General features: G+C 32.9%; 51 protein-coding genes and 1 pseudogene. 33 read left to right on the top strand and 19 right to left on the bottom strand.

All coding sequences use genetic code 11. From position 1 onward, the window contains the following. Positions 1-250: 250 nt before the first annotated feature. Positions 251-1915: an APC family permease gene (locus HMPREF3265_RS05415; RefSeq protein ID WP_070861112.1), complete on the bottom strand. Its 1665-nt coding sequence runs from the start codon at positions 1913-1915 to the stop codon at positions 251-253. Between the two features lie 185 nt (positions 1916-2100). On the opposite strand from HMPREF3265_RS05415, the gene HMPREF3265_RS05410 reads away from it, so the two are divergent. Beyond that, a complete protein-coding gene (locus HMPREF3265_RS05410; protein ID WP_070861111.1) occupies positions 2101-2700 on the top strand; it encodes a YdeI/OmpD-associated family protein in 600 nt (199 codons plus the stop codon). Between the two features lie 96 nt (positions 2701-2796). Here the strand turns inward: HMPREF3265_RS05410 and HMPREF3265_RS05405 are convergent, their stop codons facing one another. Beyond that, positions 2797-3840, bottom strand: a complete 1044-nt coding sequence (locus HMPREF3265_RS05405; protein ID WP_011274930.1) for a 2,3-butanediol dehydrogenase — start codon at positions 3838-3840, stop codon at positions 2797-2799. A 430-nt stretch (positions 3841-4270) separates the two neighbouring features. On the opposite strand from HMPREF3265_RS05405, the gene HMPREF3265_RS05400 reads away from it, so the two are divergent. The 4 genes from HMPREF3265_RS05400 to HMPREF3265_RS05385 are packed head-to-tail and all read left to right on the top strand — an operon-like array spanning position 4271 to position 7871. Continuing rightward, on the top strand, positions 4271-5578 hold the full coding sequence (locus tag HMPREF3265_RS05400; RefSeq protein WP_070861110.1) for a betaine/proline/choline family ABC transporter ATP-binding protein: 1308 nt from the start codon (positions 4271-4273) through the stop codon (positions 5576-5578). After that, positions 5578-6213, top strand: a complete 636-nt coding sequence (locus tag HMPREF3265_RS05395) for an ABC transporter permease (protein ID WP_053025076.1) — start codon at positions 5578-5580, stop codon at positions 6211-6213. Before HMPREF3265_RS05400 ends, HMPREF3265_RS05395 begins: the two co-directional genes overlap by 1 nt. A 24-nt stretch (positions 6214-6237) precedes the next feature. Continuing rightward, positions 6238-7185 (top strand): osmoprotectant ABC transporter substrate-binding protein, encoded by a 948-nt coding sequence (locus tag HMPREF3265_RS05390; RefSeq protein ID WP_070581930.1) that lies wholly within the window; start codon positions 6238-6240, stop codon positions 7183-7185. After that, on the top strand, positions 7185-7871 hold the full coding sequence (locus HMPREF3265_RS05385; RefSeq protein ID WP_070861109.1) for an ABC transporter permease: 687 nt from the start codon (positions 7185-7187) through the stop codon (positions 7869-7871). Before HMPREF3265_RS05390 ends, HMPREF3265_RS05385 begins: the two co-directional genes overlap by 1 nt. 59 nt (positions 7872-7930) lie before the next feature. Here the strand turns inward: HMPREF3265_RS05385 and lrgB are convergent, their stop codons facing one another. The 4 genes from lrgB to HMPREF3265_RS05365 form a co-directional block, all read right to left on the bottom strand. Continuing rightward, entirely contained in the window at positions 7931-8632 is a 702-nt protein-coding gene (lrgB, locus tag HMPREF3265_RS05380) for an antiholin-like protein LrgB (RefSeq protein WP_053025074.1), read from the bottom strand. Beyond that, positions 8632-9087 (bottom strand): antiholin-like murein hydrolase modulator LrgA, encoded by a 456-nt coding sequence (lrgA, locus tag HMPREF3265_RS05375; protein WP_037550173.1) that lies wholly within the window; start codon positions 9085-9087, stop codon positions 8632-8634. The genes lrgB and lrgA overlap by 1 nt, the downstream gene beginning before the upstream one ends. Positions 9088-9354: 267 nt before the next feature. Then, entirely contained in the window at positions 9355-10125 is a 771-nt protein-coding gene (locus HMPREF3265_RS05370) for a response regulator transcription factor LytR (RefSeq protein ID WP_070861108.1), read from the bottom strand. Beyond that, positions 10126-11880, bottom strand: coding sequence for a sensor histidine kinase (locus tag HMPREF3265_RS05365; RefSeq protein ID WP_070861107.1), 1755 nt, complete (start codon positions 11878-11880; stop codon positions 10126-10128). A gap of 433 nt (positions 11881-12313) precedes the next feature. On the opposite strand from HMPREF3265_RS05365, the gene HMPREF3265_RS05360 reads away from it, so the two are divergent. The 4 genes from HMPREF3265_RS05360 (at position 12314) to HMPREF3265_RS05345 (ending at position 16489) form a co-directional block, all read left to right on the top strand. Beyond that, positions 12314-13708: an MFS transporter gene (locus HMPREF3265_RS05360; protein WP_070861106.1), complete on the top strand. Its 1395-nt coding sequence runs from the start codon at positions 12314-12316 to the stop codon at positions 13706-13708. Between the two features lie 186 nt (positions 13709-13894). Then, positions 13895-14827, top strand: coding sequence for a 2-dehydropantoate 2-reductase (locus tag HMPREF3265_RS05355; RefSeq protein ID WP_070861105.1), 933 nt, complete (start codon positions 13895-13897; stop codon positions 14825-14827). Between the two features lie 282 nt (positions 14828-15109). Then, positions 15110-15583 (top strand): DUF1440 domain-containing protein, encoded by a 474-nt coding sequence (locus HMPREF3265_RS05350; RefSeq protein WP_037550159.1) that lies wholly within the window; start codon positions 15110-15112, stop codon positions 15581-15583. Positions 15584-15649: 66 nt separating this feature from the next. Beyond that, complete coding sequence (locus tag HMPREF3265_RS05345; RefSeq protein ID WP_070861104.1) at positions 15650-16489, top strand: NAD-dependent epimerase/dehydratase family protein; 840 nt, start codon at positions 15650-15652, stop codon at positions 16487-16489. 262 nt (positions 16490-16751) lie between these two features. Here the strand turns inward: HMPREF3265_RS05345 and yidC are convergent, their stop codons facing one another. Next, complete coding sequence (yidC, locus tag HMPREF3265_RS05340) at positions 16752-17585, bottom strand: membrane protein insertase YidC (protein ID WP_070861103.1); 834 nt, start codon at positions 17583-17585, stop codon at positions 16752-16754. A gap of 98 nt (positions 17586-17683) precedes the next feature. Further along, positions 17684-19177, bottom strand: coding sequence for a serine hydrolase domain-containing protein (locus tag HMPREF3265_RS05335; protein WP_070442634.1), 1494 nt, complete (start codon positions 19175-19177; stop codon positions 17684-17686). A 277-nt stretch (positions 19178-19454) separates the two neighbouring features. On the opposite strand from HMPREF3265_RS05335, the gene HMPREF3265_RS05330 reads away from it, so the two are divergent. After that, positions 19455-21281, top strand: coding sequence for an APC family permease (locus HMPREF3265_RS05330; RefSeq protein ID WP_070861102.1), 1827 nt, complete (start codon positions 19455-19457; stop codon positions 21279-21281). A gap of 59 nt (positions 21282-21340) precedes the next feature. On the opposite strand, the gene HMPREF3265_RS05325 is transcribed toward HMPREF3265_RS05330, so the two are convergent. Together HMPREF3265_RS05325 and HMPREF3265_RS05320 are read right to left on the bottom strand one after the other, a co-directional pair. Continuing rightward, positions 21341-23548, bottom strand: coding sequence for a cation:proton antiporter domain-containing protein (locus HMPREF3265_RS05325; RefSeq protein WP_070861101.1), 2208 nt, complete (start codon positions 23546-23548; stop codon positions 21341-21343). A 305-nt stretch (positions 23549-23853) separates the two neighbouring features. Further along, positions 23854-25254, bottom strand: coding sequence for an amino acid permease (locus tag HMPREF3265_RS05320; RefSeq protein WP_070861100.1), 1401 nt, complete (start codon positions 25252-25254; stop codon positions 23854-23856). 311 nt (positions 25255-25565) lie between these two features. Here HMPREF3265_RS05320 and HMPREF3265_RS05315 point away from each other — a divergent pair, with 311 nt between their 5' ends. Further along, positions 25566-26384, top strand: a complete 819-nt coding sequence (locus tag HMPREF3265_RS05315) for a metallophosphoesterase (protein WP_070861099.1) — start codon at positions 25566-25568, stop codon at positions 26382-26384. A 58-nt stretch (positions 26385-26442) separates the two neighbouring features. Here the strand turns inward: HMPREF3265_RS05315 and HMPREF3265_RS05310 are convergent, their stop codons facing one another. Continuing rightward, entirely contained in the window at positions 26443-27066 is a 624-nt protein-coding gene (locus HMPREF3265_RS05310) for a C39 family peptidase (protein ID WP_070442623.1), read from the bottom strand. Positions 27067-27206: 140 nt separating this feature from the next. Here HMPREF3265_RS05310 and HMPREF3265_RS12880 point away from each other — a divergent pair, with 140 nt between their 5' ends. Then, entirely contained in the window at positions 27207-27356 is a 150-nt protein-coding gene (locus HMPREF3265_RS12880) for a hypothetical protein (protein ID WP_240556345.1), read from the top strand. Between the two features lie 24 nt (positions 27357-27380). Then, positions 27381-27701: a GyrI-like domain-containing protein gene (locus HMPREF3265_RS12875; RefSeq protein WP_240556347.1), complete on the top strand. Its 321-nt coding sequence runs from the start codon at positions 27381-27383 to the stop codon at positions 27699-27701. Between the two features lie 98 nt (positions 27702-27799). On the opposite strand, the pseudogene HMPREF3265_RS05300 reads toward HMPREF3265_RS12875, so the two are convergent. The 5 genes and pseudogenes from HMPREF3265_RS05300 to HMPREF3265_RS05280 form a co-directional block, all read right to left on the bottom strand. Continuing rightward, positions 27800-28563 (bottom strand): annotated as a pseudogene (locus tag HMPREF3265_RS05300) (class I SAM-dependent methyltransferase). An 11-nt stretch (positions 28564-28574) separates the two neighbouring features. Next, positions 28575-29243: an iron-sulfur cluster repair di-iron protein ScdA gene (gene scdA / locus HMPREF3265_RS05295; protein WP_070861098.1), complete on the bottom strand. Its 669-nt coding sequence runs from the start codon at positions 29241-29243 to the stop codon at positions 28575-28577. A 273-nt stretch (positions 29244-29516) separates the two neighbouring features. Further along, positions 29517-30716: a putative multidrug effflux MFS transporter TcaB gene (locus HMPREF3265_RS05290; RefSeq protein ID WP_070861097.1), complete on the bottom strand. Its 1200-nt coding sequence runs from the start codon at positions 30714-30716 to the stop codon at positions 29517-29519. Between the two features lie 159 nt (positions 30717-30875). Continuing rightward, positions 30876-31682 carry a hypothetical protein gene (locus HMPREF3265_RS05285; protein WP_070861096.1) on the bottom strand — a complete coding sequence of 269 codons (807 nt, stop codon included), beginning with the start codon at positions 31680-31682 and terminating at the stop codon, positions 30876-30878. Between the two features lie 17 nt (positions 31683-31699). After that, on the bottom strand, positions 31700-32845 hold the full coding sequence (locus tag HMPREF3265_RS05280; protein ID WP_070861095.1) for a glycerate kinase: 1146 nt from the start codon (positions 32843-32845) through the stop codon (positions 31700-31702). Between the two features lie 146 nt (positions 32846-32991). On the opposite strand from HMPREF3265_RS05280, the gene HMPREF3265_RS05275 reads away from it, so the two are divergent. From HMPREF3265_RS05275 to HMPREF3265_RS05265, 3 genes are all read left to right on the top strand, one after another. Then, positions 32992-34464, top strand: a complete 1473-nt coding sequence (locus HMPREF3265_RS05275) for a hypothetical protein (RefSeq protein WP_070861094.1) — start codon at positions 32992-32994, stop codon at positions 34462-34464. A gap of 31 nt (positions 34465-34495) precedes the next feature. Then, positions 34496-34876, top strand: a complete 381-nt coding sequence (locus HMPREF3265_RS05270) for a GtrA family protein (protein ID WP_011274958.1) — start codon at positions 34496-34498, stop codon at positions 34874-34876. 216 nt (positions 34877-35092) lie between these two features. Beyond that, positions 35093-35959, top strand: coding sequence for a cation diffusion facilitator family transporter (locus HMPREF3265_RS05265; RefSeq protein WP_016930748.1), 867 nt, complete (start codon positions 35093-35095; stop codon positions 35957-35959). 622 nt (positions 35960-36581) lie between these two features. Here HMPREF3265_RS05265 and HMPREF3265_RS05260 read toward each other — a convergent pair. Further along, positions 36582-37160 (bottom strand): aggregation-promoting factor C-terminal-like domain-containing protein, encoded by a 579-nt coding sequence (locus HMPREF3265_RS05260; RefSeq protein WP_049426564.1) that lies wholly within the window; start codon positions 37158-37160, stop codon positions 36582-36584. A gap of 430 nt (positions 37161-37590) precedes the next feature. On the opposite strand from HMPREF3265_RS05260, the gene HMPREF3265_RS05255 reads away from it, so the two are divergent. Beyond that, positions 37591-38277, top strand: a complete 687-nt coding sequence (locus tag HMPREF3265_RS05255; RefSeq protein WP_011274961.1) for a 2,3-diphosphoglycerate-dependent phosphoglycerate mutase — start codon at positions 37591-37593, stop codon at positions 38275-38277. A 210-nt stretch (positions 38278-38487) separates the two neighbouring features. On the opposite strand, the gene HMPREF3265_RS12415 is transcribed toward HMPREF3265_RS05255, so the two are convergent. After that, on the bottom strand, positions 38488-38601 hold the full coding sequence (locus HMPREF3265_RS12415) for a putative metal homeostasis protein (protein WP_107609856.1): 114 nt from the start codon (positions 38599-38601) through the stop codon (positions 38488-38490). A 167-nt stretch (positions 38602-38768) separates the two neighbouring features. Between HMPREF3265_RS12415 and HMPREF3265_RS05250 the strand changes: the two genes are divergently transcribed. From HMPREF3265_RS05250 to HMPREF3265_RS05235, 4 genes are all read left to right on the top strand, one after another. Then, positions 38769-40220 carry an MDR family MFS transporter gene (locus HMPREF3265_RS05250; RefSeq protein WP_070581954.1) on the top strand — a complete coding sequence of 484 codons (1452 nt, stop codon included), beginning with the start codon at positions 38769-38771 and terminating at the stop codon, positions 40218-40220. Between the two features lie 251 nt (positions 40221-40471). Continuing rightward, positions 40472-41272, top strand: a complete 801-nt coding sequence (locus tag HMPREF3265_RS05245; protein ID WP_037550106.1) for a transporter substrate-binding domain-containing protein — start codon at positions 40472-40474, stop codon at positions 41270-41272. Beyond that, positions 41253-41972 (top strand): amino acid ABC transporter permease, encoded by a 720-nt coding sequence (locus HMPREF3265_RS05240; protein ID WP_037550342.1) that lies wholly within the window; start codon positions 41253-41255, stop codon positions 41970-41972. Before HMPREF3265_RS05245 ends, HMPREF3265_RS05240 begins: the two co-directional genes overlap by 20 nt. Further along, positions 41969-42700, top strand: coding sequence for an amino acid ABC transporter ATP-binding protein (locus HMPREF3265_RS05235; RefSeq protein WP_070442595.1), 732 nt, complete (start codon positions 41969-41971; stop codon positions 42698-42700). The genes HMPREF3265_RS05240 and HMPREF3265_RS05235 overlap by 4 nt, the downstream gene beginning before the upstream one ends. Positions 42701-42764: 64 nt before the next feature. On the opposite strand, the gene HMPREF3265_RS05230 is transcribed toward HMPREF3265_RS05235, so the two are convergent. Next, entirely contained in the window at positions 42765-44009 is a 1245-nt protein-coding gene (locus tag HMPREF3265_RS05230) for an aminoacyltransferase (RefSeq protein ID WP_070861093.1), read from the bottom strand. Between the two features lie 254 nt (positions 44010-44263). Here HMPREF3265_RS05230 and HMPREF3265_RS05225 point away from each other — a divergent pair, with 254 nt between their 5' ends. The 12 genes from HMPREF3265_RS05225 to HMPREF3265_RS05170 form a co-directional block, all read left to right on the top strand. Then, positions 44264-44623 carry a DUF4467 domain-containing protein gene (locus tag HMPREF3265_RS05225; protein ID WP_053025049.1) on the top strand — a complete coding sequence of 120 codons (360 nt, stop codon included), beginning with the start codon at positions 44264-44266 and terminating at the stop codon, positions 44621-44623. Between the two features lie 23 nt (positions 44624-44646). Further along, positions 44647-45243 carry a DsbA family protein gene (locus HMPREF3265_RS05220; protein ID WP_070442589.1) on the top strand — a complete coding sequence of 199 codons (597 nt, stop codon included), beginning with the start codon at positions 44647-44649 and terminating at the stop codon, positions 45241-45243. Between the two features lie 291 nt (positions 45244-45534). Continuing rightward, the gene (gene adcA, locus HMPREF3265_RS05215; RefSeq protein WP_070861092.1) at positions 45535-47085 is read left to right on the top strand and encodes a zinc ABC transporter substrate-binding lipoprotein AdcA; all 1551 of its coding nucleotides are present in this window, start codon (positions 45535-45537) and stop codon (positions 47083-47085) included. 137 nt (positions 47086-47222) lie between these two features. Then, on the top strand, positions 47223-47738 hold the full coding sequence (locus HMPREF3265_RS05210) for a YceI family protein (protein WP_053025047.1): 516 nt from the start codon (positions 47223-47225) through the stop codon (positions 47736-47738). A 150-nt stretch (positions 47739-47888) separates the two neighbouring features. Beyond that, the gene (locus HMPREF3265_RS05205; RefSeq protein ID WP_070861091.1) at positions 47889-48395 is read left to right on the top strand and encodes an SRPBCC family protein; all 507 of its coding nucleotides are present in this window, start codon (positions 47889-47891) and stop codon (positions 48393-48395) included. A 31-nt stretch (positions 48396-48426) separates the two neighbouring features. After that, positions 48427-48609 (top strand): hypothetical protein, encoded by a 183-nt coding sequence (locus tag HMPREF3265_RS05200; RefSeq protein WP_011274973.1) that lies wholly within the window; start codon positions 48427-48429, stop codon positions 48607-48609. A 141-nt stretch (positions 48610-48750) separates the two neighbouring features. Beyond that, positions 48751-49572, top strand: a complete 822-nt coding sequence (locus HMPREF3265_RS05195; protein ID WP_070581957.1) for a formate/nitrite transporter family protein — start codon at positions 48751-48753, stop codon at positions 49570-49572. Between the two features lie 192 nt (positions 49573-49764). Next, the gene (locus tag HMPREF3265_RS05190) at positions 49765-50481 is read left to right on the top strand and encodes a sirohydrochlorin chelatase (protein ID WP_070861090.1); all 717 of its coding nucleotides are present in this window, start codon (positions 49765-49767) and stop codon (positions 50479-50481) included. Positions 50482-50716: 235 nt separating this feature from the next. Beyond that, on the top strand, positions 50717-53128 hold the full coding sequence (gene nirB / locus HMPREF3265_RS05185; RefSeq protein WP_070861089.1) for a nitrite reductase large subunit NirB: 2412 nt from the start codon (positions 50717-50719) through the stop codon (positions 53126-53128). A gap of 3 nt (positions 53129-53131) precedes the next feature. Beyond that, positions 53132-53446, top strand: coding sequence for a nitrite reductase small subunit NirD (nirD, locus tag HMPREF3265_RS05180; protein ID WP_070442574.1), 315 nt, complete (start codon positions 53132-53134; stop codon positions 53444-53446). After that, the gene (gene cobA / locus HMPREF3265_RS05175) at positions 53437-54381 is read left to right on the top strand and encodes a uroporphyrinogen-III C-methyltransferase (protein ID WP_070442571.1); all 945 of its coding nucleotides are present in this window, start codon (positions 53437-53439) and stop codon (positions 54379-54381) included. Before nirD ends, cobA begins: the two co-directional genes overlap by 10 nt. 206 nt (positions 54382-54587) lie before the next feature. Continuing rightward, a partial coding sequence (locus tag HMPREF3265_RS05170) for a molybdopterin-dependent oxidoreductase (RefSeq protein WP_141764271.1) occupies positions 54588-55968 on the top strand: 1381 nt, incomplete at its 3' end.

Genomic DNA, 55968 nt, shown 5'->3' with positions numbered 1-55968 from the left:
ATATATATTGGCAGTAGTTGACTGATTTAAAAATACACTTTTAACAAGCTTTTTTAATTCTAGTCAACCTTGCTTGGTGGGCGGGGCCCCAGCAAAGAGAATTTCGTTAAGAAATTCTACAAGCTAAGCAAGTTGGGGTTCGGGGCCCCAGCAAAGAGAATTTCATTAAGAAATTCTACAAGCTAAGCAAGCTGGGGATACAACGAAATAAATTTTGAAAAATATTATTTCTGTCCCACTCCCTACAATATTAATCATTATGTTGTTGGATTGCTTCTTTTCTATCAGCTTCCTGTTGTTCTGCTTCCATTGTATCTTCTTTCATTTGTTTATTAATCTTCTTAGCGCGTTTGTAATATACACTCTTGAAGTGACTTGTAATACCAATTCTATAAAAGACAAGTGCTAAAACTATTATAACTAGGAAATCGTAAGGGTAGTGTATTAAGTTAATACCTTTAAACTCTTTACTACCGATAAATGACATACAAGCTAATAAGATTAAGTAGACAATAATCCATATACTTCCGCCAATTTGTTTTTTAGTGTTTTTCCAATTCATTTTATACTCATAGAAGAAATAAATTGGTAATCCTAAAATAATAATCAATATAACTTCAGCTGTGGTTGGCCACATCGCCCAATAAATTGCTAATGAAGCAAGTACAAATGATAATGGTGCCATTACTTTTAACATCGTGCCTCGGAATGGTCTGTGTAATTTAGGTCCCATTTCACGTAACGACATTACCGTAGTTGGTCCTGTTAGGTAAGCGACTAATGTTGCTGTTGAAATAACAGCGGCTAATACACCCCAATCACGGAATAACGTCACCATGACCATACTGATGATCGCATTAAATACGATGGCTACACGTGGAATGTTATAAGTTGTATTAATTTTACCTAAGAACTTAGGAATATGACCATTACGTTCCATTGCATTTAATACACGACCAGTAATCGCAACAAATGAAACGCCTGTACCAAATGGTGAAACAACTGCTTCGATGTATAGCAAAATAGCTAACCAGTTGATGCCTAATAAGATTGCCATGTCTGCGAATGGTGAATTGAAGTTGATACCACTCCAACCATGCTCATGAATCATTGATTGTGGCATTGATGTAATAAATGTACTTTGTAGTATGATGTACAGAATTGCGCTCAACGTTAATGAAATTGCAATGCCACGTGCAATATTCTTTTCAGGATTTTTAATTTCAGATCCCATATTAATGATTGTTTGGAATGCATTAAATGAGAAGATGATTCCTGATGTTGTTGTTGCTGCAAAGATTGGTGCACTACCGTACGGCATAAATTCGCCAATAGATGAACCGTAGTTACTAGTGTCGAAACCTGAAAGCATTAACATGATGATTGTTAGTAACGGTACACCTAATTTAAAGAACGAAATTAAACTAGTGAAAGACGTTAATAATTTAACTGACCAATAGTTTAATAAAGAAAAAATAATGATAATGACATAGACAGCGAATAATCCTGTCGTACTGATTGAACCATTATGCATTAATGCAGAAGTTGGTTTGGCCCAATCCCAGGGCCATGAACTGATGTATTGTACAGCGGATACTGCTTCAATTGGAATGATAGTAACTAATGATACCCAGTTTGCCCATGCGGCAATAAATCCTAACAATGAACCGTGTGAGTATTGAGCATAGTTACTCATACCACCAGATTGCGGAAACATTGTTCCTATTTCAATATAGTTATAAGAAATCGTTCCTATAACTATAAACCCGATAATCCAAGATAAAATGGCTGCAGGACCAGCTGCAGAAGAAGCTTCCCATGCACCAAATAACCAACCTGAACCAATTAAACTTCCTAGTCCTAATAATACAAGTTGGACCAGATTGATTTTACCTTCGTTATGATTTTGTCCCATAAATACTCCTTTATGTTGTTTTAATATTCATCAAAAATGATACGTTTTAATTATACGCTTATCATTTCATTAGTCAATTTATGATTTTGTAAATTTACAAATGATTGTGTAATTAATAGTTATTTATTGACTTAAATAATATAATGATTGTATTGTTATCAAACTAACGATATGAGGTGACCAAGGTGCCAGAGAAACAATCCGATAAACAGGTATTAGCTTTTTTAGAAAAAGAAAGTCAATGGAAGGAATCTTATCAATATTTAAGAAATTTAATATTTGATGAGTCAGAATTAGAAGAAGCATATAAATGGATGCATCCAACATATATCATTAATGATAAAAATGTTATAACGATTCATGGTTTTAAATATTATGTAGCGTTACTATTTCATAAAGGTGCAATTTTAGAAGATAAATATAAAACGCTAATTCAACAAACAGAGCGAGTTCAAGCAGCAAGACAATTACGCTTTAAAACACTGGATGAAATTAAAGCGAGTCGAGATGAAATTTTATATTATATTAATGAAGCCATTGAAGTTGAAAAAGCCGGCAAGAAAGTTGAAATGAAGAAGACAGAGGACTATGAAATACCTGAAGAATTACAGCAAGCATTCAATGATAATCCTAAGTTAGAAGAGGCATTTTACAAATTAACGTCTGGTAGACAGCATCAGTACATATATCACATTTCACAAGCGAAGCGCAGTCAAACAAGACAAAGCAGAGTTGAAAAATATATTGACCATATTCTTGATGGTAAAGGCATGTATGATAAATAAATGTTAAGAAAAAAGCTTTTAATCTTCATCTGTAGAGATGTCGATTAAAAGCTTTTATTTAAATCAAGTTAAAATGTATCGATGTGTTAATTCAAATTAGCCATTTAATTTAACTAAAATTTTAGCTTGAGATTTATCGTTTACTAATTGTTCGAATCCAGATTCAACAATGTTTTCTAATTCAATTTCATCTGTTACTACGCTCTTAACATCTAAGCTACCGTTCGCAATTAAATCAATTGTTTGTTGGAATGTAGTAGGTGAGTATGCAATTGTAGATGTTAATTGAACACCTGAGTTAGTTAATAACATTGGGTCGAAATCAACTGCATGAGCAAAGATTGATACGATGACAACTGTACCTCTTGGACGCGTAACTTGTACTGATTGAGATAATGTTACGCCAACACCAGCAACTTCAAATGTAACATCTACACCATTTTCAGTATGTTCGTTAATAAAGTCTACAGGATTTGTATTACCAGAGTTAACTACATGCGTAGCGCCGACTTCTTTAGCTTTAGCTAAACGCTCTTCAGATAAATCAAATACGAAGATTTTACTTGCACCAGCTGCTTTAGCTGCAACAATTGTTAATAAACCAATTGGACCAGCACCAAATACTGCTACTGTATCACCAAATAATAATTTACCTTCTTTAACTGCTTGAACCGCAACTGCAGTTGGTTCTACTAAAGCACCTTCTTTATCAGATACACTTTCAGGTAATGCATATACATTTTCTTCTGGTGCATTTGTAAATTCTGCAAAGCCACCATCAGAACCTAAACCGATAAATGAATAACCATCATATAAGTCAACACTTTCATCTTTCTCATGTTTAGATACAGTTGGGTTAACAACCACACGGTCACCTTTTTTATATTTAGTAACGTCTTTACCAACTTCTTCAACAACACCAGCAAACTCATGACCTAAAGTAACAGGTGCTTTTTGTCCAAGTAGTGGATCAGGTTTATCTGTAGAGATGAAGACTGGTCCTTCTAAGTATTCATGTAAATCAGTTCCGCAAATACCTGCCCATGAAACTTTTACTTTTACTTCATTGTCTTTTAATTGCTTAGGTTCACGATCTTCCACGCGAACATCTTTTTGACCATACCATACTGCTGCTTTCATTATTACAACATCCCTTCGATAAATACTTATTACACCTATAGACTAATACTATTAATTTCGTAATGCAATTTTGAATACAGCTTTATAATATTTATTTAGAAAAGTTTGACAATTTCATGAATTTTATTGTCAGCAACTTTATTTTCGACAGTTTTTAACTTGATCATGCTTGAAGCAACTTAAAAAAATTGTAATTGTGAAATTTTTTAATCTTTTCATATAAGAAATGTTTCAAAAAATTATATAGGGTATATAGATATAAAAGATGAAAAAAGCTCGAATTATATTGAAATTGAATTAATCAAAATTTTATGAAGTAAAGGCCATGAGGCTCTTGTTTAACTTATTACGTATTTGTTTAACAATGGGACTACTGGCCTTTTTGTTTTATGAGCTTTTTTATCTGGCAACAATAGGAAGGAGCAATCTAATGACGTTAAGTATTAAAAACTTAACAAAAATTTACTCTGGCAATAAAAAAGCAATAGATAACATTTCATTAGATATTGAATCTGGTGAATTTATTGCCTTTATTGGGACAAGCGGTAGCGGTAAAACGACAGCTTTACGAATGATTAACCGAATGATTGAAGCCACTGACGGCACAATTGAAATGAATGGGAAGAATGTTCGAAATATGAATCCAGTTGAATTACGTAGAAGTATTGGCTATGTTATTCAACAAATTGGATTGATGCCTCATATGACCATTAGAGAAAATATTGTCTTGGTACCAAAGTTGCTTAAATGGTCTAAAGAGAAGAAGGATGCTAAAGCAAAAGAATTAATCAAGTTAGTAGACTTACCTGAAGACTATTTAGATCGTTATCCATCAGAATTGTCAGGTGGTCAACAACAACGTATTGGTGTCGTGCGTGCATTAGCTGCAGAGCAAGATATCATCTTAATGGATGAACCTTTTGGTGCATTGGATCCAATTACGAGAGACACTTTACAGGATTTAGTTAAAGATCTTCAAAAGAAATTAGGGAAAACATTTATTTTCGTGACACATGATATGGACGAAGCGATAAAGCTCGCAGACCGAATTTGTATCATGTCTAAAGGGAAAGTTGTTCAATACGATACACCGGATAATATTCTTAGAAATCCTGCCAATGATTTCGTTAGAGAATTTATTGGACAAAATAGATTGATTCAAGATCGTCCGAATATGAGAACGGTTGAAGATGCGATGATTAAACCTGTTACGGTAAATGCCAACGACACGCTCAATGACGCAGTCAACGTTATGCGACACAGACGTGTCGACACAATATTTGTTGTTAACAATCATCATCATTTACTTGGATTCCTAGATATTGAAGATATTAACCAAGGGTTACGTCAACGTAAGGAATTAATCGATACAATGCAACGAGATGTTTACAAAGTCCATATTGATTCTAAATTACAAGACTCCGTACGTACGATATTAAAGAGAAACGTTAGAAACGTACCAGTCGTTGATAATGACAACGCACTTATAGGTCTAATTACACGTGCTAATCTTGTCGACATTGTCTATGACTCTATTTGGGGTGAAGAAGATGATGAGATGACATTGTCTGATTCGCACATGAATGATGTCGAACGCGAAAATGAGTTAGGTAACATCGAAAAAAATGAACATGCCGAAGACCGTCCAAATGACGCTACAACAAAGCAAAAAGATGTTACAGATAGATTAGATACGCATGATGTGAAGAATTCTGATCATTCGGGAGTTGATCGTTAATGCGCCAATTTTTCCAAGAATATGGAAGCCAACTTGTATCGAAAACGATAGAACACTTTTACATATCAATTATCGCGTTATTAATTGCGATTGTAGTTGCGGTTCCGTTAGGCATTTTATTATCTAAGACGAAACGTACTGCAAATGTAGTGTTAACGATAGCGGGTGTGCTTCAAACGATTCCGACGTTAGCAGTATTAGCCATTATGATTCCAATCTTTGGTGTAGGTAAGACGCCAGCGATTGTCGCATTATTCATTTATGTATTGTTACCAATTTTAAACAACACAGTTCTAGGAGTACAAAATATTGATAAGAATATCATCCAAGCTGGAACAAGTATGGGTATGACAAAGATGCAGTTAATGAAAGATGTCGAATTGCCATTAGCCTTACCACTTATACTTAGTGGTATACGTTTATCAAGTGTATACGTAATCAGCTGGGCTACATTAGCTAGTTACGTTGGCGCTGGTGGACTCGGTGATTTAGTCTTTAACGGATTAAATTTATATCAGCCACCAATGATTATTAGTGCTGCAATTCTTGTAACGTGTCTAGCTTTACTTGTCGATTTCATACTTTCTTTTATTGAAAAGTGGGCCGTGCCTAAAGGGCTTAAAGTATCTAGATAAATACAAAGGGAGGATTTTAAAATTATGAAAAAGTTAAAACTTACTTTCATACTTCTTACTATGTCTCTCATCGTATTATCTGGATGTAGTTTACCAGGTTTAGGCGATGGTGACGGTAAAGATAGTGTGAAAATTACTGCCACAGAAACTAGTGAAACAAAAATTATGGCAAATATTGAAAAATTAATGATAGAACATTATACAAATGGCAAAATTAAACCTACTATTGTTGGTAATTTAGGTTCCAGTATTATTCAACATAATGCATTACAACGTGGAGATGTGAATATGTCAGCAGTAAGATATACTGGAACAGAATTGACGAGTGTACTTGATGCCCCACCAACAAAAGATACTAAAAAAGCAATGTCAGAGTCACAAAGATTATTTAAAGAAAAATATAATCAGAAATATTATGACTCATTTGGGTTTGAAAATACGTATGCATTCATGGTTACTAAAGAAGTAGCTGAGAAATATCATTTAGAAAAAGTTTCAGACTTAAAAAGATATAAAGATGAATTACGTTTAGGTATGGATACACAATGGATGAACCGTGCTGGTGATGGATATCCAGCTTTCCAAAAAGACTATGGGTTTAAATTTGCGAGTGCACGCCCAATGCAAATTGGTTTGGTGTACGATGCTTTGAAAAATAAAAAATTAGATGTTGCTGTTGGTTATTCAACAGATGGACGTATCGCTGCTTACGATTTGAAAATCTTAAAAGATGATCGTAAATTCTTCCCACCATATGATGGAAGTCCATTAGCCACTGAAAAATTAATCAAAGATCACCCTGAAATTGATAAAGCACTGAAAAAATTACAGGGACAAATTAGTACTAAAGAAATGCAGAAATTAAACTATGAAGCGGATGGAAAAGGTAAAGAACCTGCCGTTATTGCAGAAGAATATTTGAAGAAACATAATTATTTTGAAGATGACAGTAAGAAAGGTGGTCAAAAATAATGAAAGGTAACTTGTTAAGCTCACTTTATGAATACTATACCTTGAACTTTGGCTATCTTATGGAACTCTTTTTCAAACATTTATTAATGTCTATTTATGGTGTGTTATTCGCTTGTATTATTGGCATTCCGATAGGGATATTAATTTCAAGATATACGAAGTTATCATGGCCTATTATTACTATCGCGAATATTATCCAGACAGTTCCAGCAATCGCAATGTTAGCAATACTTATGCTAGCACTTGGGTTAGGTCCTAATACTGTAGTGTTTGCAGTATTCTTACATGCGTTACTTCCAATTATTAAGAATACGTACACTGGCATTACCGAAGTAGACTACAATATTAAAGATGCAGGCAAGGGGATGGGAATGACTAAGAATCAAGTCATGCGTATGATTGAATTGCCATTGTCATTATCAGTGATTATTGGTGGTATCCGTATTGCTCTAGTTGTAGCGATTGGTATTGTGGCAATTGGCTCATTTATTGGAGCTTCAACACTAGGGGATATTATTATACGTGGTACAAACTCTACTGATGGTACGGTTTATATACTTGCTGGTGCCATTCCAATTGCGTTAATTGCGATTATTATAGATTTAGGATTACGCTTCTTAGAAAAGAAACTTGATCCAACAAGTAATAGTAAGAAACGAGACAATAAAGTTCAAAGCATCAATTAATGGTTGCAAACCGAAAAGAACCTGAACACAACATTGTGTTCAGGTTCTTTTTAAAATGTTTAGAATAAAATTGAAGCTAATGGTGGAACAATGGCAACGATAATTACGCCAACGATAACAACGGCGATACTACCCATTGACTCTTCAGTTTCACCAAGTTCTTTGGCTGAAGCTACGCCAAGTGTATGTCCACTCGTACCAAGTGCTAAACCACGAGCAATTGGATTTGAAATTTTAAACCACTTAACAATTTTAGTGCCTAATGCAGAAATAACAACGGCATTTAGAATAACGGCTAATGACGTTAACTCTTTAACGCCGCCAATACCTTGTGATACTGGAAGGGCGATCGCAGTTGTAGCAGCTTGTGGTAGCATTGAAGCACCAATTTGATTGCCTAATTGGAATACAATAGCTACTAAGTAAATTAAGATAAGTGCGATTAACGTTCCAATTGCGATACCACCAAAAATCTGTAGCCAATATTTTTTGAGTACATCACGTTTTTTATATAAAGGGATGGCGAAACTAATTGTTGCTGGCTCTAAGAAGAAGTTAATAATGTCTCCACCTATTTTGTAATTTTCATAACTAATACCTGTTACTTTTAAAAATACGATCCCCGCAACCATTGCTACAAAAAGTGGTGCTAGTAAGAAGAAACCGTTCGTTTTTTTATAGAAATATTGTGCAATGACAAATGGTATTAATGAGACTAATATACCAAAATACGGTGTTGTAATTCCTAAATGATCTACCATTAGTTACCCTCCCCAAGTTTAGTTTGTTCATTTTGTTCTTTAGATGGGAATAATGTTTTTGTTACGAACAATTGTGAGACAAATCCTACACAGATAAGTAGTAATAACGTTGAAATAATAATTAATAACAATATTAAAATTGGGTGTTGGCTTAATATTGGTAAAGAATTGATAACCGAAATTCCGGCCGGTACGAATAAGAAACTAATATTATTCGTTAATGCTGTGCCGACACCTTCAACTTGACCCAATTTGACAACACCAGTGCATAATAGGATGAATAGTAATACGAGTCCTATTACTGACGCTGGCATAGGAAATGGTATGAAACTTTCAATAATTTTAGATATAAATAGTACGATAGCAATCGTTAATGCTTGCTGAAAGAAATTATACGTTTTTGCTAACTTATGATTTCCTTTATGAGCATTACTTTGTGATTGTTTATTTGCCATATTTTAACGCTCCCTTTCTCTTTCCCTTACAAATAGAATATTATGGAAACGCTTACTATTGTGAGTTTTGTCTGTGACTTACAAAAATTAGGACGTGAGTTACAATATATTCAAGTTGAAAATCAAATAGACAAAAAAATAGCAAATGGTACGGCGTTTTTCTATAAATAAAAAGTATTTAACCTAAACTTGCATAATGAAAAATGTTATTAGCAAGTGGCTAAATACTCATTAATGAAATTATATATAAGTTAATTATTCGTTCGTTTATGCAAGGCCAATTTCATGTTTAAATGCTTTCATAAATGAACGACTGACTTGAAATTTGTCTCCAGAAGTCATGGTTACTTGATAAGTATAATTGAACCAATGTTCAACGCTATCGATATGCGTTTTATTAATAATAGTCGCACGATGGATTTTAATAAATGTGTTATTCGATAATTTCTTTTCATAATAGTTAAGTGGTTCATTTGTTTGGTAAGTGCGGTTGATAGTATTTATCGTTGTTACCCCATTGTTGACTGAAACTGCCGTGATGTCGTCTTTTTGGATTACATAGATACGTTCATTCATTTCAATTGGCAGTACGGTTTGGTCTCCGTTATCATGACGTTCATCTCGTTGCATTGATTGAGTAGATGATTCACTTGTTGCATGATCTATCTCATTACTATTAGATAGTTGATGCTTAACTTTATTTACTGCTTGCTCTATACGCTCAAGTTCAAAAGGCTTGAGTATATAATCAATTGCATCAAGTTCAAAGGCTTTAACTGCAAATGTATCGTGTGCAGTGGCAAAAATAATATGTGGTGGCTGTTTCATTTTCTTTATCTTTTGTGCTAAATCTATACCACTTTCATCCATAAGATTGATATCTAAAAAGACTAAATCATATGTTTCTGATAAAAGTCTTTCTAACGTTTCTTCAATGTTTTCAGCTTCATCAATTACGTTAAATCCTGAGATTTCATTTAATAAGTAATGAAGCTCATTTCGAGCTAATGGTTCATCATCAACGATTAACGTCTTCACCTAAATATCCTCCTTTATTGTATGTGATGGTATATGACAACTTACCGTCGTTCCTAATTCTGTTGATTCAAAATGTAAAGCGGCCTTGGTGCTGTAAAGTCCTATTAACCGTCTGTTTAAATTTTCTAAGGCACTACCAGTTCCTGTCTCTGAATCAACACTCATTTGTCCAATCAATGGTAACTTATCATCATCAATTCCACTTCCATTATCACGAACGGTTAGTGTTAATTCTTCGTTGTCATGATATGCAGTCACATCAATAATATTATCTTTACGACGATGTTTAAAGGCGTGTTTAATAGCATTCTCAACTAGGATTTGAATGACGAAAGGTGGGATGAGCACATGTTTACAAGATGAATCAATATGATATTCAATTGTGAATCGATCAGGGAAGCGTGCTTGTTCTAATGCTAAGTAGGCCTCAACTTGTTGCAACTCTTTCTCCAAAGTAATGGTGTTATTTCGAGCACCTTGCAGATTTGATCTAAAGAATTGGCTTAACTGTAATAATAACTTTCTTGCCTTTTCACTATCAATACGTACGAGGGCTGAAATGGTATTAATCGCATTAAAGAAGAAGTGCGGATTAACTTGTGCTTGTAATGATTTGATTTCAGCATCTTTTAAAAGTTTACTTTGCATTTCGGCCTGACCCAATTCTAATTGACTTGAGAAGATATCTGCTAAGCCACGTGCGAGTTGTTTCGTTGATGTCGTATTATCATATTCATTTGTAAAATAAAATTTTAATGTGCCGGCTACTTCTTGATTAATCATTAAAGGAATGACGATTGCAGATGTTAAAGTACAATTTGGATTGTTGCATCCGATTTCTTCTTTAGAGTGTGCCTCTTTTAATTGACCAGTTTTTATAACATCTTTTGATAAATCAGTAATGATCGCTTTTTTTGCAACATGATGGTCACTTGCAGCACCTACATGCGTTAAAATATCTGTTCTGTTTGTGATAGCAACTGCCGATACGTTCATCAATTTCAGAATGATTTCAGCAACGGAACGTGCAGACTGTTCAGTTAAACCAGACCTAAGATACGGCAACGTTTTATTCGCTATTTCGAAAACATCATGCGTTTGAATAGCACGGGTTTGCTCTTCTTGTTTTAATGTTGAAAGTATTATAGATAAGAAGATAGCTGTCCCAATACTATTGATTAAAATCATAGGTAAAGCGATGAATTGAACAAGCGACCATGCAGACGCTGTATCGTTGGCAAAGAAGAGAATGCATGCCATTTGAATTGCTTCATTAAGTGCACCAATAATGGCACCCATTAAAACGGTTGGGTAAGTATAGTGACGCATTGTACGATAACCATAAAACCCTGATATGAGTGCGATGAAAATAGATGAAATGAGATAGGTGTATGCATTTGCACCGCCAATATAAAGGCGTGACAACCCTGATACAATGCCTACTATAATTGCGACGAAAGGTCCGCCAATTAAACCAGACATCCCTATTGTTAATACACGTGTATTTGCCATAGATGCATCGTCATTAAGGTGGTAATAAATGTTACTAGTTACAATATGTCCATTTTCAATTTCAATTCCAGTGAAATTTGAAGTTATAGCAAATAGAGCGAACAAAATTGTTAATTGCCATTGAGAACGCAATTTTTCGCGTTCACCCATCATCGTTTTAAAGTGATTAATATTCAGTAACATATAGGCGATAATAATGATTAACCCTACACGTTCAAGCAATAATATAAATAAATTAAACATAGTAAGCACCTATTCAATGTAGTTTCAGTTAAAATAATTATCCTTTCTTTAATTATAATATGGATAATTTTAACTTAATAGTTTAAAATTAAAACTTATAATTTGTAGGTATCTAATTATTGATTTATTGCACTTTTGAGTATGTTGTTAAAAATATTTATTGAAAAAGTTAGAGTATATTATTAAGTCATTTCTTCTTAATTATGATAAGGTTTTCAATGTAAACAAATTTCTAAGTGAGTGTCGTATCAAACATAAGCTAACGTCAAATAATGTAAGTCATGATGCACATGTTAATAAATTATAGAAATAAGGGACTAATTGATTAAAGTCATAGACATAAAAGGTATGACACTTATTATGGTTGCTTCATTATGACGTATATCAATTTGAGTAGATTAGTTTTAGGGTAATTTAGGAGGAATTTTTCGAGATGGAGTCATCAAAACAATTTAGGGGAGATAATAAATTACTAATTGGTATTATAATCGGGGTACTTACGTTCTGGTTATTTGCACAATCATTAGTGAACGTTGTTCCAACGTTACAGTCTTCATTTAACACAGACATGGGTACGATTAATATTGCCATTAGTTTAACTGCATTGTTCTCTGGACTATTTATTGTAGGGGCAGGAGATATTGCAGACAAATTAGGCCGAGTAAAAATGACATATATCGGCTTAGCATTAAATATTATTGGATCATTATGTTTAATCATCGCACCTGTCGCATGGTTGTTATTAGTAGGTCGTGCGTTACAAGGTTTATCAGGTGCATTAATTATGCCGTCTACACTTGCAATAATAAATGAATATTACATAGGAAAAGAAAGACAACGCGCTGTCAGTTACTGGTCTATAGGTTCTTGGGGCGGTAGTGGTATTTGTTCATTATTTGGTGGTTTCATGGCCTCAACGATCGGATGGCAGTGGATTTTTATTGTTTCAATTGCACTTTCAATTTTAGCCTTTTTCTTAATTAAACATACACCCGAGACTAAAGTTGAACCGAATGCGAATGAAACTAAAACTAAATTTGACGTTACTGGTTTAATACTATTAGTTATTACACTATTGAGTGTTAACGTGATGGTTACGCAAGCTGCAGATCGTGGACTATTCTCACCAATGATTTTATCACTTGGTGCTGTATTCTTAGTTGCGGGTATCCTGTTTATTATTAGAGAATTAAAAGCAGAGAACCCGTTAGTTGATTTTCATATTTTCAAAAATAAGGGTTACAGCGGTGCGACATTATCAAACTTTATGTTAAATGGTGTTGCCGGTGGTACACTTATTGTTGTTAATACGTATTATCAAAGTCAATTAGGATTTAGTTCACTACAAGCAGGTTTAATTTCAATTACGTACCTTGTAGCTGTGCTAGTCATGATTCGTGTTGGTGAAAAATTATTACAAAAACTTGGTGCTAAAAAGCCATTACTAATAGGTAGTGGATTTGCATTCTTAGGATTATTACTATTATCTTTAACATTTTTACCAAATGTTGCTTATATTATTTCAAGTATTATAGGTTACTTATTATTTGGTATCGGTTTAGGTACATATGCCACACCTTCTACTGATACAGCGGTTGCGGAAGCGCCTGACGACAAAGTAGGGGTAGCATCTGGATTGTATAAAATGGCATCATCTTTAGGTAATGCCTTTGGTGTTGCGATGTCTAGTACCATTTATGGTTTTGGCGCATCATTAATGAATTTACAACTAGGTGGCGCTGCTGGTGTATTATTCAATGCCGGAATTGCTTTAACCGCATTTATAGTTATCTTGATTTTAGTTCCTAAGAAATTAAGAACAAATTAATATAAATATTAGTTTTTAAAAGATAGAGATATCGAATTCAATAAGAGTTCGATATCTTTTTTAATAAATTAAAGAATAATTTATATCAAATTATCTTAAAATTGTGAATATTCCGTTTACAATATTGACTCTATAAATTTAAAGTAGTATTTTAAAAACATCATTAGAAAAAAGGGGTCGTGACTTATGAAAATAGCAATTGCAGGTTCTGGCGCGTTAGGAAGCGGATTTGGTGCGATGTTATACCGTCAAGGTTATGATGTAACGTTAATTGATGGATGGGAGCCACAAGCGAAAGCTGTTAAACAAGAAGGTTTACATATAGACATCAATGGTGAAAATCATCATCTTACCATGACGATGTATCAACATAACGATATTCCTCAAGATGCTCAATTTGATGTTATCTTTTTATTTACTAAAGCGATGCAGTTACAAGATATGCTGGAACATATTAAAGCACACATTCATGACAATACAATTATGGTTTGTACTATGAATGGTTTGAAACACGAGCGTTTAATTCAACATTATGTTGATGAATCACGAATTGTGCGCGGTGTTACTACATGGACTGCAGGATTAGAATCTCCTGGACATACGCATTTAATGGGTTCAGGTCCGGTTGAAATTGGTGCACTTGTATCTGAAGGTCAAGCTAATGTTGATGTCGTGTATGAACTGTTAGATCAATCTGGTCTTAATCCATATAAAAGTGAGCAGTTGCAACAATCAATTTGGAAGAAAATTTGTGTGAATGGTACTGCTAATGCACTTTGTACGATTTTAGAATGTCGTTTATCAAATTTGAATGAGAGTGATTATGCGAAACAGCTTATTTACAAGATTACACAAGAAATTGTACAAGTAGCAACGGTAGATGGCGTACATTTAAATGGAGATGAAGTTTACAATTATCTCATCGATTTAAATGAAAAGGTAGGCCCACATTATCCATCAATGTATCAAGATTTGATTAACAATAATCGACTTACAGAAATTGATTATATTAATGGAGCAGTTGCTCAATTAGGTAAAGAACATCATATAGATGCTCCAGTTAACCAATTTGTAGCGAATCTGGTACATGCGAAAGAACAACAACGACATGCAAAATAATGTCCACTTAGAAGGTGTGAAGGACATGTTTTCATCTAATATGCTAATACAAAGTATGTTAGTTGTGACTTAAGATTGAAATATGAAACCAATTTAATATATAAGGCTTGGAGTGAGATGTTGAATTCAAATTGAATTCGGTCTCGCTCCATTTTGAGTCGAATAATTATATCTTTGTGATTAAAATTGATACGCTAAATCCTTAATTTAATATGAATGATTTTAAATTTTTCATAAAAGGGTAGAAGAAAGTTAAGTGAATTTGAAGGAGCTGTTATTAGAATGAATCGTTCAACGAAACGTGTCATCATTACGAGTATTGTAGGTGGATTGCTAAGTGGTGCAGTTAAGATTGGTTGGGAAGCTATCGTTCCGCCTAGAACACCTGACCGTGAGAAAGAAACCCCTCCAATGACATTATTGAATCAGGTGGGATTACCAGATTCGATCAAAAAAGCAACCTATCACTATAATGGTAATGATATTCCAATAACGGTTATGGGTATTCATTATGGCTTCTCTGTAGCAAATGCTTTAGCATATGGCTTATTAGCTGAAAAATTCCCAAGAATCACAGCATTGAAAGGATCATTATTTGGCGTTGCTATACATATTGCATTTCATGAATATTTATTGCCAAAGTTGAATTTGACACCTCAGGTTAAAGACTTACCTTATGAAGAACGATTTTCAGAGTTGTTCGGTCATATTGTTTGGATGAATACTATTGATATGATTAGAGATTCAAGTAAGTAGGTTAGATTGAGATATTCATTTTCAGAAAAAGAGAAATAAAAAGGTGAGTACAATAAAGACTAAAATATTAATACAGGCGCAACAGGATTAATCGGAACAAGATTAACACAACGTTTGATTGAAGAAGGACACGAGGTTGCCGGATTTACTACATCTGAGAGAGGTAAAGAGAAATTAGAAGGACTAAACGCTAAAGCGTATATTGGCGATATCTTAAAAGTGGATACTATTGATGTAGCAATTGATGACTTTCGTCCTGAAATTATCATTAATCAAATTACAGATTTAAAAAATGTTGATATGGTAGCAAACTCAAAAGTGCGTATAGAGGGCGGTAAAAACCTAACTGATGCGGCACTTAAATATGATGTTAAAAAAGTAGTAGCTCAAAGTATTGGTTTCATGTATGAACCAGGAGAAGGACTTGCTACTGAAGAAACACCATTAGATAATCATTCAGATGGTGACAGAAAAATTACGGTAGATGGCGTGATTGGACTTGAAAAAGAAACCGCTCGTATGGACCAATATGTTGTGTTACGTTTCAGTTGGTTATATGGACCAGGTACTTGGTATGGTAAAGACGGTATGATTTATAATCAATTTAAAGATGGAGAAGTAACATTATCAGATGGTGTCACATCATTCATTCATTTAGATGATGCTGTTGAAGTATCTATTCAAGCGATGAACTTTGATACTGGTATTTATAATGTTGCAGATGATGAGCCAGTAAAAGGATCAGACTTTGTAGCATGGTATTCAAAAGAAGTTAGTGCGGATCCTGAAGTCACTATCCAACCCGTACAACCATTTGAACGTGGCATCACCAATGACAAATTTAAAGAACAAGGTGGTACACTAATCTACAATACATGGAAAGATGGTATGCATCCTTTAAAATAAGATTGTAGAAATGAAATAAAGAGGCTGGGATATTATTTCTATAGAAATAGCTAGTAAATGAGTCTTAAAAACTTCATTTGCTAGTTTCTTTATTTACAATACTTCGAATTATTGGCTCGCTTTCTTAGGAGTTAGCCTCACCCTGTAGTCTTCAGCTTGTCCTATTTTCTCAAGAGTCTCGCCAAAATACTTAGTATTTTTTATTCTTATACAAGAACTTAATATCCCAGTCTCTTTTTAGTATGTTTTGCTCTTTATTGAGTTAGTCATTGTGATTTGTAGACTTACTTCTACGCTGTTCTTCAATTTGTTTACGTAACTGATCTCCAGCAGCTTTGCCTACTTTTGCATAATGGCTATGTGCAAAATGCATTTGAATAATTAAAAACGTTGCACTTATCGCCCAGTATAAACTTAAGGCTGAAGCAGATTGCAGTGATGCATAAATAATAAATAATGGAGATAACACCATCATGACATAGTATGTGCGGCGTTCTTCTTTTGGATAATGCATTGCATTGACCAAAGGTTGAATGAGGTAAAGTAAAGCTGCTATAAATGTCATGATTAAATCCGTATGCATTAAATTGAACCATAAAAAGTGAGGGTGCTCGATAATACCACCACTCGTTGGATATTTAATACAAGCGTATAAACCTAATAAAATAGGGATTTGGATTAATATTGGCAAAGTTCCAACTAGGCTTTTGAATGGATTAATACCATAGTTGTTGTACTTTTTCATTAATAATTTATTAGCTGCAGTACGTTCTTCTTGTGTATCAGCATTCTTTAGTTTATCTTGCAGTTTCTCAATTTCTGGTTTAACTACCTGAGTTTTACCTCTCATAATGTGAATGTTTTTCACTTGGATAAACATTAGTGGCATTAGTACAAGACGTATGATAAGTACAATGACAATAATGGCTAATCCATAATTCTCATGGAATGTTTGACCTAAGAAGTGAAGTAACATATCCATTGGCTTAACAAATATAGTATAAAAGAACCCATGTTGATCTTCTTTATGAGAATAGTCACATCCACCCAATAATATGACAACACTCATTATGAATAAGGACCATTTTTTTCTCATTTATAATCTCCTATATGCTTGAGGTCTTTAATAATCTTAGTCTTTAATATGTTTAGCTTAACATATTCGCATGATAAGCGTAGCGGTTAATCTCAATTTTATGACTTTGATTTATTTGTAACTGTAATTATTTTTAAAAGAGTCAAACCAAAAAGACTTGTTAATAAAGTGATGAAACCTAGTATAGTGACTTTAGCTGGTGCCGGTAGCCAAGACATAATAAATTGCCAATCAGAGCCATTTAGTAACAATGAAGGCAATACATGTAGAAGACCTAAAATTAAAATAAAGCCGATTGAAAGTATGAGTATTCGATATTTCGTGTTTCTATGTTGAACGCTTAATAGGATCAGTTGATGACTGGTGATATGACGATATAAGTAAATCAAAGTTATAGCAACCATGATCCAAATCACGATTGTAACTACAATAATCATAGTTTTGTATTGATTGATGTAGTATTGTACCGTATCAATATGCTGTCCTTGACTTAATTGCGTATTTAAATGTTTGGCAAGCGTTGGAGTATGACTAGAATAAGCATTTGCGAGAACAACAATGCCATAGTCTTTCTTAGGATTCAAAATAATATAAGAAGAATAGTTCTCAAGCGTACCTGGATGATAGATAAGTGTTTCTTGATTATCCTTAGTGACAAACCAGCCTGTTGCATATTGAGAATCATCATCGTCATTTGTTTTAACCTTTGGTTTGTGTGTAGCTTCAACTAAAGATTTTAAATGTCTTGGGGGATGAAGTTGAAATTTTATCCAAGGTTCTAAGTCATGTGTGCTAGCCATTAAATAGGCTGACGGGTTATCACCGATATTAAACTTTGGATTATCTGAGTATGCTTTATTATGTTGAATATCATACCCCTGAGCATCATCTCCGCCCTTTTTATTACTCTCTTTAGTAGAAATATGTTTCATATTTAAAGGTTTGAAAATATGTTCACTCATATAAGATGAATAGGGAGAATGAGATATATTCTGAACAATTAAACCTAAAATATCGTAATTCATATTAGCATATTCGAACTGTTCTCCTGGTCGATGGTTCAGTGAACGACCATTAATACTGTTAACAATTCCATCTAGACTATCCGTCTTTTTTGTAATTTTATCATTGTCAGTGATATCTCCTGGAATACCACTAGTTTGAGATATTAATTGATTAATAGTGATTTCTACTTTTTTTCCTTTATATTTCATATGAAAGTTAGGTATGTATTTACTTATAGGGTCATTTAATTTGATTTTCCTTTCATTGACGAGTTGCATAATGGCATATCCCGTCATTGCTTTGGAATTAGAAGCAATTTCAAAGCGTGTATTAGAGGTTACTTTTTGTTTATTTTTAATGTTTGCATACCCATAACCTTTATTGAGTAACATTTTATTATCTTTAATAATTAATACAGAGACGCCTGGAATGTGACCATCATTCATTTCGTTTTCGACAATGCTGTCCAAATAATTTTGAGAAGTAGGGCTAATCATTGAATAGTTGGGTTGCCATTTAATCATGATTGAACAAATAAATAAGATAATAACTAATACGACTCCACTGAAAAGAAATGTCTTTTTCATTTTTAATCCTCTGATCATAAGATTTAAGTAGTGAACAATTTATACGTTAACGAAAATAGTATAGCAAGTTTTTTGATAAATTGCTCTTGTGTTTCTTTTGTGTTGCTATCTATTGATTTAAATTATTAATAATAGAAATTTTACAAATAAATATAACTGTAAAATGTAACTTTAATGGTGATAAATCACATTAAAATAGTGGGGCCATCTATACTTTTTATCAAAATGGGAGTATATTTTATCCATTGAATTTGAATATAAAGAGGTAAAGAGTATTATGTTCACTCAATTTAAAAGACTTTTAATTGGTAAACCTAAAAGAAATCGCGATTTGAAAAATGAAAAAATCAGTAATTTCAAGGCTTTAGCAATACTTTCCTCGGATGCATTGTCATCAGTAGCCTATGGTCCGGAGCAAATTTTGATTACACTTGCAGTCGTTGGCGCTATGGCGTCATGGTACACGTTACCAATTGCATGTGCAGTATTAGTACTATTAGCAGCTTTAATCTTATCATACCGCCAAGTCATTTATGCCTATCCTAAGTGCGGCGGTGCTTATATGGTTTCTAAGACTAACTTAGGAGAAAAATGGGGACTAGTAGCTGGTGGTTCATTACTTGTTGATTATATTTTAACTGTAGCGGTAAGTATTGCTTCTGGTGCAGATGCGTTTGTAGCTGCATTTCCGTCACTGTATCATCACAAAGTATTGATTGCATGTTTACTAGTACTATTTATTTTAATAATGAATTTACGTGGATTGACAGAATCTGCTACAGTATTGTCTTATCCAGTCTATTTATTCATTATCGGGTTAATTATTATGATTGTTGTAGGAGTATGGAAAGTTGCAACTGGCCAAGCTGAACCACATATGCACGCAACAGTGGGAACAGCTGTGCCTGGTGTTACGCTATTCCTACTATTAAAGGCATTCTCATCTGGTGCTTCATCTTTAACAGGTGTCGAAGCTATATCTAATGCGGTGACTAATTTCAAAGATCCTGGTCCGAAAAATGCTGTTAAAACATTAGTTACAATGGGTGGCATCCTTGCATTTCTATTAGTAGGCATTGTAGGTTTGGCCTATTGGTACGGCGTAATGCCTGAGACTGAAACGACCGTATTGTCTCAATTAGCAATGAACATTCTAGGACACAATGCTGGTTATTATTTTGTTCAAGCAACAACAGTAATGATTTTAGTTTTAGCAGCGAATACCGGTTTTACCGCATTCCCAATGCTTGCTGCTAGCATGGCAAAAGATAAATATATGCCTCGTATGTTTAGTGTTCGAGGAGATCGCTTAGGTTATTCGAACTCTATCATTACTTTAGGTGTTGGGGCTATCTTGCTTATTATCATTTTTGATGGTAAAACTGAGAACTTAATTCCACTCTATGCTGTAGGTGTATTTATTCCGTTCACATTAGCTCAATATGGCATGGTGCTAAAATGGATTAGAGGCAGAGAAAAAGGGTGGTCTCGTAAATTGATTGCCAACGCGATAGGTGGAACAATTACATTTATCGTATTTATGATCTTCTTGATCACTAAATTTAGCCATGTATGGCCAATATTGATATTTTTACCTTTAATTGTGACTGTATTCCTACGTATCAAAGGTCATTATAAAGATATTGCTAAACAGTTGAAATCGACAGCGATGGTGCAAGATATGCCAATCGTTGATAAAAATTTAGCGATTGTTCCTGTAAGTACGATTACATCAGCCATTGATAAGTCAGTGTATTATGCTCAAATGATTGCTGATGATGTTATAGCAGTACATGTTTCCTTTGGTGATGAAGCGGATAAATGCTTTGCTGAAAAATGGCAACGTCATTATCCAGATGTGCGTTTAGTCATCTTACATTCTGAATATCGTAGTGTCATTAGACCAATTTCAAGATTTATTGATAAGATCAATAAAAAAGCGAATGATAAAAATTATGTCATTACAGTTGTTGTGCCTCAGTTTATTACAAAAAAATCTTGGCATAACTTCTTACACAATCAAACGAGTATTAGATTAAAAATGCACTTGTTCTATCAAAAGAATGTTATTTTGGCAACTGTACCATTTAAATTACACAAATAAACTTATAGAAAAGCCCATAGATAATGCAAGGTTACATTATCTATGGGCTTTAATTGATTTTAGTGAGCGTTGCTTACTTCATGTGCTAGAACGATTTCATTGTAATTGATGTTTTCTCGTAATTGGGTTGCAACTTCATTAGTTACTTTATTTCGTGAAATTAATTCATCTAAAATGGTGCGTTGGATGTATAATGCTTCCAATTTTACATCTTGTTGTTGCTGTGTAGTAAGTTCATATACTTCTTTGTTTTGATTTCTTTGTTGCTTTTTATTCTTATTGTGACGAATCGTACGAGATAGATTGTGATATTGGTTAATAATTAAACTCACTTCTAAGACATTTGAACTATTTTGTTCTTGACGCATTTTCATAATAATATTGTGATTAACAACACGCATTAATTGTTGCACTTTGTTAAAGCTATTTGTAAATTCTTCTCTTTGTGCCTTTTTATCGTCTTTTACTTTTTGACGTTCAGCTTTATATTCTTCACGCTTAGCTTTAATATCCATTTTATTTTGTTCAGATGTAGCATGATGTTCTTCTTTTAATAATGCACGGTTTTCTTTATGAATGCGATGTGCCTCTTTTCGTGATTCTTTACGAGCTTTAAATCGTAAGCCAATCAATTTAAAGAAACGACTTATTTTTCTTAGAATAGACATTTCACGATAAGATTGACTGAATTCCATAATATTGCGATAGTCTGTTAAATCCTTCTTAGTAATTCTTTCTTTTTCGATTAATCGTTCTAGTGTTCTTGTTTCTTCTTCTTCAGATATTTCTTGAAGGCGACGTAATTCCTTCGTATTTTTATTGTCCGGTTCCATATTGATTAAGAATGATAACTCATTAAAATATTGATTTAATATTGGTCGATAATCCATACTTTTTTCTTCAGAGTTTTTCTTTTTAAAAGTATCAAGTACTTGTTGAACCATAAATATTTTAGCTGATTGATAGGACATACCTTTAAATTCTGAGACCTTTTCAGATGGTGTGATAAACGGTAGAACAACTTGGGCGAGAATTAAGCTAGTTAATACCATAAATGAAGCGATGAATAATAGATCATTACGATATATAAACTCTTGGTTACCATCCATCATATATGGAAGTGTTAATGCCATTGATAAAGAAATGGTACCGTGTATCCCACACATCGTCATAATAAAGGCATAGTGATTACGCTTCGGTGGTCCAGCATCTTCTTCATCATCTAAATAAGATTGAACGTTGTTTGGATAGTAAAAATCTTTAAATAATAAGTACACCCAAACAAATCTAAATACATAAATCGCTAGCGCAATTAATAGAGCGGTTGTAATTAAAAATACAATGTTTTGTGGTTCGTCATGAATAATTTCCATAACTACTTCGGGAACAATATATCCCAACACTACAAATACAAAGCCATTTAATGCATAACTTAGCGTATTCCATATTTGGTTATAGTTCATTTGTAATTCCGTTTGGGCACGAATTAAACGGTCGCGTTCTAAACCATGGATTAAACCAGCGACAACTACGGCTATAATTCCTGATGCGTGAAGCTCTTCGGCAATAAAATAAACGGCGAAAGGAGTAAGTAATTGAATGAATGTTAACGTATTACTATCTTTCATCCCTTTATTGGCAGTTAAATAAACTCTTAAAGTTACGACTAGTGCGCCAACAATGATACCAATTAACACACCTAAAATAGTTGAAATAATAAATTGGCCTATTGCATCAAACGCTGAAAAACTACCAGTTACAAGTGCAGTAACTGCAATTTTAAATGAAATGATACCTGCAGCGTCATTAAGTAACGATTCACCTTCAAGAATTGACATTGACCCTTTAGGTAATATCTTACCTTTAGTAATTGCGGAAACTGCGACTGCATCAGTAGGGCACAGAATTGCAGCAATTGCAAATGCGGCTGGCATTGGTAAATCAGCCCAAATCCAGTGAATAAAGAAACCTACACCAATAACGGTAGTAAATACAAGGGCCATTGCCATAAGAACAATGGGTTTACGATACTCAAGTAACTTTGTTCTGGAAATATGAGTACCTTCCACAAATAGCAGAGGGGCGATAACAGCCATCATAAAGACTTCCGATTCAAATTCAAAGTGCATTGGAATAGGTAGCACAAATAAGCAGACACCCAATGCGATTTGAATAAAAGCAGTAGGAATTTTAGGGAACCTATTATAAATAATAGAACTAATAATAACTGCGAATATAAATAATAAAAATGCTTCTAATAGCTCCATGAATAACTCCTTTATAAAATGAATACTAATAGTTTACCATGTGACATGATAGGCTACCAAAAATGGCAACCTATTTACCATATTTAAGTGTCTATAAACGGATATATGAATTAAAGTGGTTATCAATATAGAGTTGTTTGAAATGTTTAAAATTGGGAGTAGTTGAATAAAGTTGTATTATAGTGAGAACAGAGTTAAGATCATAAAAATATAAAAACTGAGAAAAGCTTGATTTAAGCATCTTCTCAGTTTAATTTGCTTATATAAATTGAAAAATTTCGTTTATCAATTAATTAATGTGATGATTAATAATTAATTGAATTACGACCTTGACTACGAGTTCGTTCTGCTAAGTCTTCTGCATTAGACTTGTATTTTCTATAAAAGATGAACAAGAAGATAAACCAAATTGGTGAAATGAAAATGGCCGCTCTTGTATCTTCGCTAAAGAATAGTAGTACAAACACAAACGCGAAAAATGCGAGTACGACATATGCTGTCTTAAGTCCGCCAAAGAGTTTAAATTTATTCTTATGGTGTTCTTCTGGATTCTTTTTAACGAAAACAATATAAGAAATGATAATCATTGCCCATACTACTAAAAATAGAACAGTTGACAGTGTTGTAACATAAATAAATAATTTAATGGCATCTGGGAAAATAAAATTAAGCAATGCTGCTGCTAATAAGGTACCAGATGATACTAACATAGATAAGTAGGGAACACTGCTATCATTTGTTTTGCTTAAAACTTTAGGTCCTAAACCTTGTTTAGCAAGTCCGAATAAAATACGACTATTAGAATAAATACCACTGTTTGTTGCTGATGCTGCGGCAGTTAATACTACAAAGTTTACTAGTCCGGCAGCGAATGGTAAGCCGATTAAACTAAACATCGTTACGAATGGACTACTATTTGAGTCTATTTTATTCCAAGGAATAACCGACATGATGACTAATAAACCACCGACGTAAAATAATAAGATACGTATAGGCACGTTATTAATCGCTTTAGGAATTACATTTCTAGGGTCTTTCGTCTCACCAGCAGTTACTCCGATAAGTTCAATACCAATAAATGAATAAACGGCAATTTGGAATGCCATTAAGAATCCAAATGGTCCATTAGGGAAGATACCGCCGTGATTAGTTAAGTTACTAAACGATGCATGACCATAAGATGTTTTAAATGAGAAGAATATCATGACAAGTCCAACGATGATCATCGCAATAATAGTAACAATCTTGATAATTGAGAACCAAAATTCCAATTCACCGAATAATCTTGCACCTAACATGTTAAAAGAGATTAACATTAATACTATGAACAAGACGGTAATCCAATGTGGAACTTGTGGGGACCAAAAACTAAAATATTGTCCCATTGCTGTTAAATCTGACATACTTGAAGCAATCCAAGCGAGCCAATATGTCCAACCAATGACAAATCCGGCAAAGGGACCTATGTATTCGTTCGCAATATCTACAAATGAATTAAAGCGTGTATTACTTAATAACAATTCTCCAAGTGCTCGCATGAATGCAAACATGACCATACCAATAATCATGTATGTTAGTAAAAGGGAAGGTCCTGTTAAAGCAATTGTTTGTCCTGAACCTAGGAATAATCCTGTACCAATTGCGCCCCCAATCGCGATTAATTGAATATGCCTGTTGTTTAGTTCTCTTTCCAACTGTCTAGCCATATACTTCCTCCTTAGAAAGCAATGATGCGATTTTTAATTTTTAGTTGTAAACGCTTTCTTTTTATGCAAAAAATTTTTTCTTTTAACAAAGTATAGCGTTTGTTCAATAGCTGTTAAATTTTAGATAAAAAGCGATTTTGATACTAATTGTTCACAAATTATGTAACTTTGCTAAAAGGTAATTTTATTATACTCTTTATTGTATAAAATATAAACAAATTTCTGAAAATTTAATAAACAGATTTATTTATTATTAATAATAACTATGACATAATGATTTCAATTCAAAACAAGTAAGAGGGAAGACATTAATGAAGATAGGTACAATTTCAGATTTACATATCGATCGACATCCTAAACTAGAGCCACAAGCATATCTTGATGCACTCGCCCATATTGTGGAACAAAGAAGTGTTGATTTATTATTAATTGCAGGAGATATGTCTAATCATTTTCAGCAAGGTTATCAATTTATTCAAGACTTAAAAGAAAAATGTCGTATACCAATCTTATTCGTGCCTGGTAATCATGACTATTGGACTTCAGAAGCATCACTCAGTTCAAAGCAAATTTATGAATTTTATGCTAGCAAGCCAGATTGTTTAATCGGAAAACCTTATATTATTAATAATAATTGGGCAATTGTTGGACATACAGCTTGGTATGATTATAGCTATGCGGATAGCAAATTTGATTTGGATCGAATTAAAAGAGGGAAATATTATGGTGCCACATGGCAAGATAAAGTGAAAATTGATTGGGATATTGATGACAGAGTGTTATCTAAAGAGGCGGCTAAACAAATACAAGAAGACTTAGAACAAGTGAAAGATAAACATGTTATTTTAATGACACACATTGTTACGCATCCTCAATTTTTAGTACCTATGCCGCATCGCATTTTTGATTTCTTTAATGCTTATATTGGTACTAAGGACTTTGATGAATTTTATTCAACCTATTCCATTCGTTATAGCATTATGGGGCATGTGCATTTTCGCAAGATGATTAGTGAAAATGGCATCACATATATTTGTCCCTGCTTAGGGTATCAACGACAATGGAGAACGAGTGATATTAATCAAGAAATCAATAACGCTTTAGTAACATTTGATATTAGTGATGAATAAAATATATGTGAGATCGGGAAGTGTCTTAAATTATCTCGACCTCACTTAACAGTAACTATTAATCATTGGTGTTTACTTTAAGATAAATACATGTACGACCAGGAGCGTTAAAGCTACGTTCTAATTTCGACTTTGCAATTTTAATAATTTGAAAGCGATTAGGAACTATAGCAGGAAAGATAACAAATTTAAATAAATGACTCCATAAGGGATCTATATAATAGTAATATTTATTATCGTATCCAATTAATAGCGTAACATGAATGTTAGAAACGAGTTCTTTCTCATGATCATCAAATGTAAAGTGTTTTCGAAATGGTTTACGTCCTAAACTCGTGTGGTACATGATGACCGGTTGACCTGAATCGATTACGGTCTCTAACGATGTTAGGTCAGTACCTGTGCCATCAACAATACGTGAATCAATTGTTTGTAAATATGGAACATAAGCATCTGGAAAGATGGTTTGATGATGACCCAATTTGACAAGTAAGTGATGACCCACATAGCCTTTATAGGGATTATTAGGATGTTTGGGCCAATGTTTCATAATTTCAGTTGCTTTAATATTATGACTGTTATATTGAAGTAACATTGCTGCTGAAACACCTTCGCAGCCCATGACCATTGGAATTGGAAATAATTGGCTAATTGGTTTGATTGATAATATCGTTCTTTTCATCCTTATTCTCCTCAAAGACACTTTTATGATTTACATCACTTAATTTAAGTAAATTTATTATATACCTTAGTGGTCATCTCGTATATTAATATGGATTTTGACTTTATTGATATAGAATAAATGAAAAAGGGGACATTTGAATGGCAATACAATATAAATTGGAACAGTTAAATCATGTTCAACTCATCGGTGTCTTAAGAAAGTATGAGAGCGGCGATGAGATGCAAAAAGATATACCGTCATTTTGGCAAAAAGTAAATAATGATGGGGTTGTAGATGATTTAATATAACTTAGTAATCAAACATTATCAGGAATGTTAGGCGTCATTTTACAGAAAGAAGATAATCATTTCGACTATTTCATTGGTGTACCTTGTGATAATTCGAATAATAATGATTCGCACTTTAATACACTCGAATTGTCAGCTCATAAGTATGTTGTTATAGATGCGAAAGGAAAAGTTCCCGAAGCGATTAAATCGATAATGCCTAAAATCTATCAAGAGTTATTACCTCAAGCTAAATTTAAGACGATTAGAGCACCTATGTTTGAACATTATTTACCAGGAAATACCCAAAGTAGTGATTATATTACGGAAATTTGGATTCCTATAGAGGATCAGACAAAAGATTGAGATAAAATAGGTATTACAAAACTATAAAATACTATAATTAAAAGAACTGAGGAGGCGCTCTTTTAAGCGTTTCTCAGTTCTTGTTATACTTTCACAATTTATTTTCTAATTGCATGAACGATATAATTCATATTCTTTTTATGTTTACGCATTGTTTTAAACATTTTGATAAACATTTTGCGATTAGTTAATTTTAGAGCGTTTTTAATAATTTTTAACGTACCAAGGAGGCCTTCATCTCGAATCATGCCTATTGGAGTCATTAAAGATAGTGGACCTACTTTAGACTCAATATTTGAAAAACCAGCTTCTTGATAGAGTTGATACCAATCTTCAGGCGATAAAGGTGTAACTTTCATATTGATGGCGTTACTTAATTCATCAATGACTGTTGGTGCCTCTTGTCTATTAATAATTGCAATGTCATGTGTAAGTATAATGCCATTCGGCTTTAATACTCGATAATATTCATTTAGCACTTTTTCCTTAATCTGATAAGGCAACATTGTTAGCATCGCTTCATTTAAAATAATATCAAAACTCTTATCTTCAAAAAGTAATTTCATAGCATTGGCTTGCGTTAAATGAATAAGCTTATCTAAATTGTGTTTCGAAACATTTTGTTTACCTTTTTCTAAAGCGGTTTTATTTAAGTCTACGCCCTCAATGTGGCAATTATATTTTTGAGCTAATTCAATAGAAGTTGTACACATATTACAAGCTACTTCTAAAACACGTTTGCCACTGGTGAAGTGTCCTTTATTTATAAGCCAATTTGTTGCTAACACCCCCCTGGTCGTAAACGTTTCTTTCCTAATTGTGCTAAAAATGTATGGCCGGCTATTTTAGTTACCGTAGTCAACACTTCCTGTTCTAACTGAATTTGTTAAAGAGTACGTGATTTTCTAAATGTACATGCTCATGAGTTTCACGTTCTAAATTCTCTAGACGATGATATACTAATCTCCAAGTTTGGCAAGCTTCACTAGGAGGTTGATATTGGTTAGTTAATTCACGCATATCTTCAAGTACTTGTCCTGTTTGAGTGTGGTCGTCAACTAAGCTTTGAATGATATCAGATGAATGATCTACTTGTTCACCACGAGAAAGTTTAATTAACGCTGGGAAATCATGTTCATCTTCTTGAGCCATATGCTCAAGCATACCATCTCGATATTGACGATATAAATCTTGTAACTGAATTAGAAATGGATGGTTCGGTCCATGAACTTTAGCAATTTTTGTAACATAAGGGGATAGATTCTTAAATTCTTCACGCATTGTTTCGTGATAGCGAGATTGTATATATTGAATTAATGACGGTGCATCAAGATATTTCACATTAATGTTTCCTTGATCATGGTTTGGAAGTTCATTAATTTCATCTATTAAAGTTTCTGCATCAACTTTATTATTTTTAACTGCCTCATTTATAGATATATTGCCACCGCAACAAAAGTCGATGCCATATTTTCTGAAAATATCAGCACTTAGTGGGATATCAGTAACAATTTCTGCAACGATAGATTCATTTGTAATCATTAAAACTCCTCCTTTATTTACTTTCATTATAATCGTTAATAATAATTATCAATTAGAAAAAATATAGCTGTCACTTATTTGTTGGAAAGTTATTAAAATATTGTGAACGAGTAACTTTGATTTTAAATTAATGGCCTCATTTTAAAATGAAATGCAAAAAACTGAGAAAAGCTCGATATGAGCATCTTCTCAGTTTAGTCGACTACTGCATGATTTTATGTAGCATTTTAATCCTTTGTCTTAATCTTCTAGTTATATTGAATAAAAGATTTATTATGCTGGGTTACGATGATTTCTAAAATAAATCACTTGTAGTGTTATTAAAATGACTGCTGTTATCATAATAACGAAAATGTATGGGGTTGCGTCATATTGTCCTTTGAGTCCTACAATAGGAGAGATAATACCACCAAGTATAAATTGGAATAGTCCTAATAAACTAGACGCATTGCCACTACCACCAGTACGTTCTTCCATTGCCATTGAAAAACCAAGTGGCCCAATAGACGTAACAGGACATACATTTAAGAAAAATGCGATAAGTAAAATCCATAAGGGACCATGAACTGCAACTGTAACCACAATTAAAATGACACCTACAACTTGTATTAAGGTTAAATAAATCATAAGTTTGAAACGATTAATATAAGCTACAAGAAGTGCGACGATCTGACTCACGATAATTAAACCGACACCATTAACAGCGACCATGATACTGAATTGTTGAGGTGTCATATTATAAATTTTTTGCGTAATAAATGGAGAAGCGGATGAAAAACTAAATAACATTACATACGTTAACCCCTGTAGCAACATTGGAATAATGAATCGTGGTTTTTTCATTAGACTACCGAAATCTAATAAAATGTCTTTAAAGTTAAGTGATTTGTGTTCCGATTTATGTGTCTTTGGCATCATTGTAGCGACGCCTAATAGTACTAATAGACTTATAAATGTTAGGATAATGAATACAATTCTCCATGATCCAAGTGTTAATGATAGTCCACCGAGTAATGGCATGATGATAGTAACAATACCATTCACGACCATTAGTGATGCTAGAAATTTTGCTAATAAATCGCCCTCGTATCTATCTCCAGCGAAAGCTTTGGCTATAACGATAATACCACCGGCTGTAAACCCTTGGATAAAACGAATACATAAAAATAAAATTAGGTTAGTAGCGAATACGCCACTAAGTGTGGCTAAGAAAAATATACATAATATGATAAGACCCATTCTTTTACGACCATATGCATCAGATAATGGGCCAAATAGGAATTGGCCAAGTGCTAAACCTATCATTGCAAATGATAATGTAAGTTGTATTTCAGATGTTGATGATCTAAATTGATGTTGTGCTTCAGGTAATGCGGGTAAATACATATCAATAATCATAGGTCCAAATGCAGTCATTACACCTAATACTATTAGAAGCAATAGGGGTAATTTTGTATGAGTTGAAGGTTGCATAGTGTTTCTCCTTAAAAAGTTTGCAAACTACATTATAAAGGTTTTTTGTATATTTGTAATTGACAAAATAAAAAAGCGACACAGAATTCATTGTGTCGCCTAATATAGGTTGATTAACTTTCAAAAAGTTTTGAATATAAGCTTTCTCAATCAAGCCAATTATTGTGAATTTGTATCACTTGAATTTCCAAGAATACTATTTAATTTCTCTTTAATTTCATCAAATTTTGTATTTACATCGTTGAGTAAGTCATTAACTTTACTTTGGCTTTCGTTATTTTGTTGAGCATTATTAGCTTCTTTTAATTTATTGACTTGCTCTTGATAAAATTTAGTTAATTTAGAATCTTCACCAGTTTGTTCACTATTTTTTAAGTTATTAACATCCTCTTGAATTTGTTTAATTCTTGAGTCAGTATCTACTTTATCTTTAATGTCATTTTTAGCATCTTCTACTTGTTGTTTGATATTATCACTTTGATTTTGTACTTCATTTTTATAATCTTTAGATACATTGTTGTCATTAGAAGCATTATTCGTTTGTTGGTTATCACTACTATTGTTATTAAGTATTGCTCTTGTGGCAAATACCGCTACGATAATCAACAATATTGCAATAATAGCAATTAGCCATTTTTTAGATTTCTTATTTTTTTCGTTCTCTTCTTCTAACTGTTGTTCGCGTCTAAAGTCACGATCGTTATAGTATCTATTACCATCTTCATCGTATTCATCATTACGTCGGCGATAATCCTCACGATAATCATAATCATAATCATCTTGATATCGATGGTCATCATTACGATATCTCGGATCATCATCTCGATAACGTGAATTGTTACGATTGTATGCTTCTTGACTTTCGCGTCGCTCATGACGCGCACGTCCATCCGCGCTTTGTCGGTTACGTTTGCGATATTGTTCATCATATTTGTAAGAATCTTTATATTTGTCTGTTCGTTTCAAGATAGTCACCTCATATTTTAAATAGTTAGTTTGAATAGTCTTGCAATATTTTCAGCAGTATGTGTCATGTTTCGTTTAGCGTTATTTAATAATGAAGGCAATGATTCTGGTTGCTCAATTAAACTAAATGCACTGTCAATGCCATGCTTATAAACATCTTGGTATTCTTCGGCAAGACTACCACAAATAGCTATAACAGGAACGTGATGTTCTTTTGCTGCTTTAGCTACTCCGATAGGTGTTTTACCAAAGACTGTTTGAGCATCCATCTTTCCTTCACCAGTTATGACAAGATCTGCATCCTGCACTCTTCTCGAAAAGTCAGTTTCTTTTAATACAATATCAATACCGTTAGAAAGTGACGCATTGAAGAATGCGAGGATACCTGCACCTAATCCACCAGCAGCACCGGCACCTGGGATATCTTTGACACTTACATTTAGTTCTCGTTCTATCATATCATGATAGGTTGTAAGTGCGGAATCCAACTTTGGTATCATCTTAGCGTCAGCACCTTTTTGAGGACCATAGATTTCAGTTGCGCCATTAGCACCTAATAACGGGTTTGTCACATCACAAGCAACTTCAAATGTGACGTGCTTAAGTCTTTGATCTAAGTTTGAAATGTCAATTTTTGCTAGCTCAGATAAGTAGCCGCCACCGAGTTTTAAAGGTTGATTTTTAGAATCAAGAAATTGAGCGCCTAATGCACATAACATGCCACTACCGCCATCATTGGTAGCACTTCCTCCAATGCCTAAAATGATCTTAGTAACATGATGATCAAGCGCATCTAATATTATTTCTCCAACACCGTAAGTAGATGTAATAAGTGGATTACGTTCTTCATCTGTCAATAAATCTAGTCCTGATGATGCAGCCATTTCAATGATAGCTACTTGATTATCCTGGGAAAGTGCATATGAAGCTTCAATGTTTCTATGCAATGGGTCATGAACTGGAATGGTGTACGTCTTAGCATTAAGCGCTTCCTTTAGAGCATCTGTTGTACCTTCACCACCATCTGCCATTGGGATAATGTCATAGTGAATATCTTCATGAAATATTTTCTTGAAACCATCTTGTATTGCTAAACCAGCTTCTTTAGCTGACATGCTCTCTTTAAATGAATCAGTGGCAATGACTATTTTTCTAAGATTCATCTTAGTAGACCTCCAATAGTTTATATATTTAAAATTAGTATAAAATAATGTTTGAATGTATAATTAATAAAAAAAGAATATAATATAATTAGTTGAGCCAAAACGAGTGCTAATTTAATTAACCTTATGACATAAAGGAGTTCGACATGCATAGACTTAAACATCATGAATTTTACATCTGGATGATTGGATTGATCCTATATTATGGCTATTTAGGCTACATTATCCCCTTACATAGTACAGATTGGTTTTGGGGTAGTGGCCACGGTATGCAAGTGGTCAGTAATGCTTTTAATAATTTTAATGGAAGATACATTAGCAATTTATTAGAATTTGCAAGTGTCCATTCTATATTACTTCGTACATTATCATTTGCGTTTATATCAATCTTTATCGTGGTACTTTTATTAAGATTATTGAATCAGTTTGGTGACACAAATTATTTAATATTAAGCGCTGTTTTATTATTTATTATACCCAATTCCTTGTTTGCACAAAGTTATGGTAATTTTGAATTTTTTTATACATATGTTTTTGGCACATGTTTTTCTTTATATATCTTAAGTTTTATAATAAAAGTATTACTTAATAAAGATGAATTTAGTCGTATTGAAGTTTTTATATTTTGGCTAATATGTACATTGGGACAGTGGTTTGCTGAACCTTTAGCTTTTTATAATGCCAGTATATTACTTGTAGGAATGATTTATTATGCCATACGCAATCATAAGTTTTACTATAGTCTGGTACTTGGTTGGTTGCTTTCATTAAGTGGTGCGATGATGATGCTATTAAATGATAAATATATTTATATCTTTTCAAGTGTTAAGGCATTAAGAGGACACTTAGACATGCTTGGGTTAAACCATAAGTTCGAAATATCACTTCTAAAAGATATTCCAAGATATCTCTTTTTTAATAATATTATTATTTTATCCTTAATAGTGATTATTCTAATGATATTGCTATTAAAAAGTAGTGTGTTCTTAACTTTACCTACAATAAAGCGAATCATTTTACAAATAGGTATTTGTATATTGCCTATATATAAAATCTTTATATATGAACCTTTTAATTTGAAACAATTGTCAGAGACATTTACGTTTGAAGTCATTAATACTCTATTGTGTCTTATAATGATGGTTAGCATTGCAATTTCATGTAAGTTAGTCATTCAATTACCATATAATCGATTGTTGGTTTTTATGTCACTTGTTTCTATTCCAATTAGCGTGTTACCAGTTATTTTAATTACTGAAGTTTCAGTTCGACAGTTTTATTTAGCATATTTACTTTGTATAATTGTACTCATTAGTTTAATTTCAGAATTAGGCATTTTGACGTTGAACCATTATAATTTTTTAAAAAGTTGTATACTTATCTTTGCGATTATAAATATAATTATTTTTACTGATGTACATATTCGTAGTGAACAACGACTAGAAGATGTAAAATCGCAAATTGATTGCAATAAGCGTCACATAACATTATCACATTTACCTTATGAATCTTATCTATTTGAAATGACACCAGCAGATGAAGCAGATTTAACTAACTTCAAAGAATTTCATCATATTTCAGAAAAATATTCGTTTAAAATACTGCCGTTTGAAAATTAAAAAAGAAAAATGACGACAAAGGAGAAAGACGATGAAATTGAATCAAACCCACTTTGAGATTATTAAATTTATAATTGTGGGGGGGATTAATACCCTTAATTATTATATTGTGTATTTATTATTATTAAAATTATTTCACGTGAATTATATGATTAGTCATATTGCTGGTTTCTTAGTAAGTTTTGTTATTTCTTACTATTTAAATTGTTATTTCGTTTATAAAGTAAGACCAACGCTTAAGAAATTTTTAAGCTTTCCATTAACTCAAGTTATAAATATGGGTATGCAAACATTATTATTATATGTCTTTGTTAAGTGGTTTCAATTTCCATCTGAAATCGCACCATTTGCAGGTTTAATTATTACTATTCCAATTACATTTATTGTTTCAAAGTGGATTTTAAAGGATTAAATGACGTGCAACTTTAGGCGATTTATTTTTATAATACGAAACTTCAAATGACTTTAAAGAGTGACAATTTTATAGCTTTAGCTAAAGTGAAATTTAGGTTTTGCTAAAAATTTAATTAGATTAATTATACGGATTTTATAGAAATCAAAAAACGTTGTCATTCATATTTTGATAGTACATACTATTGATATTAAAGCATTTAAGGTGGTTAACAAAATGTCTCAAAGTGAAAATCTTAAATTGGCACAAAGAGGCGCTTATTTAAGTTTAGTAGTATACATTATTTTATCTGTTTCTAAATATATTACTGGATTTGTTTTTGATTCAGCAGCTGTTAGAGCAGATGCTTTGAATAATATGACAGATATTATTGTATCTATAGCTGTTATTGTTGGGTTGAAAATTTCAATAAAACCAGCAGATAAAAATCATCCTTATGGTCATTTGAAATCTGAAAATATTTCAACGTTGTTGGTTTCATTTATTATCATGTTCGTGGGTATTCAAGTTGTGATTGAAAATGCACCTAGAATATTTACAAATGAGCACAATACACCAAATGTAGTCACAATATTTGTAAGTTTAATAAGTGGGTTAATTATGATAGTTGTGTTTGCAATAAATCAGAGATTAGCTCAGAAAACGATGAGTAGTTCGTTAAAGTCCGCTGCAAAAGATAACTTATCAGATGGATTAGTTAGTATGGGTACGGCAATTGGTCTGGTATTTACTCAATTTGGTTTACCTATTGTCGATGTTATTTTAGCAACGATTCTAGGATTTTTAATTGTTTATACCGGATTTGGTATTTTTAGAGAGTCAATTTTTGCTCTTAGCGATGGATTCAATGAACAGGATCTTGAAGAATATCGTAATGTTGTATTGGAAGTGGATGATGTCAAAGATGTGAACAATCTTAAGGGACGCTACCATGGAAGTAGTATATTTTTAGATGTTACGATTGTTGTTGATGCACATTTGTCTCTTCAACAAGCACATGATATTTGTGATCGAGTGGAAAATCACTTGCATAGTAAAGGTATATCATCAGTATATGTACATCCAGAACCGGATACTTTGTAAAAGTAAGATGAATAGATTCTGAACAAAAGCATTGTTAATCTTAATGATTTTTTTCTGAAAATAGTGATTACGAATAAAGAAGCCAGTAAATGAGTCTTAAAAACTTCATTTACTAGCTTCTTTATTTATAATACTTCGTATTATTGGCTCAATTGCCTAGGGGACTGGGTTGTAAAGAAATTCTTAGATGAATTTTTACTCATTATAGTTGCGACACTTTCTTGCAGGAAAGGCTCGTGCCTGTATTCCTCTAAAGGCGTTCGTTAGATAGATGATTACTCACATAAGCTGCTTCGCGTTCCTGGGATGCCGTCTCAGCCTGTAGTCTTCGACTGGCACTGCTACCCTAGGAGTCTTCGCAACTATGTTTTGTATTCTATCTTAAAACGCCTTATACAAGTGCAACAGCACTTGTGTTCAATAATTAAAACGCCAAGAGTCGCGCCAAAATACTTTGAATTCATATGGAATCCTACATTAAAATAAAAAAGACAATTCCTATATTATTTCAATAGAAATTGTCTGTTATACTTATCCAGAAAATTTATGTCCCGGACGCTTTTCGGGTTATTTAAACATAAATTCTAAGCGTTCTGCCTCAGAACTTAAGCTCTGTTAAATTTTACCACCAACCGTTAGATTCACGGAAACTAATTGCAGCTTCAATTGAACCATAACGTTCTTTAGCATATGAAATCATGCCTTTTGTTTGCGTTTCGACAGAGCCATAGCCCCAAGATTGATTTGTCTGTCCTAAACCATGATATTGTCCATTAGACGCATTAGGATCTCCACCTGATTCAGGTAAGACAATTTTCTCCCATAACTCTTCTGTTCCACCAGCTGCGATAAATTGTTTGTATACTGAAGATGTACTTTCACTTGATGAGCTTTCATTAGATGAATTGTCATCACTTGAAGTGTTACTAGATGAGCTATTATCGGCCGTAGATTCGGAGTTACTTGATGATGTATTAGTAGTAACATTAGTTGTATTAGCTTGTGTAGTTGCAGCTGATGTTACATTAGAATGTTGACTCTGATGAGATGGTTGATTGTGTTGTAATTGTGTATGTTGATTATATTGACAAGATTGATTTTGTTGACCATGTGTCATTTCACTTGCATGTGCTTGACCGGGTTCTAATCCTGCGGCACCTAAAGATACCATTGTCATTAATGCAAAAATTGATTTCTTCATAATAAATAATCTCCTTTAGAAATTGGTTTTTTGTAAGCAATCTAAAATTGCTATTAAATTAAGTAAAGTCATAATTACTTATCTTTTAATATCCTTTTAGATTATGCATCCCAATACGTCTTGCTGTTGATTACGGTAGAATCATTATAACACCTCATTTAATGACATAGGTTACTACAATATCAAAAGATAGTATCAAAAATGAACTGAAGATAACGAACATGACAAACTAACGTCATTTATGCCAAAAATGGCGTGAATTTAAGATATTATGAAATTTAACGAAATAGTTTTATAATAAATGTAATAGAAAAAGAGTAGGTTACTTGTTGCAAAGCATAGGGAAGTAAGTTTAGAGTTAGTGATTGGTTTTAAGTCATTTTAAACAAAATCATTCAATTAAAACTAACGTATAGGAAGGTGTTTTGATATGCCAAAATTAATATTATGTCGTCACGGTCAAAGTGAATGGAATGCTAAAAATTTATTTACAGGATGGGAAGATGTTCAACTATCTGAACAAGGACGAAATGAAGCAATTACTTCAGGACGTAAATTAAAAGAAAATGGTATTGAAATTGATGTGGCGTTTACTTCATTGTTAACGAGAGCATTAGAGACAACTCAATTTTTATTAGCTGAATCAGATCAAGAGTGGATTCCAGTGCATAAAAGTTGGCGTTTAAATGAGCGTCATTATGGTAAATTACAAGGTCTTAATAAAGATGAAGCGCGAAAAGAATTTGGTGAAGAACAAGTGCATCAATGGCGACGTTCATATGACGTTAAACCACCAGCACAAACTGAAGAACAACGTGAATCATATTTAAAAGATCGTCGTTATAGACATTTAGATCATCGTATGATGCCTTATTCTGAAAGTTTAAAAACAACGTTAGAACGTGTGGTACCTATATGGACAGATAAGATTTCTCAACATCTATTAGATGGAGAAACAGTTCTAGTAGCTGCACACGGTAATTCAATCCGTGCATTAATTAAATATTTAGATAATGTATCTGATGAAGATATCATTGGTTATGAAATTAAAACTGGTGCACCACTTATTTACGAATTAGATGACAATTTAAATGTAATTGATCATTATTATTTATAATTATTAAATTAAAGTAGTGGGAGCGGGGCAGAAATTAAAATAAATTCGTGGTCCCATCCCGACAAGGATGAGTAAGTTTGAAAAAACTTGATTTAAGCGCATTTTCAAATCAATCAACTACTGCCAATATGGTAAAAGAAGGCTGAGACATTTTATTTAGTCACAGCCTTTTTTCTTTGTAGGAGTTATTTATGGAAGAAATAGATAACATTAAGCTGATTTACGATTACGTTTGTATTGTTTAATTATTTTTAATGCACGTTTGCGAGTTTTGATATTAGGACTATTCAAATTTCGACGTGCTGTTTGTAAATCTTGTTTCATATTTGATTCCTCCTTTTTAAAAAGGATAAAGGAAAGTAAGCTAAAAGTAAATAGTAATTATTACGATTTACAAAATAACACAAAAAATTTATATGAAATTTAAAATTATATATGTATAATAGTCAAATGTATCTATTGAAAGCTTAGGTAGATAGGAGGGGAATAATATGTCACATAAACAAAAATTAGCAATGATATTTACGATGTTGTTAGGTGGCTTTTTCGGGTTGTTAAATGAAACGCTACTCACTACAGCGTTGCCGAGAATAATGAAAGATTTTAACATTGAATATTCACAAGTACAATGGCTAACAACTGCATTCTTACTAACTAATGGTGTAGTCATTCCGTTATCTGCATTCATTATACAGCGATACTCAACAAGACAAGTGTTCCTAACTGGAATTCTGATATTCTTTATCGGGACGATGTTAGGCGGTTTTAGTCCAAACTTCACAATCCTTTTAATCGCGCGTATTATTCAAGCATTAGGCTCAGGTATTATGATGCCACTGATGATGACAACAATTCTAGATGTCTTTAAACCACATGAACGTGGTAAATATATGGGAATGTTTGGATTGGTCATAGGTCTTGCACCAGCAATTGGTCCTACATTATCGGGTTATTTAGTTGAATATTTTGACTGGAGATCACTTTTCCATGTCGTAGCACCGATTTCAGCAATAACATTTCTTATAGCTTTAAAAATTATTAAAAACGTTGGAACAACAGTTAAAACTCCTATTGACCTCATTTCTATAATATTATCTATATTAGGATTTGGTGGATTATTATACGGTGTTAGTTCTATTTCAAGTGATGGATGGGATGATCCACTAGTATTAATAACGATAATAGGCGGTATACTATTAGTCGGAATATTTATTTGGCGTCAAGAGAGACTTGAAACGCCATTACTAAGTTTCAAAGTATTTAAGAATAAAGAGTTTGCAGTTGGTTTAGCGATTATGGCTGCAACAATGATTTCGATGATTGGTTCTGAAACAGTATTGCCTATGTTTGTACAAAATCTTTTAGGAAGAACGCCTATCGATTCAGGACTCATCTTACTACCTGGAGCAATTGTTATGGCTATCATGTCTGTGATTTCAGGTTGGTTATACGAAACATTTGGTGCTAAAGTGTTAGCAATAATTGGTATGTCTATTGTTCTTATAACTACTTCTTACTTTGTAGTCATGGATGAACATACATCTACGATAATGTTGGCAACTGTTTATGCTATTCGTATGATTGGAATTGCAATGGGCTTGATGCCAATAATGACGCATACAATGAATCAGCTAACACCAGAACTTAATGCTCATGGCTCATCCATGACAAATACCATTCAGCAAATTGCTGGTTCAATTGGAACAGCAGGTTTAATAACAATATTAAGTACAGCAAGTAAGAATTTCCAACCGACGATGAGTGATTATCAAGGTATGGATAAAAAAGAAATGGCAGGACAAATACAAATTGATGCCATGCTTCATGGTTATCATTCAGGATTTTTATTTGCCGTTATTATTACAGTCATCAGTTTATTGCTTACATTTTTAATTAAAAGTAAGAAAAAGGTTAAGGCAGAAGCTAAATTACAAAATAATTAAATGAACTTTATATAGTTAAAATAAGAGATCAAGACGAACGTTGAAAATGTTTAAGCATTTTTTCATAGAAGGGATACCATAGAGGGCTCCTTTAACAAAAACGTTCTATGTCTAGGTCTCTTTTTTATTTTATTAATATCCAAACATTCTGAACACTTAGGCAAATGTAAAATAATGTTGACTATTCCCACCCATGAGATTAGAATTAATTTATTCTGACTAATCTAATAGGAATATGGAGGACAAGGTAGATGAAAAGACTTTTATTTGTTGCTTTAGCACTTATCTTTGTGTTAGCTGCTTGTGGTAATGGAGGATCATCTGATAAAAATAGTGATTCTAAATCAAGTAGTAGTAACAGCGATAGTAAAACACTGAAAGTGGGTACTGAAGGTACATATGCACCATTCACGTTCCACAATAAACAAGACAAATTAACTGGTTACGATATTGATGTAATCAAAGCAGTTGCAAAAGAAAAAGGTTATAAACTTAAATTTAATGAAACATCATGGGATTCAATGTTTGCTGGTTTAGATGCGAAACGTTTTGACGTTATTGCTAACCAAGTTGGTGTAAACAAAGATAGAGAGAAAAAATATAAATTCTCTACACCTTACACTTATTCAAGCGCAGTTTTAGTAGTACGTGAAAATGAAAAGAACATTAAATCATTTAATGACGTCAAAGGTAAAAAAATGGCTCAAACATTCACGTCTAACTATGGTCAATTAGCTAAAGATAAAGGTTCAGATATTACTAAAGTTGATGGCTTTAACCAAGCGATGGACTTATTATTATCTAATCGTGTTGATGGTACATTCAACGATAGCTTATCTTACTTAGATTATAAAAAACAAAAACCAAACGCTAAAATTAAAGCAATCAAAGGAAATGCAGAGCAAAGTAAATCAGCATTCACATTTAACAAAGATGTTGATGATAAAGTTGTATCTGATTTCAACGATGGACTTAAAACATTAAAAGAAAATGGTAAATTAGCGGAAATTGGTAAGAAATGGTTCGGTGAAAATGTTTCTGAGCCTAAATAGTCAACAACAACATGCATTAGATGCGGCAGGGCAAGCATTTGGACCAATGTTGGAAGGTTTATTAAAATATTCTATTCCAATAACAATAGTTACATTTATCTTAGGTTTGATTATTGCTTTATTTACAGCGTTAATGCGTATTTCAACGAGTAAAGTTTTAAAAGGTATCGCAAGAGTATACGTTTCAATTATTCGTGGTACACCGATGATCGTACAGTTATTCATAATCTTTTATGGTATTCCTGAATTAGGACGCTTAGTAACTGGTAATGCTGATGAACAATGGACATTATCATCAGTTGTTTCAGCTATCATCGGTTTGTCACTTAATGTTGGTGCGTATGCATCAGAAATTATCCGTGGTGGTATTATTTCTATACCTAAAGGTCAAACAGAAGCGGCTTATTCTATAGGAATGAACTATAGACAAACGATTCAAAGAATTATTTTACCTCAAGCGATCCGTGTTTCAATACCAGCTTTAGGAAATACATTCTTAAGTTTAATTAAAGATACATCATTACTTGGCTTTATCTTAGTTGCAGAAATGTTCCGTAAAGCTCAAGAGGTAGCGTCTACAACATATGAATATTTCACAATTTATATTCTTGTAGCGGTTATGTATTGGGTAATTTGCTTCATTATCTCAGTTATCCAAAGCTTCTATGAATCATATATTGAAAGAGGGTATAACTCATGATTGAATTAAGTGGTATCCATAAATCATTCAATGATAAAGAAGTCATTAAAGGCATTGATTTAAACGTAGAAAAAGGGGAAGTCATAACACTTATTGGACGATCTGGTTCAGGTAAAACGACATTACTACGTATGATTAATGCTTTAGAAATTCCGACTGAAGGTAATGTTAGTGTTAATGGTGAAAGTTACACCGCTAATAATAAAAAGTCTCAAATGAGCGTACGCAAGCAATCGGGTATGGTATTTCAAAGTTATAATCTATTTCCTCATAAATCTGCATTAGAAAATGTAATGGAAGGATTAGTAACTGTAAAGAAAATGAGTAAAGCAGATGCGAAAGAAAGAGCAATGGGATTACTCGAAAAAGTTGGTTTAACAAGTGTTAAAGATCAACGTCCACATGCACTTTCGGGTGGTCAACAACAACGTGTAGCAATTGCTAGAGCACTAGCTATGAATCCGCAAGTAATGTTGTTTGATGAACCTACTTCTGCATTAGATCCAGAATTAGTTAATGACGTATTAAGAGTAATTAAAGAATTAGCTGATGAAGGTATGACAATGGTGATTGTAACGCATGAAATGCGATTTGCACGCCAAGTCTCAAATAAAATCGTCTTTATACACGAAGGACGTATTGGTGAACAAGGTACACCAGACGAAATATTCGAACATCCTAAGACAGAAGAATTACGTCGTTTCTTAAATGTAATTAATGAAGATTAATAATGAAAAACACTTTTCTAAAGTTCATAAAGTTGAACTTAGAAAAGTGTTTTTTGCTTTATAGTTATTTACGTTCTAATAGTTGTTTAACTTTGTATGCAAGTGGGTGTATCGGTTTAATGAAATCTCCAATGTATTCGTAAACATTAGCATTGAAGCCTTTTTTAAATTGTTGCACACCATAATCTTCAGCATCTTCACTAAAGTCACCTGTAATACCGTAGAAATTATAACGATCTACATTATGTTCTTTTGCGAATTTAATCATATCCCATTGTAAACGATATGCGCCCATATACGCATTATATCTAGGATTTGAACCACTGGATAAATAATAAACTTCATGTTCATTATATAAGTATAAAGCCGCAGCTAGATTAAGTGTTTCGCCTTCTTCAGCAATTTTATCTTTCGTTTCATTTAATTTGCGTTCATTACTATCAACTTGTTGTTGTATTTGTGTGCGTTTATTTTTATTTTTCTTAGAGTTAGGGTTTTCCTCTAATACAGCATCGACTTCGGATAATTGTACTGTTAATGAATCGTGTTTTTGTTGGAGAGTAGATAAGTAATCCTTTAAATCAATATAGGCAAGTTTAAGCATTGCATGGTCTTTATACGTTTTTTGCATTTCATAAAAGTATGGTTTGTCTCTAAATTTGAAACCATGTTTTTCTTCGGCCATTTGGAATAATTCAAAGAACGTATCCGTTTCATCCATAGGTAGCGTTCTTACTTTTACGCCCATTTCATACGTTTTTTTAATGTTACGACGTGTTTGATAGTCCATTTCTTTTAATAATTGATCTTCTGACTTGTCTTTTAAATCTAAGACAGATAACCAACGTATTTGACTCATTGTGCTATAACCTACTGTCCATCCTTGATGTTTGTAACCTAAATCTTCCAACGTTTTGATGACTGCTCGGTTATCGTAACTTTCTAAAATTTCTCCATCAGCATTACGTAGGTTCTCCAAAATATAAGGATCAACTAATACATATAAGCAATTATGTTTTTTTAAATAACTTGTTAGTGATTTAAAGAAAAAGTGAACCAATTCAATATTACTGTAGTCCATGACAGGTCCACGATGTGTATAAAAGTATTTGAACACTTTTAAAGCACGTGCCTCAGTCATTAAAGTTGCAGCGATGACATTGTCGCTGTCATCTTTGACACCTACAACATGCACATCACCTTTTAATTCATTTCTGTTTTCAAAGTGAATTCGAGATTGTGTGTAATGAGAGAAATGACTGGATGTAAATTTCTCAAATTCCTCCAGTGATAAAGTTACGAATTTCATATTCATCTACTCCTCTGCGTTTTTAAGAATTATCCTTTATTTTAACAAATAACTACAACTATTACACAAGATAAGTTATTAAATCACACCGTACTTTAGTTGTGGGTTAAAATATATATTTAATTTATAATAATAAATATTTTTAGAAAACTAAATTTTTATGAACTAGCGCATATTTTAAAACCATTGTATGATAGTATTTGCAAAAGAAGTATTATGATAGATAGAGAGAACTGGGCAATAGGAGTGAATATATGAAACGTATATTAGTTATGTTAAGTGTCGGTATATTATTGCTAGCAGCGTGTGGTAACGATAAATATGTCGATAAAATAGATAAAGCTGTAAAAATCCAAGATCAAAAGCAAGAACAAATGTCTAAGAATGATACAGGAGATATGGTTAAACACTTTGATAAAAAAGATGCGAATATTTATGTTTATGAAGATGGAAAGTATGTTGTCTTAGCGTATAAACCTTTAAGTAATAATGAAGAAGTTCATTACTACACTTATCAATTTGATGGTAAAAAAGCGAAACGCATTGATAACTTTGATACAAAACAATATATCGAATCACATGATGCTGATTATAAGGAAGAAAATATGAATTAATATGTTATTACAAAGGAGCATCTATGAAAAAGAGAATTTTGTTAATAAGTATGATGATGGTTTTAATAATCATCATAAGTGCTTGTTCTAATGACAACAAGGAAAAGCAGCCACCTAAAACTGAGAATGGCAAAATTTTAATCGTTGAGTATGGAGACTTTAAATGTCCATACTGTAAAAAAGTGGAAAAGAATGTAATGCCAACAATTAAAAAAGACTATATTGATACGAATAAAGTAGAGTATCAATTTATTAATGCTGGATTTCTTGGTAAAGATTCAATCGTCGGCTCTAGAGCCGGAAACGCAGTGCAAAAAGTTGCACCTAATGAATACTTAACTTTTCAACGTAACGTATTCGCGAATCAAAAAGACGAGGATAAAAAGTGGTTAACAGAACAATTTCTTGATAAAGAAATTGATAAGTTAGATATTACGACGCAACAAAAATCTGACATTAAAAAGCAGTATAAGACTAAGAACAGTGAAGCTTGGAAAAAAGCAGAAAAACAAAAGGAACTAACAGAAGATAATAATATTGATACTGTTCCAACTGTTTTTATAAATGGAAAAAAAGTGAAAGATCCTTATAAAGTCGAAGAATGGAAGAAATACTTATAGTCACGATGTCATAGTGAGTAACGCTGACATTCATTTTGTGTTATATTGTAACCACTAAAGAGAAGTGGAATAAATTTAATAATGTTGATTCAAATAAGAATTGTAGTGTACTTCACTATGATTCTTCTTTTTTTAAAAATTTAGAAAGGTAGTAACTTAATCAATGATAGATATTTTTAATAAAAGATGATTTTTATTAAATTGAAAATAAAAAAATAAAAAACTATTGTAATTTTATACAAATAAAGTTATGCTTTTAAATCGTAAGTATTACTATTTAGGAGGTATAAAATGAAACGCTTTTTAAGTCTTACTGTTTTGATAACTATTATTGTATTTATATTAGTCGCTTGTGGAAAGGAAGATCGTTCTAATAAAGATTCTAAAGGTGATAACAAAATGAATGTGTCTACAACTGTATATCCTTTGCAATCCTTTATAGAGGAAATAGGTGGTAACCATGTCAATGTATCGTCTATTTATCCTGCTGGCACAGACCTACATGATTATGAACCAACTCAGAAAGACATGTTAAAGGTTAATCAATCTGATTTATTTGTATATACAGGTGATGATTTAGATCCAGTCGCTAAGAAAGTTGCAGCCACAATTAAAAATGATAAAAAGAAAGTTTCATTACAAGATAAACTAGATCAATCAACACTACTAACAGACCAACACGAACACGGTGATGAAGAACACGAGGATTCACATGGACACGAACACCATCATCATGGTGGGTATGATCCACATGTATGGTTAGATCCTGAGAAAAATAAGGTGTTTGCTAAAGAAATTAAAGATCAGCTAGTAACTAAAGATCCAGAACATAAAGATGAATACGAGAAAAATTTTAAAAAATTAGAAAAAGAGTTAAATGATATTGATAATAAAATGAACAACATTACTAAAGATAAACAAGGTAATGCTGTATTTATTTCTCATGAATCTCTAGGTTATCTCGCAGATCGCTATGGCTTTGTTCAAAAGGGAATTCAAAATATGAATGCTGAAGATCCTTCTCAAAAAAAACTTACAAACTTAGTAAAAGAGATTAATGAGAAAAATGTTAAATACATATTGTATGAGGATAATGTTGCGAATAAAGTAACTGAAACAATCAGAAAAGAAACAAATGCAAAACCGTTAAAATTCTATAATATGGAGTCACTTAATAAAGAACAATCTAAAGATGCATCGATAAATTATCAAACATTGATGAACAAAAATATTGAAGTATTAGATAAAGCATTGAGTTCCAATATAAAAGTACAAGACGAAAAAGCTGAACATAAATATGATAAAGCTATTTCAGATGGTTATTTCAAAGATGAACAAGTTAAAGATCGTGCATTATCAGATTATGAAGGTAAATGGCAATCAGTGTATCCCTATTTAAAAAATGGTGATTTAGATGATGTAATGAAACATAAATCTGAAGAAGATAGCACTATGACAGAAAAAGAGTATAAAAAATACTATGAGAAAGGTTACAAAACTGACGTTTCTAACATAAATATTAAAGATGACAACATTACTTTTGAAAAAAATGGGAATAAGGTTACTGGAACGTATGAATATGTTGGTAAAAAAATCCTAGATTATAAGAAAGGTAATCGTGGAGTTAGATTTATTTTTAAATTGAAGCACTCTGACAAGCAAACATTACCTAAGTACGTTCAGTTTAGTGATCATAATATCGCACCTAAGAAAGCAGAACACTTCCACATTTTTATGGGTAACAACAATGAAACATTACTTGAAGAAATGGATCATTGGCCAACGTATTATCCTGCCTCATTAGATAAGGACGATATTAAAGAAGAGATGTTAGCACATTAATAAATTTAAAATTTGAGTCTTTTTACTTGTATTTCCATATAAGTTTCTTTATTATATTAAGTATAATAATTATACAAACTATAGTGCTGATTTTCAGTTACGTAGTTTCATAATTTAAATAATGGAGGTATGTACACATGGCTAATTTAAATTTAGATCCAGCACATTCAGGAGTTAACTTTTCTATTCAACATTTAGTTGTATCAAATGTTAAAGGACGTTTTAACGAATTTGACGCTAACATTTCAGGTGATTTCAATGATTTAAGTTCATTGCAAGGTACTTTTACTGTTCAAGCAAATTCAATTGATACTAAAGTAGCAGATCGTGATAATCATCTTAAAAGCGCAGATTTCTTAGACGCTGAAAACTACCCAGAAATTAAATTTGAAATTACTAAAGTAGATGATAAATCAGTTACTGGTAACTTAACTATGAAAGATCAAACACATGAAGAAACTTTTGATTTAGATTATAAAGGTACTAGTTTAAATCCATTAAACGGTAAAAACACTGCTGGTTTAGTAATTACTGGTAGCCTTAACCGTGAAAAATATGGCATTACGTTTAACCAACAACTTGAAACTGGTGGTTTCTTATTAGGAAAAGACTTAAATGTTGAATTTGATTTAGAATTTCCACTTGAAGACTAATCACTAGTTATACTACTTAATAAAAATACTCATATGGCTCCCTACAAAGTAGATATTAATGAATGTAAACTTTGAAGGGAGCTTTTTTGTAATTAAAATCAATAACTGGTAAATTCAGAGAGCATTTAACAAATAGATAGGGGGATTTAAATGTCAATTCAACTAAAAGATAATAAAATTATATTTAATAGAACGTTTGAGGCGCCAATAAATGAAGTTTTCGAGGCATACACTACGGAGACGTTATTCGAACAATGGTTTCATCCTCAAGGAGGTAAAACAAAAGTTTTTCGTTTTAACCCAGTAGTCGGTGGTGATGCCTTCTTTGCGATAGAAATGCCAGAACAAACAAGTTACACATTGACTGAATATAAAAAGGTGGATAAACCTAATCATATTGAATACTTAGATTTCTTTGCTACATCTCAAGGTGAGAAAGATACATCATTACCTGGGATGCAAATTTTGATTGATTTCACTTCAGAATCAGCGCAAAGCACGCTTGTAACGTCAACTTCAATCTTTCCAACAAAAGATGCGGCGCAACAAGCACTTGATATGGGTGTAGAAGCGGGAATGAATTCTACATTGAATCAACTAGAATCACTCTTGGAACAAAAAAGTCATAGGTATGTCAAAAAATTCAACTATATTTAAGTTATAATGTAGTTGAAATGAGGTTGATGATATGAAAGAAAGATATTTAAAAGTACTAGCTTTATTTTCAGTTAGTACATTAATACCAACAGTACTACTCAATTCAAAGGCAATTGATAATAGTGCAATTAAATATGTTTTAAGAACAGCGCTAGGCTATGGCATTTTTGCTACAGGTTTACGCTATTTATCAAGACTTAAAGCACATAAATAGTGAATTACTAAGTGAGGTAGAATCGTGTCTACATGATACGATTTTACCTCACTTTTTTACCTAAAAAATTTAAGCTATTCATGTTTTTTTATAAAATATATAATTGAAACATAACCTTAAAGGATGCAGGGGGGCATACATATGTTGAAGAACAATAAAACGGTTGAGGACACCCATGCAACGCGTGATATTGTAGAAGCTGCTGTTGGGCAGGTACAGACGAAAGAAATTATGTCTACAAAAACGCCTGGTAGATATGCATTGAAAACAATCATGTCAGGTTTTTTATTAGCAATCGTAACGGTATTTATGTTGGCAATTAAAACACAATTTGCAGCCACTAATGAAGGTTTAGTTAATTTGCTAGGTGCGATTGCATTTAGTTTAGCTTTAGTATTAATTGTGTTGACGAACTCAGAATTACTAACTAGTAATTTCATGTATTTAACGGTCGGCTGGTATTATAGAGCCATTACTATTAATAAGATGTTGTTCATTTTCTTATTCTGTTTTATAGGGAATATTATTGGCGGATTCATATTATTCTTCTTAATGAAAGGGACGCATATTATGACGCCAGAAATGATTGCCAGCTTAAGTAAGACAGTACATATGAAAACGGTAGAATCAACTTGGTTAAATATTTTAGTTAAAGCGATCTTCTGTAATTTCTTTATTAATATTGGTATATACGTGTCTATGTTATTTAAAGAAGGACTGGCAAGAGCATTCTTTATTGCCGTAGGTGTTGTTGTGTTTGTATTCATGGGTTATGAACATGTTGTCTTCAATGCTGGTTTATACGCAGGTATGGTGTTCTATAATTTAGATGCACTATCATGGTTAGGTGTTATTAAAAATATTGTGTTTGCTTTAATTGGTAACTATATCGGTGGTGGTATATTTATTGGTTTAGTATATGCGTATTTAAATGGTTCACGTGATAGTATAAAAGCTAAGTAATCAATAATAGGGTTGTGTTATCACTAAGTTAAATGAGTAAATAGCACAACCTTTTTTATTGAATTAATTCAACCACATTATTGAAAAAAGTTGACTAAATTATGATTAAAACATATCATTTTAATCAACATTAAAGCATTTTATGACCAAATTTTAAAAGCACTAAAGTCTTATATAAAGGGGATGAAGCGATTGGTTGCGAATATATTAGTGGCACACGGCATGAGAAAAGGTGATCAAAATAAAGCATTGGGAGAATTCTTAGATCGTTTATTAAGTGATGAAACGTATGAATATGAATTAGCGTTTATTGAAAGTGAAGAAAAGAGTATTGAAAATACGATTGGTCGTTTAATAAAGCAAGGTGAAACTCGATTTAAAGTTGTACCTCTTTTGATCTTTTCGGCAATGCATTATATCGTCGATGTTCCTGAAATTTTATCAAATATCAAAAAAGATCATCCTGAAATAAGTTACGAAATTAGTGAACCGCTTGGTACGCATGACTATATGGTAGATTTAGTTGAAAAACGTATTCAAGATGTTGAAATTTCTACCTCCTCTAATTATGCGATTGTATTAATCGCACATGGTAGTTTCTCATATACGAAAGCACATGATGAGTTAAAGGAATTTAGTGAAAAAATGAATCAACCTGTACCTATCTTTTGTCGTACGCTATATGGTGACATTACTTTTAGAAATGACTTGGATCAACTTTCGAATGAGTATGATGAACTTATTGTAGTGCCAATGTTTTTATATGATGGGCGACTAGTAAACAAAGTAAAACGACTCATTTCAGAAATGGATATACAGGGTACGCTTCATATTACACCATCTATTAATTTCGATAATATATTGAAGGAAATTATTAGTGAACGTTTAAAGCAATTAACATTTAATTAGGATTTATAAGCTGAGGCACTATGTTGTCTCAGTTTTTTATTGTAATTGGACAAGTTATTAAACGTATTAGGGAATTCCCCGATTTTTAATTAATTTGTGAAAATCATCACATTTGAAGTAGGATCTGTTATAGAATAGCAGTGAAGAAACAAATGTTGAATATCAAACATTTTAAAAAACAAAAAATTGCAAATGGAAAATAAGTAAATTTAAAGTGATAAAAGGGGCATATTTTATGACTAAACAAAAATTAGTGATGATTGGAAACGGTATGGCGGGATTAAGAACGATAGAAGAAATTCTAGAGCGTTCAGATTCACAATTTGACATTACAATTATTGGGAAAGAACCTTATCCAAACTATAACAGAATAATGTTATCAAATATATTACAGAAGAAAATGACTGTAGAAGAAACAATAATGAATCCATATGAATGGTATGAAGAAAATAACATTCAGCTCATCGTCAACGACCCGGTAGAGACGGTTGATCGTTCAGCACAAACAGTAACAACATCAAAAGGTGTTGAAGTGAACTATGATATTTGTATATTTGCAACAGGCTCTAGTGCTTTCGTATTACCGATACCTGGATCAGATTTACCAAGTGTTATAGGTTGGAGAACAATAGAAGATACTGAACGCATGATTGAAATCGCTAAAACGAAAAAGAAAGCTGTCGTTATTGGTGGCGGATTATTAGGACTTGAATGTGCACGTGGTTTAATGGATCAAGGTATGGAAGTAACTGTATTACACTTAGCAGAATGGCTTATGGAAATGCAGTTAGACCGTAAAGCTGGCGGCATGCTTAAAGCGGATTTAGAACGTCAAGGTATGAATATCGAGTTACAAGCGAACTCTAAAGAAATTATTGGTAAAGATGATGTAGAAGCGATTAAATTGGCGGATGGAAGAATAATCGAAACAGATTTAGTGGTCATGGCAGTCGGTATCCGTCCATTTACTCAAGTAGCACGTGATGCAGGTCTAGAAGTAAATAGAGGTATCGTTGTTAATGATTATTTACAAACATCAGACCCTAATATTTATGCTGTTGGCGAATGTTCAGAGCATGACGGCAAAGTATATGGTTTAGTCGCACCGCTCTATGAACAAGGTAAAGTGTTAGCTGACTACCTAACTGGAAAAGAAACAGAAGTGTACAAAGGTTCTACAACTTTCACTTCATTAAAAGTGTCTGGTTGTGATTTATATAGTGCGGGACAAATTGTTGAAAATGAAAATGTCCATGGTATTGAAATTTTCAACAGTGTCGATAATATTTATAAAAAAGTCTATTTGAGTGATGGTCAAGTTGTCGGAGCAGTATTATATGGTGATACAGATGATGGCTCAAGATTCTATAATATGATGAAAAAACATGAATCTTTAGAAGACTATACATTAGTATCATTATTGTACAAAGGTGGAGAAGAAGCGGTAACTTCTATCGCTGATATGCCAGACGATGAAACTATTTGTGGCTGTAACGGTGTAGATAAAGGTACGATTGTTAATGCGATTACGACTAAAGGATTAACATCAGTGGAAGAAGTAACGAAAGCAACTAAAGCGGGTAATTCATGTGGTAAATGTAAAGGACAAATTGGCGAGTTATTACAATGCACATTAGGTGATGACTTTGTAGCAGCGAAACCTACCGGAATTTGTGCTTGTACTGATTTAACACGTGATCAAATTGTTACGCAAATAAGAGCTAAAGGTCTAAAAACATCTAAAGAAGTACGTCACGTACTAGACTTTAAAGATAAAAATGGCTGTCCAAAATGTCGTCCAGCAATAAACTACTATTTAAACATGGTATACCCACATGACCATCAAGATGAAAAAGAATCACGCTTCGCAAACGAACGTTATCATGCAAATATTCAAAATGATGGTACATTCTCTGTTATTCCACAAATGCGTGGAGGCGTAACAGATGCTGACCAATTAATAAGATTAGGTGAAGTTGCAAAAAAATACAATGTTCCATTAGTTAAAGTAACAGGTTCTCAACGTGTAGGTTTATATGGATTGAAGAAAGAAGAATTACCTAAAGTATGGGAAGATTTAGGTATGCGTTCAGCTTCAGCATATGGTAAGAAAACACGTTCAGTTAAAAGTTGTGTAGGTAAAGAATTCTGTCGATTCGGTACTCAATACACTACACGCTTAGGTATTCGTTTAGAAAAAACATTCGAATACATTGACACACCACATAAATTCAAAATGGGTGTGTCTGGTTGCCCACGTAGTTGCGTTGAATCAGGAGTTAAAGATTTCGGTGTTATCTCAGTAGAAAACGGTTATCAAATTTACATCGGTGGTAACGGAGGTACAGATGTTACAGTTGGTAAATTATTAACTACCGTTGAAACTGAAGATGAAGTTATTCAATTATGTGGTGCGTTAATGCAGTATTATCGTGAAACTGGCATATATGCAGAAAGAACTGCACCATGGTTAAATCGTTTAGGCTTTGAAAATGTTAAAGAAGTACTACTGGATCCTGAACGTCAAAAAGAATTATTCGATAGAATTATGGATGCTAAAAAAGCGATTGATGGACATGGCGAACCTTGGGAAGCAATCGTTGAAGATAAAGAAGCTCGAAAAATCTTTGAAGTTGAGAGGGTGTAACATATGAAATCTATGGAAAAAGTAAAAGTAACTACAATAGAAGAATTAACACCATTGATTGGGAAAAAAGTGATTGTTGATGGTAAGGAAATTGGCATTTTTTTAACTGAAAGTGGAGACATTCATGCGATTAATAACATTTGTCCTCACAAACAAGGGCCATTATCAGAAGGAACAGTAAGTGGCGACTACGTTTATTGTCCTCTACATGATCAAAAGGTTGATTTGAGAAGTGGTGAGGTACAAGAACCTGATACTGGATGTGTTGAAACATATCCAGTTGAAGTCATCGATGGAGACGTTTATGTATGTCTGTAGATGAAAAATCAAAGGTTTACTTGATAGGTGCTGGACCTGGTAATCCTAATCTTTTAACGAAAAAAGCAGAACGATGTATTAAGAAAGCTGAAGTTATTCTATATGATCGTTTAGTAAACCCACTCATACTTCAATATGCACCCGCTGATGCGGAATTCATTGATGTAGGTAAAAAGCCTTACGCTAAACACATACAACAAGACGAAATTAATTTAAAAATCGTTGAAGCGGCTAAAAAGTATCAAACAGTCATTCGTCTCAAAGGTGGCGATCCAGCAATATTCGGTCGTGTTACTGAAGAAGTCAATACTTTAAAAGACTATGGAATCGAATATGAAATTGTTCCTGGTGTAACTTCGGCAAGTGCCGCTGTTGCAACAATGGATTTAGGATTAACAATGAGATCAGTAGCACCTAGTGTGACCTTTTCAACAGGTCATTTCAAAGATTCAATCAATCAAGAAACAGATATACGTAATTTGATTAATGGTGGGACATTAGCCATCTATATGGGGATAAAGCGATTGGGCCGTATCATTGAGCAAATCACAGCTTATACTTCAGAAAACTATTCGATAGCAATTGTATTTAATGCTACGTGTTATAACCAAAGCGTCATCATTGGTAAATTAAGCACCATTGAGCATCAATTACAACAACATGAACTTGAAGGTGAACCAGGAATTTGTATTTTAGGTGCTATTGTTGACCATATTGATAAAGATAAAGTGTTGAAACAAGAGCATGAAAGAAATTTAGATGATTTATTATATGTTATAAAAGGTTCGAAAGAAGATGCTTTATTAAAAGCTGAAGAATTATCTGAAACAGGATATCGTTGTTTAGTGCAAGTTGATGAAAGTTACCATCCATCACAACAACAATTATATACACAAATAATCAATAACAATAAAATTAAATATATTAATTTATAAGTCATCCTTGCAGGAGTGGTATAACGAATTCTTAGAACGTTATGTACCACTACCTGCTTTTTTGTTTTTTAGGGATTCCCCCATGCGAATTAGGACATTCCCTAATACCTAATGAATGTGAAAAATTGTACAATCATTATAAATTCAAAAGTAAAACGGCAAATCGGAATAAGTTAATACCTTTAACGGTAGGAGGATTCATATAGATGGGAAAATTTGGATTAAACTTTTTCAAACCAACTGAGACATTTAATGGTAATTGGTCAGTTCTTGAGAGCAAAAGTAGAGAATGGGAAAAAATGTACCGTGAAAGATGGAGTCACGATAAGGTAGTTAGAACAACACATGGTGTTAACTGTACAGGGTCATGTTCATGGAAAGTATTTGTTAAAAACGGCGTAATCACTTGGGAAAATCAACAAATCGATTATCCAAGTTGTGGGCCTGATATGCCAGAATTTGAACCTCGTGGATGTCCGCGTGGTGCGTCATTCTCTTGGTATGAATATAGTCCGCTTCGTGTGAAATATCCATACATTAGAGGGAAATTATTAGATTTATGGAATACAGCGTTAGAAGAAAATAATGGAAATCGTATTGCAGCGTGGGCATCTATTGTTGAAGACGAAGAGAAAGCAAAAGCGTATAAACAAGCACGTGGTAAAGGTGGACATGTTCGAGCTAACTGGAAAGATGTAACAGATATTATTGCTGCACAAATTCTTTATACAATTAAAAAGGATGGTCCAGATAGAATCGCAGGATTTACACCAATTCCTGCCATGTCAATGATAAGTTATGCTGCAGGGGCAAGATTTATCAACTTACTCGGTGGAGAAATGTTAAGTTTTTATGATTGGTATGCTGATTTACCGCCTGCGTCACCACAAATTTGGGGTGAACAAACTGACGTACCTGAATCAAGTGATTGGTACAATGCTTCATATATTATTATGTGGGGTTCAAACGTACCACTTACACGTACACCTGATGCTCACTTTATGACTGAAGTGAGATATAAAGGAACTAAAGTTGTTTCAGTAGCACCTGACTATGCAGAAAATGTTAAATTCGCGGATAACTGGTTAGCGCCTAATCCAGGTACTGATGCAGCGGTAGCACAAGCAATGACACATGTTATTTTACAGGAATACTATCAAGATAATCCTAGTGAAATGTTCATTAACTATTCAAAACAATATTCAGATATGCCTTTCGTGATTATGTTAGACGAAGATGACAATGGCTATAAAGCAGGACGATTCTTACGTGCAAGTGATTTAGGTATGGAAAGTGAAAATATCGAATGGAAACCAGTCATTCACGATATGAATAGTCTTCAGTTTGTAGTACCTAATGGCACAATGGGTCAACGCTGGGAAGAAGGCAAGAAGTGGAACTTAAAATTAGAAAATGAAGATGGTTCTAAGATTGATCCAGCGATGTCAATGGCAGACGACACTTACGAACTAAAAACAATTCAATTCCCTTACTTTGATAGTCAAGGTGACGGTATTTTTGAAAGACCAATAGCAGCTAGAAAAGTAACATTAGCTGATGGAAAAGAAGTGTATGTAGCGACAATAT

It is taken from the genome of Staphylococcus sp. HMSC62B09, from assembly GCF_001839115.1.
In the GTDB taxonomy this organism is placed as follows: Bacteria; Bacillota; Bacilli; order Staphylococcales; family Staphylococcaceae; genus Staphylococcus; species Staphylococcus haemolyticus.
Note: the sequence above shows the minus strand (reverse complement) of the source record. Positions and strands in the feature narration are given on the sequence as shown.

What these genes read in the sequence shown, in the direction of transcription:
- HMPREF3265_RS05415 (WP_070861112.1), bottom strand. Translation starts at nt 1,915, where the DNA reads ATGGGACAAAATCATAACGAAGGTAAAATCAATCTGGTCCAACTTGTA.
- HMPREF3265_RS05405 (WP_011274930.1), bottom strand. Translation starts at nt 3,840, where the DNA reads ATGAAAGCAGCAGTATGGTATGGTCAAAAAGATGTTCGCGTGGAAGAT.
- HMPREF3265_RS05400 (WP_070861110.1), top strand. Translation starts at nt 4,271, where the DNA reads ATGACGTTAAGTATTAAAAACTTAACAAAAATTTACTCTGGCAATAAA.
- HMPREF3265_RS05395 (WP_053025076.1), top strand. Translation starts at nt 5,578, where the DNA reads ATGCGCCAATTTTTCCAAGAATATGGAAGCCAACTTGTATCGAAAACG.
- HMPREF3265_RS05390 (WP_070581930.1), top strand. Translation starts at nt 6,238, where the DNA reads ATGAAAAAGTTAAAACTTACTTTCATACTTCTTACTATGTCTCTCATC.
- HMPREF3265_RS05385 (WP_070861109.1), top strand. Translation starts at nt 7,185, where the DNA reads ATGAAAGGTAACTTGTTAAGCTCACTTTATGAATACTATACCTTGAAC.
- lrgB (WP_053025074.1), bottom strand. Translation starts at nt 8,632, where the DNA reads ATGGTAGATCATTTAGGAATTACAACACCGTATTTTGGTATATTAGTC.
- lrgA (WP_037550173.1), bottom strand. Translation starts at nt 9,087, where the DNA reads ATGGCAAATAAACAATCACAAAGTAATGCTCATAAAGGAAATCATAAG.
- HMPREF3265_RS05365 (WP_070861107.1), bottom strand. Translation starts at nt 11,880, where the DNA reads ATGTTTAATTTATTTATATTATTGCTTGAACGTGTAGGGTTAATCATT.
- HMPREF3265_RS05360 (WP_070861106.1), top strand. Translation starts at nt 12,314, where the DNA reads ATGGAGTCATCAAAACAATTTAGGGGAGATAATAAATTACTAATTGGT.
- HMPREF3265_RS05355 (WP_070861105.1), top strand. Translation starts at nt 13,895, where the DNA reads ATGAAAATAGCAATTGCAGGTTCTGGCGCGTTAGGAAGCGGATTTGGT.
- HMPREF3265_RS05350 (WP_037550159.1), top strand. Translation starts at nt 15,110, where the DNA reads ATGAATCGTTCAACGAAACGTGTCATCATTACGAGTATTGTAGGTGGA.
- yidC (WP_070861103.1), bottom strand. Translation starts at nt 17,585, where the DNA reads ATGAGAAAAAAATGGTCCTTATTCATAATGAGTGTTGTCATATTATTG.
- HMPREF3265_RS05335 (WP_070442634.1), bottom strand. Translation starts at nt 19,177, where the DNA reads ATGAAAAAGACATTTCTTTTCAGTGGAGTCGTATTAGTTATTATCTTA.
- HMPREF3265_RS05330 (WP_070861102.1), top strand. Translation starts at nt 19,455, where the DNA reads ATGTTCACTCAATTTAAAAGACTTTTAATTGGTAAACCTAAAAGAAAT.
- HMPREF3265_RS05325 (WP_070861101.1), bottom strand. Translation starts at nt 23,548, where the DNA reads ATGGAGCTATTAGAAGCATTTTTATTATTTATATTCGCAGTTATTATT.
- HMPREF3265_RS05320 (WP_070861100.1), bottom strand. Translation starts at nt 25,254, where the DNA reads ATGGCTAGACAGTTGGAAAGAGAACTAAACAACAGGCATATTCAATTA.
- HMPREF3265_RS05315 (WP_070861099.1), top strand. Translation starts at nt 25,566, where the DNA reads ATGAAGATAGGTACAATTTCAGATTTACATATCGATCGACATCCTAAA.
- HMPREF3265_RS05310 (WP_070442623.1), bottom strand. Translation starts at nt 27,066, where the DNA reads ATGAAAAGAACGATATTATCAATCAAACCAATTAGCCAATTATTTCCA.
- HMPREF3265_RS12880 (WP_240556345.1), top strand. Translation starts at nt 27,207, where the DNA reads ATGGCAATACAATATAAATTGGAACAGTTAAATCATGTTCAACTCATC.
- HMPREF3265_RS12875 (WP_240556347.1), top strand. Translation starts at nt 27,381, where the DNA reads ATGTTAGGCGTCATTTTACAGAAAGAAGATAATCATTTCGACTATTTC.
- scdA (WP_070861098.1), bottom strand. Translation starts at nt 29,243, where the DNA reads ATGATTACAAATGAATCTATCGTTGCAGAAATTGTTACTGATATCCCA.
- HMPREF3265_RS05290 (WP_070861097.1), bottom strand. Translation starts at nt 30,716, where the DNA reads ATGCAACCTTCAACTCATACAAAATTACCCCTATTGCTTCTAATAGTA.
- HMPREF3265_RS05280 (WP_070861095.1), bottom strand. Translation starts at nt 32,845, where the DNA reads ATGAATCTTAGAAAAATAGTCATTGCCACTGATTCATTTAAAGAGAGC.
- HMPREF3265_RS05275 (WP_070861094.1), top strand. Translation starts at nt 32,992, where the DNA reads ATGCATAGACTTAAACATCATGAATTTTACATCTGGATGATTGGATTG.
- HMPREF3265_RS05270 (WP_011274958.1), top strand. Translation starts at nt 34,496, where the DNA reads ATGAAATTGAATCAAACCCACTTTGAGATTATTAAATTTATAATTGTG.
- HMPREF3265_RS05265 (WP_016930748.1), top strand. Translation starts at nt 35,093, where the DNA reads ATGTCTCAAAGTGAAAATCTTAAATTGGCACAAAGAGGCGCTTATTTA.
- HMPREF3265_RS05260 (WP_049426564.1), bottom strand. Translation starts at nt 37,160, where the DNA reads ATGAAGAAATCAATTTTTGCATTAATGACAATGGTATCTTTAGGTGCC.
- HMPREF3265_RS05255 (WP_011274961.1), top strand. Translation starts at nt 37,591, where the DNA reads ATGCCAAAATTAATATTATGTCGTCACGGTCAAAGTGAATGGAATGCT.
- HMPREF3265_RS12415 (WP_107609856.1), bottom strand. Translation starts at nt 38,601, where the DNA reads ATGAAACAAGATTTACAAACAGCACGTCGAAATTTGAATAGTCCTAAT.
- HMPREF3265_RS05250 (WP_070581954.1), top strand. Translation starts at nt 38,769, where the DNA reads ATGTCACATAAACAAAAATTAGCAATGATATTTACGATGTTGTTAGGT.
- HMPREF3265_RS05245 (WP_037550106.1), top strand. Translation starts at nt 40,472, where the DNA reads ATGAAAAGACTTTTATTTGTTGCTTTAGCACTTATCTTTGTGTTAGCT.
- HMPREF3265_RS05240 (WP_037550342.1), top strand. Translation starts at nt 41,253, where the DNA reads ATGTTTCTGAGCCTAAATAGTCAACAACAACATGCATTAGATGCGGCA.
- HMPREF3265_RS05235 (WP_070442595.1), top strand. Translation starts at nt 41,969, where the DNA reads ATGATTGAATTAAGTGGTATCCATAAATCATTCAATGATAAAGAAGTC.
- HMPREF3265_RS05230 (WP_070861093.1), bottom strand. Translation starts at nt 44,009, where the DNA reads ATGAAATTCGTAACTTTATCACTGGAGGAATTTGAGAAATTTACATCC.
- HMPREF3265_RS05225 (WP_053025049.1), top strand. Translation starts at nt 44,264, where the DNA reads ATGAAACGTATATTAGTTATGTTAAGTGTCGGTATATTATTGCTAGCA.
- HMPREF3265_RS05220 (WP_070442589.1), top strand. Translation starts at nt 44,647, where the DNA reads ATGAAAAAGAGAATTTTGTTAATAAGTATGATGATGGTTTTAATAATC.
- adcA (WP_070861092.1), top strand. Translation starts at nt 45,535, where the DNA reads ATGAAACGCTTTTTAAGTCTTACTGTTTTGATAACTATTATTGTATTT.
- HMPREF3265_RS05210 (WP_053025047.1), top strand. Translation starts at nt 47,223, where the DNA reads ATGGCTAATTTAAATTTAGATCCAGCACATTCAGGAGTTAACTTTTCT.
- HMPREF3265_RS05205 (WP_070861091.1), top strand. Translation starts at nt 47,889, where the DNA reads ATGTCAATTCAACTAAAAGATAATAAAATTATATTTAATAGAACGTTT.
- HMPREF3265_RS05200 (WP_011274973.1), top strand. Translation starts at nt 48,427, where the DNA reads ATGAAAGAAAGATATTTAAAAGTACTAGCTTTATTTTCAGTTAGTACA.
- HMPREF3265_RS05195 (WP_070581957.1), top strand. Translation starts at nt 48,751, where the DNA reads ATGTTGAAGAACAATAAAACGGTTGAGGACACCCATGCAACGCGTGAT.
- nirB (WP_070861089.1), top strand. Translation starts at nt 50,717, where the DNA reads ATGACTAAACAAAAATTAGTGATGATTGGAAACGGTATGGCGGGATTA.
- nirD (WP_070442574.1), top strand. Translation starts at nt 53,132, where the DNA reads ATGAAATCTATGGAAAAAGTAAAAGTAACTACAATAGAAGAATTAACA.
- cobA (WP_070442571.1), top strand. Translation starts at nt 53,437, where the DNA reads ATGTCTGTAGATGAAAAATCAAAGGTTTACTTGATAGGTGCTGGACCT.